Source organism: Hoskinsella mucinilytica (assembly GCF_045223415.1).
GTDB classification, from domain to species: domain Bacteria; phylum Bacillota_I; class Bacilli_A; order Erysipelotrichales; family Erysipelotrichaceae; genus Hoskinsella; species Hoskinsella mucinilytica.
In genome coordinates, this window is the sequence record NZ_JBEQZJ010000019.1 from 1 (window position 1) to 57,671 (window position 57,671).

The 57,671-nt window shown below is 35.9% G+C and carries 44 protein-coding genes (1 of these 44 running past the window's edge); 7 read left to right on the plus strand and 37 right to left on the minus strand.

Going from position 1 to position 57,671, the window contains the following annotated elements:
* Positions 1 to 56: 56 nt before the first annotated feature.
* Complete coding sequence (rnc, locus tag UGRO018_RS08275) at positions 57 to 740, minus strand: ribonuclease III (RefSeq protein ID WP_416326008.1); 684 nt, start codon at positions 738 to 740, stop codon at positions 57 to 59.
* Positions 741 to 777: 37 nt separating this feature from the next.
* On the minus strand, positions 778 to 2,787 hold the full coding sequence (gene recG / locus UGRO018_RS08280) for an ATP-dependent DNA helicase RecG (protein WP_416326009.1): 2,010 nt from the start codon (positions 2,785 to 2,787) through the stop codon (positions 778 to 780).
* 491 nt (positions 2,788 to 3,278) lie between these two features.
* On the opposite strand from recG, the gene UGRO018_RS08285 reads away from it, so the two are divergent.
* Positions 3,279 to 4,052: a C39 family peptidase gene (locus UGRO018_RS08285; RefSeq protein WP_416326010.1), complete on the plus strand. Its 774-nt coding sequence runs from the start codon at positions 3,279 to 3,281 to the stop codon at positions 4,050 to 4,052.
* Positions 4,053 to 4,095: 43 nt separating this feature from the next.
* Here the strand turns inward: UGRO018_RS08285 and rbr are convergent, their stop codons facing one another.
* The gene (rbr, locus tag UGRO018_RS08290; RefSeq protein WP_416326011.1) at positions 4,096 to 4,632 is read right to left on the minus strand and encodes a rubrerythrin; all 537 of its coding nucleotides are present in this window, start codon (positions 4,630 to 4,632) and stop codon (positions 4,096 to 4,098) included.
* A 333-nt stretch (positions 4,633 to 4,965) separates the two neighbouring features.
* On the opposite strand from rbr, the gene UGRO018_RS08295 reads away from it, so the two are divergent.
* The 3 genes from UGRO018_RS08295 (at position 4,966) to UGRO018_RS08305 (ending at position 9,934) form a co-directional block, all read left to right on the plus strand.
* Positions 4,966 to 7,059, plus strand: coding sequence for a glutamine synthetase III family protein (locus UGRO018_RS08295; protein WP_416326012.1), 2,094 nt, complete (start codon positions 4,966 to 4,968; stop codon positions 7,057 to 7,059).
* A 192-nt stretch (positions 7,060 to 7,251) separates the two neighbouring features.
* Entirely contained in the window at positions 7,252 to 8,928 is a 1,677-nt protein-coding gene (locus tag UGRO018_RS08300; RefSeq protein WP_416326013.1) for a Na/Pi cotransporter family protein, read from the plus strand.
* Between the two features lie 61 nt (positions 8,929 to 8,989).
* Positions 8,990 to 9,934, plus strand: coding sequence for an AEC family transporter (locus tag UGRO018_RS08305; RefSeq protein ID WP_416326014.1), 945 nt, complete (start codon positions 8,990 to 8,992; stop codon positions 9,932 to 9,934).
* A 41-nt stretch (positions 9,935 to 9,975) separates the two neighbouring features.
* Here UGRO018_RS08305 and UGRO018_RS08310 read toward each other — a convergent pair whose 3' ends face one another.
* On the minus strand, positions 9,976 to 11,133 hold the full coding sequence (locus tag UGRO018_RS08310; RefSeq protein WP_416326015.1) for an AI-2E family transporter: 1,158 nt from the start codon (positions 11,131 to 11,133) through the stop codon (positions 9,976 to 9,978).
* A gap of 64 nt (positions 11,134 to 11,197) precedes the next feature.
* Positions 11,198 to 12,850: an NAD(+) synthase gene (gene nadE / locus UGRO018_RS08315; protein ID WP_416326016.1), complete on the minus strand. Its 1,653-nt coding sequence runs from the start codon at positions 12,848 to 12,850 to the stop codon at positions 11,198 to 11,200.
* Between the two features lie 116 nt (positions 12,851 to 12,966).
* On the opposite strand from nadE, the gene UGRO018_RS08320 reads away from it, so the two are divergent.
* The gene (locus UGRO018_RS08320; RefSeq protein ID WP_416326017.1) at positions 12,967 to 13,698 is read left to right on the plus strand and encodes a TrmH family RNA methyltransferase; all 732 of its coding nucleotides are present in this window, start codon (positions 12,967 to 12,969) and stop codon (positions 13,696 to 13,698) included.
* Positions 13,699 to 13,717: 19 nt separating this feature from the next.
* Here UGRO018_RS08320 and UGRO018_RS08325 read toward each other — a convergent pair whose 3' ends face one another.
* From UGRO018_RS08325 to UGRO018_RS08355, 7 genes are all read right to left on the minus strand, one after another.
* Complete coding sequence (locus tag UGRO018_RS08325; protein ID WP_416326018.1) at positions 13,718 to 13,957, minus strand: hypothetical protein; 240 nt, start codon at positions 13,955 to 13,957, stop codon at positions 13,718 to 13,720.
* A 294-nt stretch (positions 13,958 to 14,251) separates the two neighbouring features.
* The gene (locus tag UGRO018_RS08330; protein WP_416326019.1) at positions 14,252 to 14,998 is read right to left on the minus strand and encodes a tyrosine-protein phosphatase; all 747 of its coding nucleotides are present in this window, start codon (positions 14,996 to 14,998) and stop codon (positions 14,252 to 14,254) included.
* A gap of 1 nt (position 14,999) precedes the next feature.
* Positions 15,000 to 15,404, minus strand: a complete 405-nt coding sequence (locus UGRO018_RS08335; RefSeq protein ID WP_416326020.1) for a hypothetical protein — start codon at positions 15,402 to 15,404, stop codon at positions 15,000 to 15,002.
* Entirely contained in the window at positions 15,401 to 15,712 is a 312-nt protein-coding gene (locus tag UGRO018_RS08340; protein ID WP_416326021.1) for a rhodanese-like domain-containing protein, read from the minus strand. Before UGRO018_RS08340 ends, UGRO018_RS08335 begins: the two co-directional genes overlap by 4 nt.
* 9 nt (positions 15,713 to 15,721) lie before the next feature.
* Positions 15,722 to 16,072 (minus strand): amino acid permease, encoded by a 351-nt coding sequence (locus tag UGRO018_RS08345; RefSeq protein ID WP_416326022.1) that lies wholly within the window; start codon positions 16,070 to 16,072, stop codon positions 15,722 to 15,724.
* Entirely contained in the window at positions 16,072 to 16,509 is a 438-nt protein-coding gene (locus UGRO018_RS08350) for a peptidylprolyl isomerase (RefSeq protein ID WP_416326023.1), read from the minus strand. The genes UGRO018_RS08345 and UGRO018_RS08350 overlap by 1 nt, the downstream gene beginning before the upstream one ends.
* A 60-nt stretch (positions 16,510 to 16,569) precedes the next feature.
* Positions 16,570 to 17,538, minus strand: a complete 969-nt coding sequence (locus tag UGRO018_RS08355) for a retropepsin-like aspartic protease (protein WP_416326024.1) — start codon at positions 17,536 to 17,538, stop codon at positions 16,570 to 16,572.
* An 86-nt stretch (positions 17,539 to 17,624) separates the two neighbouring features.
* Here UGRO018_RS08355 and UGRO018_RS08360 point away from each other — a divergent pair, with 86 nt between their 5' ends.
* Positions 17,625 to 18,485 (plus strand): DUF4438 domain-containing protein, encoded by an 861-nt coding sequence (locus UGRO018_RS08360; RefSeq protein WP_416326025.1) that lies wholly within the window; start codon positions 17,625 to 17,627, stop codon positions 18,483 to 18,485.
* Between the two features lie 31 nt (positions 18,486 to 18,516).
* On the opposite strand, the gene UGRO018_RS08365 is transcribed toward UGRO018_RS08360, so the two are convergent.
* The 25 genes from UGRO018_RS08365 to UGRO018_RS08485 form a co-directional block, all read right to left on the minus strand.
* Positions 18,517 to 19,218, minus strand: a complete 702-nt coding sequence (locus UGRO018_RS08365) for a Bax inhibitor-1/YccA family protein (RefSeq protein WP_416326026.1) — start codon at positions 19,216 to 19,218, stop codon at positions 18,517 to 18,519.
* Positions 19,219 to 19,273: 55 nt separating this feature from the next.
* Entirely contained in the window at positions 19,274 to 20,005 is a 732-nt protein-coding gene (locus UGRO018_RS08370) for an N-acetylmuramoyl-L-alanine amidase family protein (protein ID WP_416326027.1), read from the minus strand.
* A gap of 16 nt (positions 20,006 to 20,021) precedes the next feature.
* Entirely contained in the window at positions 20,022 to 20,849 is an 828-nt protein-coding gene (locus UGRO018_RS08375) for a hypothetical protein (protein WP_416326028.1), read from the minus strand.
* 4 nt (positions 20,850 to 20,853) lie between these two features.
* On the minus strand, positions 20,854 to 21,291 hold the full coding sequence (locus UGRO018_RS08380) for a YaiI/YqxD family protein (RefSeq protein ID WP_416326029.1): 438 nt from the start codon (positions 21,289 to 21,291) through the stop codon (positions 20,854 to 20,856).
* Positions 21,284 to 22,483, minus strand: coding sequence for a threonine ammonia-lyase (gene ilvA / locus UGRO018_RS08385; RefSeq protein ID WP_416326030.1), 1,200 nt, complete (start codon positions 22,481 to 22,483; stop codon positions 21,284 to 21,286). The genes UGRO018_RS08380 and ilvA overlap by 8 nt, the downstream gene beginning before the upstream one ends.
* Positions 22,484 to 22,706: 223 nt before the next feature.
* The gene (locus UGRO018_RS08390; RefSeq protein WP_416326031.1) at positions 22,707 to 25,313 is read right to left on the minus strand and encodes a hybrid sensor histidine kinase/response regulator; all 2,607 of its coding nucleotides are present in this window, start codon (positions 25,311 to 25,313) and stop codon (positions 22,707 to 22,709) included.
* A gap of 23 nt (positions 25,314 to 25,336) precedes the next feature.
* The gene (locus tag UGRO018_RS08395; protein ID WP_416326032.1) at positions 25,337 to 27,268 is read right to left on the minus strand and encodes an extracellular solute-binding protein; all 1,932 of its coding nucleotides are present in this window, start codon (positions 27,266 to 27,268) and stop codon (positions 25,337 to 25,339) included.
* 64 nt (positions 27,269 to 27,332) lie between these two features.
* Positions 27,333 to 27,521 (minus strand): hypothetical protein, encoded by a 189-nt coding sequence (locus tag UGRO018_RS08400; RefSeq protein ID WP_416326033.1) that lies wholly within the window; start codon positions 27,519 to 27,521, stop codon positions 27,333 to 27,335.
* A gap of 592 nt (positions 27,522 to 28,113) precedes the next feature.
* On the minus strand, positions 28,114 to 29,811 hold the full coding sequence (locus tag UGRO018_RS08405; protein WP_416326034.1) for a phosphoenolpyruvate carboxykinase (ATP): 1,698 nt from the start codon (positions 29,809 to 29,811) through the stop codon (positions 28,114 to 28,116).
* 199 nt (positions 29,812 to 30,010) lie between these two features.
* Positions 30,011 to 31,705: a proline--tRNA ligase gene (locus tag UGRO018_RS08410; protein WP_416326035.1), complete on the minus strand. Its 1,695-nt coding sequence runs from the start codon at positions 31,703 to 31,705 to the stop codon at positions 30,011 to 30,013.
* A 47-nt stretch (positions 31,706 to 31,752) separates the two neighbouring features.
* Positions 31,753 to 32,979 carry a peptidase U32 family protein gene (locus tag UGRO018_RS08415; RefSeq protein ID WP_416326036.1) on the minus strand — a complete coding sequence of 409 codons (1,227 nt, stop codon included), beginning with the start codon at positions 32,977 to 32,979 and terminating at the stop codon, positions 31,753 to 31,755.
* Entirely contained in the window at positions 32,966 to 33,880 is a 915-nt protein-coding gene (locus tag UGRO018_RS08420) for a peptidase U32 family protein (protein ID WP_416326037.1), read from the minus strand. The genes UGRO018_RS08415 and UGRO018_RS08420 overlap by 14 nt, the downstream gene beginning before the upstream one ends.
* Before the next feature lie 169 nt (positions 33,881 to 34,049).
* Positions 34,050 to 34,784, minus strand: coding sequence for an ABC transporter permease (locus UGRO018_RS08425; protein ID WP_416326038.1), 735 nt, complete (start codon positions 34,782 to 34,784; stop codon positions 34,050 to 34,052).
* The gene (locus tag UGRO018_RS08430; protein ID WP_416326039.1) at positions 34,781 to 35,626 is read right to left on the minus strand and encodes an ABC transporter ATP-binding protein; all 846 of its coding nucleotides are present in this window, start codon (positions 35,624 to 35,626) and stop codon (positions 34,781 to 34,783) included. The genes UGRO018_RS08425 and UGRO018_RS08430 overlap by 4 nt, the downstream gene beginning before the upstream one ends.
* Before the next feature lie 105 nt (positions 35,627 to 35,731).
* On the minus strand, positions 35,732 to 36,619 hold the full coding sequence (locus UGRO018_RS08435; RefSeq protein WP_416326040.1) for a LytTR family transcriptional regulator DNA-binding domain-containing protein: 888 nt from the start codon (positions 36,617 to 36,619) through the stop codon (positions 35,732 to 35,734).
* Between the two features lie 92 nt (positions 36,620 to 36,711).
* Entirely contained in the window at positions 36,712 to 38,022 is a 1,311-nt protein-coding gene (locus tag UGRO018_RS08440; RefSeq protein ID WP_416326041.1) for an HAD-IIB family hydrolase, read from the minus strand.
* An 80-nt stretch (positions 38,023 to 38,102) separates the two neighbouring features.
* A complete protein-coding gene (locus UGRO018_RS08445; protein WP_416326042.1) occupies positions 38,103 to 40,709 on the minus strand; it encodes a cation-translocating P-type ATPase in 2,607 nt (868 codons plus the stop codon).
* Positions 40,710 to 40,955: 246 nt separating this feature from the next.
* Positions 40,956 to 42,590, minus strand: a complete 1,635-nt coding sequence (locus UGRO018_RS08450; protein WP_416326043.1) for a putative manganese-dependent inorganic diphosphatase — start codon at positions 42,588 to 42,590, stop codon at positions 40,956 to 40,958.
* Positions 42,591 to 42,693: 103 nt separating this feature from the next.
* Entirely contained in the window at positions 42,694 to 43,431 is a 738-nt protein-coding gene (locus UGRO018_RS08455; protein ID WP_416326044.1) for an N-acetylmuramoyl-L-alanine amidase, read from the minus strand.
* A 113-nt stretch (positions 43,432 to 43,544) separates the two neighbouring features.
* Positions 43,545 to 47,051, minus strand: coding sequence for a pyruvate:ferredoxin (flavodoxin) oxidoreductase (nifJ, locus tag UGRO018_RS08460; protein WP_416326045.1), 3,507 nt, complete (start codon positions 47,049 to 47,051; stop codon positions 43,545 to 43,547).
* Between the two features lie 283 nt (positions 47,052 to 47,334).
* The gene (locus UGRO018_RS08465; protein WP_416326046.1) at positions 47,335 to 54,876 is read right to left on the minus strand and encodes an MSCRAMM family protein; all 7,542 of its coding nucleotides are present in this window, start codon (positions 54,874 to 54,876) and stop codon (positions 47,335 to 47,337) included.
* 95 nt (positions 54,877 to 54,971) lie between these two features.
* Positions 54,972 to 55,103: a hypothetical protein gene (locus UGRO018_RS08470; protein ID WP_416326047.1), complete on the minus strand. Its 132-nt coding sequence runs from the start codon at positions 55,101 to 55,103 to the stop codon at positions 54,972 to 54,974.
* A 67-nt stretch (positions 55,104 to 55,170) separates the two neighbouring features.
* Entirely contained in the window at positions 55,171 to 55,965 is a 795-nt protein-coding gene (locus UGRO018_RS08475) for a hypothetical protein (protein ID WP_416326048.1), read from the minus strand.
* The gene (locus UGRO018_RS08480) at positions 55,965 to 56,768 is read right to left on the minus strand and encodes a hypothetical protein (protein ID WP_416326049.1); all 804 of its coding nucleotides are present in this window, start codon (positions 56,766 to 56,768) and stop codon (positions 55,965 to 55,967) included. Before UGRO018_RS08480 ends, UGRO018_RS08475 begins: the two co-directional genes overlap by 1 nt.
* 112 nt (positions 56,769 to 56,880) lie before the next feature.
* Positions 56,881 to 57,339 (minus strand): hypothetical protein, encoded by a 459-nt coding sequence (locus UGRO018_RS08485; RefSeq protein ID WP_416326050.1) that lies wholly within the window; start codon positions 57,337 to 57,339, stop codon positions 56,881 to 56,883.
* A gap of 136 nt (positions 57,340 to 57,475) precedes the next feature.
* Here UGRO018_RS08485 and UGRO018_RS08490 point away from each other — a divergent pair, with 136 nt between their 5' ends.
* On the plus strand, positions 57,476 to 57,671 hold the beginning of the coding sequence (locus UGRO018_RS08490; RefSeq protein WP_416326051.1) for a mechanosensitive ion channel family protein. 671 nt of this gene lie beyond the right edge of the window; the window shows 196 of its 867 coding nt (coding positions 1-196); its start codon is at positions 57,476 to 57,478; its stop codon lies off the right edge, out of view.

Consider the following 57,671-nt stretch of genomic DNA (forward strand, 5'->3'; position numbering starts at 1 on the left):
ACACCTAGCTGTATACCATGTCTGGCACACACAAAAAAAGAGACAACTTCGTCTCTTTACTTCACCATTTTTTCAAATGCATCCTTTGCGGCCATTTGTTCCGCTCTCTTTTTAGAATAGCCTTTTCCTTTCCCCAATGTAATTTCATCTAACATAACAACAACTTCAAATTCCGGTTTATTGCTAGGACCAGTTACATTTACTGTTTGATAATGCACTGTTTTCCTTGAATCGCTTTGTATGTATTCTTGAAGCTTTGTCTTATAATCAATCACTTTCTCACTTTTCGGCATAGTGATCGCAGGTGTTAACACTGTATCCAAAATGACATTCACAGCTTCCATCCCTTGATCCAAGAATACTGCCCCTAACAGTGCTTCAAACATATCCGCCAAAATCGAATCACGTTCTCTCCCCCCGGTTTTTTCCTCACCTACACCAAGCTTTAAATATTTTCCAAGTCCTAGTGTTCGATTGTATTGTGCCAAAGCTTCCTCACAAACTAATTGTGCTCGAAGTGTCGTCATTTGTCCCTCGCTTAATGGCGGTTCTAAACGAAACAGCTTATTAGTAGACCATAACTGTAATACAGCATCGCCCATAAACTCCAATCGTTCATTATCATGTGGATAGCTTTTATGCTCATTCACATAGGAAGAATGAACCAGTGCAGTTTCAATCAGTTCCTTATCATGATACGCTATGTGCATATCATCCAGCCAATCAAATATTGTTTCCATAGTTATCTATTTTCTCCTTAATGTGTTTATTATACCACTAATCCAGATAAGTTCCACTGGTTAATGTTTCTTTCAAATAATTTTTCAAGCTCGCATAAGGCGCTTCATCGATATGCTTCAAAATTCTGATTGCGTCATCTCTTGCGACCTCAAGAATATTAGCATCTTGAATGACATCCCCTAATATGAAACCCGGGACACCGCTTTGTCTTGTACCTAGTATATCTCCGGGACCTCTTAATTTTAGATCTTCCCTTGCAATTTCAAATCCATCATGGCTTCGCTCACAAATCTTTAATCGTTTTATCGTATCAGGATCATTGGTATTGCTTAACAAATAACAATAACCCTCTTTTTGCCCTCTACCGACACGACCTCTTAACTGATGAATTTGACTTAATCCGAAACGATTGGCATCGTAAATGACCATGATATTTGCATTTTTTACGTCTACCCCAACTTCGATGACCGTCGTAGAAACTAAGATTTGTATCTTTTGTTTTACAAAATCTTCCATTACCGCATCTTTTTCCTGAGAACTCATTTTCCCATGTAATAGCCCTATACGATACAGCTTACCAATCGATGTTTTCATCCCTTCATAAATATCCATCACATTACGTATATCATACTCTTCATTCTTTTCAATGGCGGGACAAACAACATAGCATTGATTTCCTTCATCGATCTTCTCCAAGACTTCTTCTAAGATCGGACCCATGGATCTGCTTTTTATCAATTTCGTCGTTATCATTTTTCTTCCTTTTGGAAGCTGTGCAATGGTAGATACATCCATATCTCCATATAAGGATATCGCAAGCGTTCTCGGTATCGGGGTTGCGCTCATAAATAAGAAGTCCACCTTATCTCCCTTTTCCAACATTTTTCTTCGTTGAGATACACCAAAGCGATGCTGTTCATCTGCGACTACCATTCCCAAATCATAGAAATCGACATCATCCTGAAATAGCGCATGTGTACCAACCAATATATCAATTTCATTTGCTTTTAAGCGTTGTAAGACACCTTTTTTCTCTGCAGGTTTCAAGGAAGAATATAACACCTCCACGACCACATCTACATCACGAAAGGTTTCTTGTAGATTCTTATAATGCTGCTTTGCCAAGATTTCGGTCGGTGCCAAAAAAGCTGCCTGTTTGTGAGATAGCACACAAGCATATAAACCAAATGCCGCAACTAAGGTCTTTCCACACCCTACATCCCCTTGTACCATGCGATACATGACCTTTTCACTTGCTAGATCGTTTAAGATTTCTTCTATGACCGTTTCTTGATCTTTCGTTAGTTCAAAGGATAAGGAATGTTTTAATTCCATGACATCTTCAAAATCAAAATGCTTTTCGCAACCTTTCACTACTTCTTTTTCTTGGTCCTTTAGAGCTTGCATCGCAAGTTGAAATTTAAAAAACTCTTCATATTTTAAGTGACGTAAACTTTGTTTTACAGCCTCTTGACGTGAAGGATGATGAATATAATATAAGGCTTGCTTTTTAGAGATCAGACGATATGTTTCCAACAGCTCTTTAGGTAAAAAATCTTCAATCGTATCCTGTAATGCGATCCATGCTTTCTCTATATATTTTATAATATCCTTTTGAGTAATGCCTTCTCTGACATTATATACCGGGTGAATACCAAGTTGTTCCTTCAAGGGTTTAAAATTATATTGTACTATCGTCAAACGATTACCGCCCTCATATTTTGCGAATAACGTAATCATCTTACCAACGCTAAACATAGATACCCAAGGTCGATTAAAGATAGAAACATCGAATTCCTCTTCCTCAAACAAAACTTTAAAGCGTGTAACACTTTGTTTCCCACGATATCGAATCACTTTAGCATGGGTTATGATCTTCGCCTCTAAATTGACCTTATCCTCTTTCTTCCACTTCAAACGTGGTACAACTTCAATACTTTCGTAACGGAAGGGATAATAGGTCAAAAGATCTTCTGCACAATGGATATTCATATAATGTAATACTTCGATTTTCTTATCAGAGATACGCAAAGCCTTTAATTCCATACCATCACTCCTTACTTGCACTATTATACCTTATCCTTCTATCTTTCTCAATTCTTTCCTGATTTGTTGACACATCGTGAACATAAATAAAAAAATCTTCTGCATAGTGAAAACTATGTATCTATAGTATTGTCAACAGAAAAAAATTCCGCTATAATCCCCCTCATAAAAAGGAGGGATGTCGCTAACGTTTATTTAACATTTATGACACAGTGTAAGCTGTGGTTTGACCCTTGAAAAAAGGCCATACGGACAGCCAGGTCAAATGCCGAAGATATAGACAATATCTGTCTTATTGGGTTAAAAGCCAAATTTTATGAGCAAGCGTGCTTGTGAGATCAATGAGAGTAGGAAAGGCATCTAATGTTGTATGAACTCGCGATATTCTAACCGTTTTTTATCATATCTTGAATATCATCAATAGATCAACCTCATTTTTTGTGAGGACAAGTACCCTTTGCGAGAACCACGTGGTAAAGGAGAAAATGAAAATGAAGAAAACAATTATTATGTTATGTATGATCCTGTTATTGACAGGTTGTAGCACAACGTCATCAGGCAAAAAGGAAAATTTCACAGATGAAATGAAAATTGCACACACCATAGATTTATCAAAAGAGGATGGTGCTGATAGCGTGGAACGTGATGGTGATCATGAAGATTCCCCTTATTTTAAACACCCTGATTTTTATCATATGACTTCTACGGATACTCTAACGATACTAGAGAAATTTCCTACGATTCAGCAAACAAGTGAATGGAGCTGTGGGGTAGACAGTGCATTGATGGTGTTACAATACTTTGATCGATTAGGTGATGAAAATGAAGAAAGTCTAGCATCCTATCGTAGCAATAAATCAAAACCCGAAGCAACTTCCCTCGCTTCTATGATCCGTATCTTTGAAGGCATCAAAGGCTTTGAGATACATTCAACTTATGACTATAAGGAAGAAGAATATGACCAAATATCGTTAGAAATGATTCAAGACTACTTAGCAAAAGGTATTCCGGTCATGGTCGCATGGAATGATTGGGGAGGTCATTGGCAAGTGATCATCGGTTATGATACGATGGGTACCGAAACTACACAAGATGATGTTATCATCGTCGCAGATTCTTATGATACCACAGATCATAATCAAGATGGATATGGAATCTATGGTGCGGAACGCTTCTTTTATAACTGGACCATGTATGATTTCTTTGAGAAAAATGCCGGGTTAAAAGAACGTGATAAACTGTTTATTGCCGTAGAACCTAAATAAAGCCTTATGGAACAACTTTGTTCCACAAGGCTTTTCTATTATCTTAATAATTTTCTTCACGAACCTCAAAATAAGCTCTAGGATGATTACATACCGGACATACTTCAGGAGCTGCTTTTCCTTTGTGTAAATGACCACAATTCAAGCATTCCCAAAGTGTTTCTTCACTCTTTTCAAACACTGTACCATCTTCAATGTTATTCAACAGCGCAACATAACGTTCTTCATGTGTTTTTTCGATAGCAAGTACACCTTCCATTGTATCGGCGATATCATCAAAGCCTTCTTCACGAGCTTCTTTTGCCATACGAGCATACATATCTGTCCATTCAAAGTTTTCACCCGCAGCAGCATCTTTTAAATTAGTTACTGTATCAGGCATACCATCGTGCAATAATTTGAACCAAAGTTTTGCATGTTCCTTTTCATTGTTTGCTGTTTGTTCAAAGATGTTAGCAATCTGTACATAACCATCTTTCTTCGCTTTGCTTGCATAATAGGTATACTTGTTTCTTGCCATGGATTCGCCGGCAAATGCTTCATTCAAGTTTTTTTCTGTTTTTGTTCCTTTTAAGTTCATCTTATGTCCTCCTTATCAAAGTATATGAATATACTTTCTTTACATATACCATTGTACTCTTTTTTTTCAGAAAAATCATCACTTTTGCATAACAAATTCATATTTGTAAGCGTTTATACAATTTTCGACAATCTTCTTTCCTACCGAAATATAACAAATAGAGAACACTCAAAAAATAACAATATTTTCTTATTTTATCCTTAAATTTCAGATTTTTATCCATTGAATACCATTTCTTTTTCTGTTTTTTCTTATTTTTTTCATTTTTATCACAGTTTTTCTATACTTTTTTTATGAAATAGAGTAAAATTTTGATTAAGGAGGATTTAAAAGATGATAAACAAACACCCTTTTGATGATTTCGGTATCAATTTATTCAGTGAAAATGTAATGAAGGAATGTCTTCCTCATCCTGTATATCAGAAATGGAAAACGGCGACTCGTAAGGAAGATGCTCTTGATCGTCCTACTGCAGATGCAATCGCTCATGCGATGAAAACCTGGGCAATGGAAAAAGGAGCTACTCATTTTACGCATTGGTTTCAACCATTGACCGGTTCTACTGCCGAAAAACATGACAGCTTTATCGAACCTGGTGATTTCAACCAGCCCATATCTCGCTTTAGTGGCAAAAGCTTGATCAAAGGAGAAGGCGATGCATCTAGTTTTCCAAGTGGTGGTCTTCGTGCCACATTTGAAGCAAGAGGCTATACTTATTGGGATTGTACCTCTCCTGCTTTTCTTCGTGATAACGTATTATGTATCCCAACCATTTTTGTTTCCTATAATGGAGAAACCTTAGATAAAAAAGCACCACTATTAAAATCCGCAGAAGCCATTAGCAAACAGGCTACCAGAATTGTGAATTTATTCAAGGACAAAGATATCAAACAAGTGATTGCGATGGTCGGATTAGAACAGGAATACTTCCTTGTGGATAAAGCGTTATATTTACAAAGGAAAGATCTGGTTCACACAGGACGTACGTTATTTGGTTCTATGCCACCAAAATCCATGGATCTGCGAGGACACTACTTTGGAAGCATTCCAAGTCGAGTACAAGCTTTTATGGAAGAAGTGGATGAAGAGCTTTGGAAACTTGGAATCTATGCTAAAACCGAGCATAATGAAGTAGCACCTTGCCAATTTGAAATTGCGCCATTGTTTATTGATGCTAACGTAGCTGTTGATCAAAATCTGATCATCATGGATGTCTTAAAGAAAAAAGCAGATAAACATGGGCTAGCATGCTTATTGCATGAAAAGCCATTTCAAGGAGTCAACGGAAGTGGGAAACATAACAATTGGAGCCTTGTGACAGATGATGGTCAAAACTTATTGGAACCAGGGGATCGCCCTCATGAGAATATTCGTTTCTTGTTATTTGTATGTGCCATCATCGAAGCCGTAGACAAGTATCCGGAATTATTGCGAATGGCAGCGAGTTGTTATGGCAATGATTATCGATTAGGCGCAGATGAAGCACCACCTGCAGTCGTATCAATTTGCATGGGAGAAGACCTTGAAGCTATTTTAGAAAAGATTCGTATTGGTGAAAATGAATTAAGTACCGTCGTTGAAACAAAAGCATATGCAATTGCAAATTTAAGCTATGTACCTAAAGATACCAGTGATCGTAATCGTACTTCCCCATTTGCCTTTACCGGAAATAAATTTGAATTCAGAATGGTAGGTAGTAGCCGTAGTGCTTCTACAACAAATATCATATTAAACAGTATCGTAGCAGATAGTTTAAGTCGTATTGCAGATGAACTACAAGGCATCAAATATATTGATGATGTAAGGAAGAAATCACTCGATATCTGCCGTGATATTTTACAAAAACACCATCGTATCTTATTCTCCGGTGATGGTTATTCTGAAGAATGGCTTACAGAAGCACAACAAAGAGGGTTACCAAATATCAAACATTATATAGATTCTATCCCTGCTTTATGTTCTGAAAAAGCTGTAGCGATGTTTGATCGTATGAAAGTATATAACGAAGCTGAACTACAGGCTAGGGTAGATATCCTAGTTGAAGAATATAGAAAAAGTGTAAAAGTAGAGGTATTGACTTTGTTGGATATGAGTAAAAAAGAAATTCTTCCAGCACTTGTCAAAGAAATAAAATTTTATACGGATGCACAAAATTCCCTTGGATTCGAACAAGCATATTACAAACGTAAGATCGAGCATCTCCTTACCCTATTAAATGCCTTTGATGCTCAATATCATGAATTAAAAAATAAAATGGAAGAACGTCAACAATACCCTGACAATATGGAAAAGGCACTATATCTTGATAACATCGTCATCCCTCAAATGAAAAAGTTGAGAGACATCATCGATCAAATAGAAGATGCAATCTCCAGCGAACATTATCCATATCCTACATATGATGATATGTTTACCAGTATGCAATGATAGCATGAAAAGAAGCAGTGATTGCTTCTTTTTTTATATTCCCCCAACATCTTTTACCAAAATTTTACAATTCTTATGAATTTTCTATCTTTCATGAAGTATTCATGAAGTTTTTAACGATAAATTAACAATAGCTTTACAATAATTCGGTATACTTTATTTGTATGTGTATGAATTTAGGAGGAAAATGGAATGTCATTTGAAAACTTACTTGCTTTATTAGGCGGTTTAGCCTTATTCTTGTATGGTATGCATATGATGAGCGATGGCTTAGAACAAGCTGCCGGTGATCGTATGAAAGCAATATTAGAAAAACTGACAAGCAATCGTCTGCTTGGGGTCTGTGTCGGAGCAGCGATTACTGCTGTCATCCAAAGCTCCAGTGCTACTACGGTTATGGTCGTAGGTTTTGTAAACTCTCAATTGATGACGTTAAATCAAGCCGTATGGATCATCATGGGTGCTAATATCGGAACCACGATCACAGGACAATTAATTGCTCTTGACGCAAGCAAGATCGCACCGTTGGTTGCTATTATCGGCGTGGTATTTGTTACATTCTTCAAAAATAAGAAATTAAATGCCATCGGTGAAATCATGGCAGGACTTGGTATTTTATTCATTGGTATGGATATGATGAAGGATGCCATGGTACCATTACAAAACAGCGAGGCATTTATCAACGCAATGACCACTATCAAAAACCCTGTACTTGCTATTCTACTAGGAGCAGGATTTACCGCATTGATCCAAAGTTCTTCTGCATCCGTCGGTATCCTACAAGCGTTGGCATTAAGTGGACTGATTGGCTTAGATAGTGCAATCTATATTATCTTCGGTCAAAATATCGGTACCTGTATCACTGCTGTATTAGCAAGCCTTGGCGCAAATCGAAATGCCAAACGTACTACCATCATTCATTTATCTTTCAATATCATAGGAACTCTGATCTTCCTAATTGTGGTACATATCGTCCCATTTGTGGATTGGATGCAACAAATCACAACGAATCCAGCTGCTCAAATCGCTAATTCGCACACCGTATTCAACATCTCAACCACCTTATTATTGATTCCATTTGGTAATAAACTAGCACATCTTGCTCAACTCATTTTACCAATCAAACCAGAGGAAAAGGAATACAACAAAGACTACAACATTCCCCTTACCTTTGTGGATACCGACAACATCGGAACCATAACCATTGCAATTTCATCTTTACGTAAAGAAGCTGTTGCTATGTTAAAGCTTGCTCAAATAAATTTGAGTGAATCACTTCATGCGATTACAGGAAAAAGCTATCAAATGGAAGATATTAAAAAACGTGAAAAAAGAATTGATTATATTAATTACGAAATAACCAATTATATGACTAAAGTTTCCTCATTAAACATGAGTGAAAAAGAAAGCACCACATGCAACGCCCTATTCAAGTGTTTTGCGGATATCGAACGCATCGGTGATCATGCAATCAATATCATTCAATATGCGGAAAATGAAGAAAATAAGCTTGATGATCCTACGCATATCAAGGACGAGCTATATCAATTACATGATTTATTAATGAAAAGCTTCTCGCTATTATTCGATTATGATTTAGATAGCGATAATGATTGTTATGAGAAAATAGAACGTATTGAGGATCGCATTGATGAATTAACAGAAACATATCGAGAGCTTCAGATCAATCGTTTAACAGATCAAATCGTAGATGCCAAAGATTGTGTCATTTACTCAGAAATCCTGACTGATATCGAGCGTGTGAGTGATCATATCATGAACATCATACAAGAATGTAAACGTTGTAGTTTTACATTAGCGGAACCTGTCATCTCTGATCATCTTGAATTAAATCCGGCAAGCGTATAAAACATATCCCACAAAGATATGTTTTTTTATGATATAATGATGCTCAGAAATGAGGGGTATTATGGAAAATTTAATTTTTTGTCTGAATGTAACTATTCCGGTTTTTCTTACGATGCTATTTGGAATGGCATTCAAATATGTTCATATATTTACAGATGACTTTGTGAAAAAGATGAATTCATTTGTCTTTTCAGTAGCATTACCGGTATTATTATTTAACGACCTATCTAGAGTAGATTTCTTTTCTGTCTGGGACACCAAATTTGTTCTGTTTTGTTTCTTTGCCACACTACTTTCTATCCTATTTTCCTATCTGGTGTCTACAAAACTTAAAAACCGTTCCATTCAAGGTGAATTCGTTCAATCCAGTTATCGAAGCAGTGCAGCCATTTTAGGCATTGCTTTGATTGAAAACATCTATGGACATAGTACCATTGCGCCATTGATGATCTTTGCCAGTGTCCCCTTATATAACATCATGGCTGTTGTTGTTTTATCCTTTTTGAAACTAGATAGACAAAGTATGAGTAAACAAATCATTGTAAAAACGATCAAAGATATCGCAACCAATCCCATTATACTTGGTATTTTAGTCGGTTTTTTATGGTCGATTTTAAAACTACCACAACCTGTCATCATGCAAAAAACCTTAAATAATCTTTCTGTACTTGCCACACCTCTTGGTCTGATGGCGATGGGAGGCTCCTTCACTTGGCAAAAAGCCGAAAACTACTTGAAACCAGCAGCCCTATGTTCTTTTATCAAATTAATCGTCTTCGTGGCTATATTTTTACCATTAGCGATTATCTTAGGGTTTCAAGATGAAAAGATTGTCGCAATCCTCATCATGCTAGGTAGTGCAACCACAGTAAGTTGCTTTATTATGGCGAAAAACATGGGACATGATGGAATCTTATCAAGCACGGTCGTTATGATGACTACCATTTGCAGTGCTTTTACATTAACCTTCTGGCTCTATCTTTTAAAATGCTTCACGATCATATAAAAAAGCCTGTTCCTTCAAACATAGCATTCGAAGGAATAGGCTTATTTTTCTTCTTGTGAAAGCTCTTTAAGATCTAATGCTTTTTTTTCTAATCGATATGCAACAAATTCTTTTACAGCCATATAGATGACCGCAAAGCATGGTACTCCGATAAACATACCGATGATACCAAATAATCCACCGCCAATAACAACCGAAAATAAGATTCCGATACTAGGCAATCCAAGCTTATCGCCAAGAATCAACGGTCCTAAGATATTACCGTCAAACTGTTGTAAGACGAAGATAAATAAGGCAAAATATAAGGCCGTGATGGGATGAATGATAAATAGTATAAACATCCCCGGTACAGCTCCAATAAATGGACCGAATACAGGTATCATGTTCGTTACACCAACGAAAACAGATAACAATAACGCATAAGGAAATTGAAAGATCAAAGATCCGATATAACAAAGGATCCCGATAATCAAAGAATCAATTGCTTTTCCAATGATAAAGTTATTGAAAATATCTGCTGAAGCCAATGCCATACGATGTAAATATTCACTTGCTTGAATTGGGAAAATAGCATAATTGATCTTTTTTACATAACCCATCAGACGTTCTTTATCCATCAGCATATAAATCGCAGACATGATACCCAATAACACATCCAACAAAGTACTTCCTAACTGATAAGTCATCTTCAACATTTGCGGTAACGCTGTTGTAACAGCATTGGTCAATTTATTGAAAAAATCTGATTGCTGTATGTAATCACTAAGATGCTGAGCATTGATACCTTGTTCCGTCATATAATGCTCCGCAAACTTTTGAAAATCATCTACATATCCTGGAAATGCACTTACCAAAGAGAATGCGCTTTTCGCAAGCTGTGGTATCAATAGTGCTAAAAAGAAACCAACAATGATAATCGCCAAAATCATCGTAATGATCGTTGATACATTTCTTATGGTTTGCTTTTTCATATGTGTTTTTCCAAACACTTTTTGTTCAATCAGCTCCATTGGTCGATTTAACAAAAATGCTATCGCAAAGCCAAGAATAAATGGCATCATCAGTCCTGTAATCGTACGAAATACACCGACGATGAAATCAATCTTATAAAACGCAAAATAAATAGCTATCCCTACTGCAACAACAATGATTGCCCCGATCATCTTACGATGCATATCCTCATTAATTTTAAACTTCATGAATCTACCTCCATGCGTTTATTGTATCATAGATGACTGATATTTTTATGAATCTTACAGAACTTTAAGAAATCTTTTGAATTTGATTTAATTTCAGTTGATCCTCTTCCTTTAATCTCCCTTGAGAAGAAACTCGTCCTGTGATCGTTTTTGTATGAAGCGTTATACATGGTGGAAGCTGTAAGCGTTTGAATGCATTTCGTTCCATCGTATTCCACAGCCAATTCAAATCCTCTATAAAATCATGTTCATTTTCAATATGATAATAACGTAGCCAGTGTCCAACATTCTCTTGAAGGATACCTTTACGATACTTCATGATCAAAGAAGATTTGGTATCACCCAAACGTATGAAATTTAATAATGCATCATGGTAAAACCATTTCATTGGATCCTTTTGGGCATCTTTTAATTCAGCACTTGGCATCATTTCCCAATAAATCTTATCACCTTGGATTTCAGGCAATAAATTGTATGGTACGATTTCCTTGTTAGAGCGCTCATTGATCTGTTTGGATAATTCAAACAAAGTAACCTTATCCAAATCACCAATGATGGATAAAGCTCCTATACTGTCACCATATAGTGTACAATAACCCAAAGCAGCTTCTACCATATTGGCATTGTTGACTACCACTCCGCCTAACATACTGGAGATACCATTCAACACAAAGCCACGAATTCTAGCTTGAAGATTTTCTTGTACCAACGATGGCATTTGATTTACATCAAAATCAAACGCTTCTTGAAACTGATCTTTCATATCAGATACCATTTGAGAAATCGCACCTTTATGGTAATGTATGCCAAGTGCCTCTGCTTCTTTTTGTGCATTATCCATTGTTTGTTCACTATTATAATGCGTTGGCATATTATAGCCGTGAATACGATCACTCCCTAGTGCCATCGCTAATAATGCAGCTGTAACACTACTATCAAGTCCACCACTGAGTCCTATGATCCAAGGCATATATGCCGGAAAGACCAGTTCATCGAATTCTTTGATTCCCATCAATAACGCATCTAATAAAACAGGCTCTTTCGATTTGACTGAAGTAGCTGTATTTAAGTCTACGATATCCATCTCATCCTTGAAATAAGGTGCTTCATATAAAAGCTCATGATTGCGATAACAATAACTACCGCCTTCCATGATTTTCACCTGTTTCCCACTATTCTGAGCACCACAAGCATTTACATATACAACATTACCCATATAAGTACGTTGTTCATCCATATCGAATGGATGACAATCTAGATTAATGTTTAAATCGGCTAACTGCAATTCTTTTCCAAAATTCAAGGCAAATACCATATCTTTAAATTCGATCGCACTATTGATATCATTATTTTCAAAATACAAGGTATCATTCATATACTCTGATATTTCATTTTTCTTAACCCTCATATGCGTAACGCCTTGATATGCAAAGAAACCTGCATTAAAGCGTCTTTGATTACGATAACGAAGATTTCCCCATACAATAGCGATATCCTCGCTGAGAGCCACCAAACGCTCATTAAAGCTATCTACATAACGACACCATGCATCATCCAACCAGCGTTCTGCCAATAAATAACCACTAATCGCATTTTGCGGAAAAACGATCATATCTGCTCCCTTTTCCTTGGCTTCTTCTATTTTTTGACACATATACTTAAAGTTCTCTTCACAGCGTGTTGCTTTTACATTCATACTTACCAATGCTATTTTCATTTTCAAAACCTCACTTCGCTTATAGTTTATCACAAACTCATGCAGCTTGCACAGGAAAGTGTTTTCTAATTTCGACACTCCATGATATAATAAGAAAAGAATCGAGAGGTAATCAGATGGAAGAATATATATTAGAGGGAAACATTAGTGTGAAAGCAGCTTTACTTGCTGAAAAAAGATCCATTCGTTGTATTTATGTAGATAAAAACAAAAAAGATAAAGACACTGCATTCATCCTTAGAGAAGCACGAAAAAGGAATATTTTAATAGAAGCACAAGAGCGTAGCACAATTGATGAAATTGCTCAAGGCAAGACACATGGAGGCCTCATCGCTTTTTGTTCTCAACGAAGTTATCAAACCTTATCCGAATGTATAAAAAAAGATCAAACTTTTCTATGCATTCTAGAAGGTATCGAAGATCCATTTAATTTCGGGCATGTACTTCGTTCTTTATATGCTACTGGATGTGATGGTGTGATCATTCCGCCAAGAAACTGGACAACAGCTGCAGGTGTCGTCGCAAAATCCAGTGCAGGAGCAAGTGAATACCTATCCTTAATTGTTGCTGATAACATGGAACAGCTTTTAAAGGAAATCAAAAAAGAAGGAATTACATTGATCGCCGCTGAAAGAAAGGATGCCATTTGCCTTTATGATTATGAATTCCCAAAACGTGTCTGTATTGCAATTGGCGGAGAAATGAGAGGTCTTAGCAAAATCGTTGGACAAGCATGTGATCAAAACCTTTATATACCTTATGCGAAAGATTTCAAGAATGCAATGACCGCAAGCAGTAGTGCCACAATATTCGCATTTGAATATCTACGACAAAATCTAAAAAAGTAGGAACTTTTTCCTACTTTTTCTATTTTTTTTGCTGTGCCCACTGTTTCAGCATCTCTTTCGCTTCTTTAACAGAATTTGCTTCCTTATTTGGTAGATAAAGATAATTCAATAATTGATTCCAATCCTTAATGGTAAACATTTGTTCATCTATATTCATAATAAACCCTAAATGCCTATAAAATACGCTAGGTATACGTAAATCAGATAAACATTCCTCATTGATTTGTGTAAAAATGTATTCTAATAAGTCTTCCCTCATTACACTCTCTCCTTCCCATGTACACAAAGGTATAATTTTCAAAACAGCAACACTTTCCTGTGAAACATCCCATTTTATTGCCGAAAATGCTGAAAATCGCAATAATTCTCCCTATCTAGAATCCTATACTTTTTGACACACTCCAGCTAAATAGGATTCTTTTTCATTCACCAAAATTCAATTATAGTATATGGGAATCTATTCTTAAAGTCAATCCAATTTCACTCATCCATAGGAAATAATTACCAAATATTAGAAAAAACCACACATCTAATCGATCTGTGGTAATCATGGTCATCTTTCGTCAATAAAATGATCCTTTATAGTATTTAAAGATGCTTTTTCACATCCGATATTTAAGAGATATTGTTCACACCCGGTATCGTTAAGCATATCAATCAATGGTTCCATCATACTTGGTGTACTTTCAAATAATGCCTTGATTGCAGGAATCTGCATCATTTCTTCAGGTAACATTTGATTTACACCTATTGTATTATAGGTTGCGCTAACTTGATAATCAGCAAGAATATCATATTTATCAACACCACATAGAGATAATAACAGAGTACTTAGCATACCGGTACGATCTTTTCCAGCAGTACAATGAAACAACACTGCCTCATGATTGGTCAAGGCATTTGCGATGATATCCATAGCCTTAACAATTTCCTCAGGAATATCTTGAATCATGATTTCATATTGTAACTTCATACTATCTAAAAATTGCTTTCTAGCTTCGTCATCTAATAACTCTTTTGGACTTTTGTCTTCTTTCATAAAGGGTAAGGAAACATAATGTATGCCATAACTCTCGCAGTCATATGGCATTTGCTGTGCCTCACTTTTACTTCTTAGATCTATAATCCATTTTACATTTAGATTTACTAGATAATTCCAATCATGTTCATCTAATTGTTCTAAAGAGTCTGAACGATATAATTGATGCCATGCTGTCATTTTATGATCATCAATTGCATATCCACCTAAATCACGCACATTACAAGCATGGTGTAAAGGCAGTCTTCTTATTTTCTGCATATTATTTTTTCTCCTGTGATTTTTTCTTTTTCAATTCCTGTTTCATTTTGTCAATACGTTCTTTTTCCATATCAAATTCTTTACGACTATGCACAGAAAAAAGAAAAGCATCGCCGAAAACCAATCGCAATATAAGGATGACAACAATACATATCAAAAGCAGTATCGCAATCACGATCATATAAGTCAACCAGAGCGGCAAATGAAATTGCATAACGAAAGCAAAGGCATAGTCTGAGCACAAGAACATCATACCTGCAATTACAATATAAGGAATCACTTTGTTTTCTACATGGAGCTGTTCTTTACATTTTGCACATGTTATCTTGCCGGAATAGCCATTTTTGATAAAACGAAAATGGAATTCTTCTCCACATTCGGGACAAGTCAGCTTATGTTTTTTCATGCTCCAGTTTCAACTTCATATGGCCAATCAATGATACCTCCGATATTAAAGACATCTTCAAAGCCAAGTTCTTTTAGCTGATGAACAGCTGCTGTGCTTCGCTGACCACTACGGCAATACACATACAATATTTTATCCTTTGGTAAAACCTTTTCAGCGCTTTGTGTCAATTCACTTAAAGGTACATTGATTGCATCAGGGATATGCCCATTCGCAAACTCGTCGATTTCTCGGACATCTACTAGCAGAACATCATCGTTCTGCATATCCGCTCGTACTTCTTCCATCGTTTTATCAAATTTGAACATAGTTCCTCCTTAATCGACAAACAGATATCCACAAAAGATATACAACATATTGATATAAAAAGCTCCCATCCCAAGAAATGCCATCCAATCACTTACATAAGGGATACGAAAATATCCAAGCTGAGTGAATAACAACAAAACAACAACAACGACCGCAAATACCTTGCGAAATATTGCATTGCTTTTTTTCTTCCTATTACGATTCAATGATACACCAAACATAAACAATGCCGATACCGAAACGATGATCAACAACGTCTGTACATATTCGCCAAAAAGATAAGTTTCAATCAGTTTGGTTAAAAATGCAGATAATGCAATTACAAGAACCGGGAAACCAAGGCGTTTTACCTCATCCATTATGATTCCTCAATTTCCACCTTTGTCATAACATCACCGTTTTTCATAGAAGTCACTGCCTTCATATTTCCTGTTACCTTTCCAAACACTGTATGAACACCATCCAAATGTGGTTGTGGATCATGACAGATAAAGAATTGACAACATCCAGTATCCTTACCACGATGTGCCATAGAAAGACTACCTCTCTCATGACGATGTGGATTATTTGCTGTTTCACATGGGATAGTATATCCTAAATCACCAGTTCCGTTTCCATTCGGACATCCCCCTTGAGATACAAAATGTGGAATGACACGGTGGAACGTTTTTCCATCATAATAGCCTTCCTTAATCAATTTGACGAAGTTCTCTACTGTAATCGGTGCTTCATCAGGATATAATTCAAAAGGGATTACTTCCCCATTTTCCATTGTTATTTTACCATTTATGATCATATCATTTTCATCCTTTCTATTTACCTTATATACTATACACGAATTTAGAAAAAAAAACAATCACGCAATCAATACCGTACACTTACTATTTACAAAGCGCATTCTTCTTCCTTTGAATATTTCATTTCCTAACACACCATCAAAGGTGAAGTTTTGAAACAGCTGCACTCTACCGGTTCCTGTATCTTGTAAATGAATATGTGCTCTGTCTAAATAAAGATCAATTTCGGATAAAATTTTCATTTCCAATTGTTCCATGCCATGAACACCGAATCCCATTGTAGTACCTTCTTCTTTGACATGATAACAAAATTTAGAGATTGCACCTTCACCGATCCAACTATTCTTAGAACCACTATCAAATCCATAAATGCCCACTTGTCCCTGTGGAGTCTTTGTAATAAGACATGGAAAACTACCCATGATCATATTAGGATCATCTAACCGAAATCGATTTTTCATAACTTTAAATTGTTTTGCAACATCGTCCATTTCAAAATCAATGGTACTCAAAATATCCCAACCTAAGATACCATCAAATTGAAAAAGATCAATAGATCCAAAACGTAATGAAAAATCCGTTTCTTTTAACGCTATCATAGGAAAATTGCGATATTCCATGGCACCAAATTGAAAGGAATCCGCTAAGATTCCTGCCATTTCTTTTTCTTTACCGCCGACACTTCCGATAGATAAAGAATGTCCTGTCTTTTTTAAACCAAGCTGGCTCGCTTTGCTTTCTTTGATTCCGCTGATTTGTGCGCCTGTATCTATAATAAACGTACAGCGAACATGATTGATATAAACAGGAATTGTTAAAAGACCAAATATATTTCGTTTCATAGGCAATGTAAATTGCGTTTGATAACGATATTCTTCAACTGCAATATCTCCATGTATGGTTTCTCTAGCCTGTTTTAAGGCTGTAAGAAAATTTCCTTTTGCGACATCATGATAGATTGCTTGATACTCTTCTTTTTGAATGATACATACCTCTTTAGATTTCGTTGAACACTTATGAAATACCATTGACTCACCTCGATGCTATTATAACATTCTTTCTCGTGTGTTTCCATGAGTTTTGCGGTATAATAAAATCAATTGGAGGTAAGTAAATGAAAACAAATAGAAAACATCTTGCAATGATGAGCGTTCAAGGAAAAGTAGATCATCCGAGTTTGAGTGGTAATGGTTATCGTGTAGGTTATGATGGTTGGGGCAGAATAACGATGGGAGTAGGTGGTATCACCTATAATTATAAAATAGGCGATGGTTGTATGGGAATTGCCGGAGACCATATTGAACCGGGTGTCAGTTTAAAAAACCCATCCGATAAAGAAAATAATGCATTACAGGCATTTGCATGTATTGGAAATAAGGCAAAAGTCATTAGTGGCGATGCAAAGGGACATTATGGATATGTAACAGGAAAACATGGTGGTATCGATCATGTCATGGTTTATTTTGATGAAGAGACTTTAGATTGTATGACCTGTGATGATAAGGTATTGATCAAAGCTTATGGTCAAGGTCTTAAGTTATTAGACCATGAAGAAATTCATGTCATGAATATTGATCCTGATCTATTGGATAATCTCTCAATTACAGAACGTGAGGATGGTATTGAAGTACCGGTAGTAACAAAAGTTCCTGCTTATTTAATGGGAAGTGGATTAGGCAGTGCAACAACGATGCTTGGTGATTACGATATTATGACACAAGATAAAGAAGCAAACGAACGCTTTCATTTAAATGAATTAAAATTCGGTGATCTTGTTATGGTAGAAGATCATGATAATCATCATGGTCCTCATTATTTAGAGGGAGCTGTTTCCATTGGTGTCGTTGTACATTCTGATTCCTTTACCAGTGGACATGGACCAGGTCTAGCCATTATTTTAACCAGCAAAACAAAAACGATCCATCCAAGGATCGATCCACAAGCTAATATAGCCAATTATCTAAACATAAAATAAAAGACGAATCTCATATGATCCGTCTTTTATTTTAATCTCTATTACCTACAAAACGCAAGATATATAAGAAGATATTGATGAAATCCAAATATAATTGGAATGCATTGTAGATGGATAGACGCTGAATCATATCTTCATCGCCTTCAAACTCAATATACATTTTTTTCATTTTTTGCGTATCATAAGCAGTAATACCTGTGAATAGTGCTAATCCAATTGCGGCAAATCCCATAGTCATGATATCCGTACCTAAGAACATCAAAATTGCTTCCGCAATGATGAATACGAACAATCCTGTATATAGAATTGGTCCCAAACGCATAAGATTTGCTTTTGTTGTATATCCGATAACAGCAAGTGCAACAAAGTATCCTACAGATAATCCAAATGCTAAAGCAACAGAACTTAATCCATAAGCCAATACCCAAGTTGTTAAAGTAATACCTAATAAAGCAGCATAAGCAAGAAACAATACTCTTACTGTCGTTACCTTCATCTTAAACAAACGTGCAGAAAATACAACCGCAATACCAAGCTGAGCAATCAACAATGCAAATGGCATCCATTGATTCATATACAACAAGTATAAGAAATCAAAGCTATTGTAGCAAATAAAGGAGATAATACCTGTGATTGCTACACCGACAGCCATCCAAATAAAGGTTTTCGCAACATTTTGTCTTAAACTATCCTCAAATTGAGAATCTATATTCAATTCGTTTCTTTCAAACATATTCTATTCCTCCTATGATTCGTTATTAGTATACACAATTTGATGAAAAATTTCATCATTTTTCTGCAACATATTTCAAAATCCCTTTCGCAATCGCTTCAGCAATCGCATCACTACCTTCTTCACTGTTTATGTAAGAGGTATCACTTGCATTACTCAAAAATCCGGTCTCCACAAGAACAGAAGGTATTTGATTATATACCAAAAGGGATAGTGGTGAACTTGCCTGATCTTTTATACCACGATCAAAGCTTTGAGGAACACCATTTAAAGCTGTATGAATATCTTCCGCTAGCTTTACATTTTGTTCATCATTATAATTCACCCAAATTTCATGTCCTCGTATTTCATCCTGATATTCTTCTGAATAATTTAAATGGATCGATACAAAACAATCCGCTTTGCTTTCATTTGCAATTTTAGATCTGGTTTCCAGATCCTCCACATTATCATCACTCCAGCTTACTTGATCACTTGTTCTAGTATACAAAACCTCTATATCATTTTTTTCAAGAATCTGACCGATTTTTTTCGATATCTTTAATGTCAGGTCTTTTTCGATCACCTTTCCATCATCACTGGAACTTCCTTCATCATATCCACCATGCCCTGGATCGATCACCACTTTGATTTTATCTACCGTCAAAGCATTGCTTTTTGTTTTCGCAACAACAGGTTCCTTTTCTTTTTCAAGACAATAACTGTCCTTGATAGAAGGTATGATCATAAAACAAATCAGTATCAAGCTTGCCCATATCATATGCCGCTGTATAAAGTTTTTCTTCATGATTGCTCCTTTCATGTCAATGTTCACAATCCTTTAAGATCTGCATGATCACTTCATATGCTTCACTTTCTTTATTCCAAAGATTTTGATATTTATGTAAGATACGTATTGCACGTTTTTCATCTTGATCTAAATATGCCAAAGCATAATGCAAAACAACATCACAAGGATCACTATGTACCTTTAATAGATGTAAGAAAAGTTGCTCCCCTTTCTTAGATTTCATTCTAACATAAGCAGTCGCTTGTTCATATTGAATACTGATACGAAGCAAGGGATAACTTTTAGAAAAAGTTTTCAATAACCTTTCACATAAATCAACGATGGTACGATAAAGTTGCTTATCTTTTTCAGCTTCTTGCATCATCAAATCCAAAAACGTCATCAAGCTTGCATATAAATCTAAATCATCATGAACTTGATAATCGATGGTTTCAAGTGCACTGATATCAAATTTTTCAGCTGTCTGACATAATTTTTTAAAACAACTCACACCTAATTTGATTTTTTCTGAATTTGAAATGCTCGGTTCCATTATATCACGAATTTGATTGGATAGGATTCCATAATGTAAAAAACCAAAATTTTCCCGAATTGCGATTTCTAACACTGCTTCATCTATAAAAGATACCGGATAGCGACCTTCCTTAATGCTATCCTGTTTGAAAATTTGATCAGATATGGCCAATTCATTATACGTATGTGCTAAGCTTTCTTTGATTTCATCATAAGACATTTTACAACCCATCGTGACTAATTCTTGATTAATTTCTTGTTTGCTCATTTGGTTTAAATCGTGAATCATCGTTTGATATTTCATATGTTCTGTGATAGCATCTTTCATATAATCACTCCATTTGTGTCAGGATATCTTGAAGCAATTCACAAAATGCATCATCATCTTCTTGTTTTCGTTTTTTCGCATGAGCATAATTACCGTGTTTTCTCATGATTCTAGATTGATGACGTTGTGCCAAGAGATTATCAATATTTTCTTTGGTATAGGCAAATCCATTTTGTGATAATACAATTGCACCTTTTGATAAAGCTAGTGCTGCCAAGCCGTAATCCTGAGTAATTATGATATCATTGTTTTTTATATAACGCAAGAGTACAAAGTCAGCTGCATCTCTTCCTTTATCCACAACGATCATTTTAACTCCCTCATATGAAAAGAAATGAGAGGTGTCACAAACAATGACGACCTCTACTTTAAAACTTTCCGCAATTTCAATGGTTTCTTCGATTACTGGGCACCCATCCCCATCAATATAGATTTTATGCATGTTCCACCAGATTTGGCGTATATCCGTTTTCAGTCAATATATCCATAACTTGTTGGATATGTTCTTGATTATTCGTTTCAATGACCAGTCCTACTCTACATTGATTGAATAAGATTCCATTTTGAATACGATTATGATTGATAGAAATAATGTTTGCGCCGGTTTTTGAAATTAATTCGATCATTCTTGATAAGTTACCCGGCTTATCCATGACATTCATATTGATCACTGCTTTTCTTCCCGTTTTGATCAAACCGAGATCAATGATCTTACTCAATAGATTGACATCAATATTACCACCACTTAGCACACAAACAACCTTATGATGATCTAGATCTATTTTATGAAACAATGCTGCGGCTACACTTGTTGCGCCGGCACCTTCTGCCACCATTTTCATTTTTTCCAAAAGAATCAATATCGTTGCGGCAATTTCTTCTTCACTCACAGTAACAACTTCATCTACCAATTCTTTACAAATATCATATGTTAACTTACCCGGTGTTTTTACCGCAATTCCATCAGCAATGGTATTGACACTATCTAACTGTATGATTTCTCCTTCTTCTAAAGAACGTTTCATACTTGGTGCATTTTCTGATTGTACCCCGATCACACGACAAGAAGGTTTGATGTTTTTGATAGCGGAAGCAATCCCACTAATCAATCCTCCGCCGCCAATCGGTACGACCACAGTATCCACATCAAGCATTTTCTCTAGTATTTCGATTCCAATGGTTCCCTGTCCTGCAATGACATCCTCATCGTTAAACGGCTCAATAAACACTGCACCGGTGATTTCCTGTAAATTTTTCGCATATTCATAGGCATCATTAAACGTATCACCTTGGAGTTCCACATTAACCCCATAGCTCCTTGTGGCTTCTATTTTTGATAATGGTGCTGTTTTCGGCATCACGATGGTACCCTTAATTCCCATTTTCATGCATGAATAAGCAACACCCTGTGCATGATTGCCAGCACTCGCCGCAATTACCCCACGTTGTTTTTCCTCTTCACTTAAATTTGATAACTTAAAATAAGCTCCTCTTAACTTAAAAGCCCCTGTTCCTTGTAGGTTTTCTGCCTTGATGTAAAGATGTTCATGTAGTTTAGATGCATGAACGATCGGTGTCTTACTGATGATAGGATCCAATACTTCCTTTGCTTTTTGTATTTTCTCAAATTTCATGATGCGTCCTCCCTGATATCTATCATCATTGTACACCGTTTTCATTTGATTGAAAAGACACTTTTTCTACTTTTTGAATACAGTTATAAATATTTGTTCACAATTTAAAAACAACTATATCTTACCCTTATACCATAAGGATCTTTTTTTATCCTTTTTTCAAAAACTTCGCAACATAGAAAAAGGATCAATATCTATCGCATACAGATATCGATCCTTCCAATTACCTATCATTTATATCAGGCTTACTTTCTGAATGTTCAAAATCTTTAATTTCTTTGCGTGTCTTTTCGTAACACTCATAAATATCTTCTACTACAAATGGTTTATTGATATGAGAATTCATCCCACATGCTTTACAGCGATTGATGTCTTCTTGAAAAGCATTGGCAGTCATCGCAATGATCAGTATGTTATCTGCATCAGCACGTGGTAGACTACGAATCATCTGAGTTGCTCGATATCCATCCATAACCGGCATCTGAATATCCATAAGAATCAAATCATAATAGCCTTCCTTTGATTCTTCAAATTTCTTAACTGCTTCTTCTCCATTGTTTGCGATATCCACACAAGCATCATCTAATGATAATAATTCCACTGCAATTTCAAGATTCAACAAATTATCTTCTACGATCAAAACATGTTTTCCTGCAAGAGCTTTTTCCACACAAATTTCATCTTCTTCAGATGGCAATTCATATAAACGACGCATTAAATCTTTAAAATCTTTATGGAATACCGGGCGGCACAAGATATCATCTGCATTCATTTGCTGCTTAACTTCTTCTAACTCATCTTTATCAAATCCTGTTACGATGATCTTGATCGATGTAGTCGATGCTTCTTTGATCTGTTGAGCGACCTTATTCATATCTTTCGCAAAGTCCCACCGAACCAGACACATCGTAAAACCTGCGTTATCTTTTTCTGCCTGATCCAATAAGTGGAGTGCATCATTCAAGGCTTGTGCGCTTTCAACTATGAAACCTTCATCATCTAGTAATAATCCCAGTTGTGTACGTACTTCATCTACTTGATTTAAGATCAATACTTTTTCTTTATGTTCTAAACTTAACATTTCTTTTGGTTGCTGTTTTTGCAAAGTGACCGGAATCTCAACATGGAAACTACTTCCTTCATTCACCTTGCTTTCTACGTATATGCTACCTCCCATCAGTTCTACAAATCGTTTGCTGATCGGTAAGCCCAATCCAGTACCTCCATAGCGACGAGCAACACCGCTATCCTCTTGTGTAAAAGGTTCAAAGATTCGCTGTAAATTTTGTTCAGCAATACCACATCCAGTATCTTTTACAACAAAATGATACCAAACTTCATTTTCCTTTTCACTTGTATGATTCATTTTTTCCACACAAACTTCTACTGAACCGTTTTGCGGAGTGAATTTGAGTGCATTTGAAATCATATTCGTAAGTATCTGATTCAAGCGAAGCTCATCACTAATGATATATTCATCGATGATACCATTAAGGAAAACTTCAAATTGAATTCCTTTTTCTTTTCCTTGTGAGTAAAATACTGCTGTCAATGACTTTAATAACGTACCAAAATTAAACACTTCATTATGTAATTCGATTTTACCGCTTTCAATCTTAGACATATCTAAGATATCGTTGATCAACGTAAGAAGATGTTTAGAGGATAATGAAATTTTATCCATGCAATTTTTCATACGATTCGGTTGATCGATATAATGTTTTCCTACTTCTGTCATCCCTATGATTCCATTTAATGGTGTTCGTATCTCATGCGACATAGAAGATAAGAAATTACTCTTTGCCTGATTGGCCTTCTCGGCTTCTTCTTTTTCTTTTACAATTTGTTTACGATAGCGTCTTTCACTTTTTTGATGTAGGATAAAGAAAGCGGCTATTACTAATAGAATTAAAATAAAGATTCCAAATGCAACGATCATCAAGAAATGGCTCAATGCAGAAACCTGAGAATTGACAGTTGTATATGCCATACTGGTACACATATACCAATTTGTACCGGAAATCGGTGCATAATATAGATATTCATGGCGCTGATACAAATGCAACGATACCATAGCTTCCTTTCCATCTTGAATATTTTCTTTGAGGTTTTCTAAAGAATACCCTTCATCAAAAACGGATTGATGTTCCAAAATAGAATAAAGATTGGTTCCTTGTAATGCAACATCACGATTGGAATTGCGGATGATAAAAGTACCATCAGGTGCAATGATATTAGAATAAGAAGCTGTTCCGTCTTTGTTTAATGCCAGTTTCTCACCAATGACTGAGGTATCGATACCCGCAATAATAGCAATAAATTTATCATTGAAAAATGGTTTTGTTTCAATTGTTGCCCCAAGTAACATCATGTCATTTCCCCAAATGGTTTCATTCACCGATAAGAGTTTTTCATTTCCTTCCATCAGTTGATGAAGCCCAGAAATCTTTGAAATTGCCGGAAAAATACCATCTGAAGAATAGGCAATGCCTTGTTCACTAAGCAATGCCACATGAGAGAACTGATTGTCTTCTTTTACTTTTTTTAAGAAAGCTATCAGATGTTCTTCACTTTCTAATTCAGAAGCAGAAACAGAATTTCCTATTGTTTGAATCTGAGCATATAAACTATCTAAATTTGTTTTGAAATGGTTGCTCATTTGTTCTGACATTTCTTGTAGATACACTTGACTTATTTTTGAAACAGTTCGTTTTGCTTCTCTTTGATAAGAGTAAAAAGCAGTGATGCCTAAAGACATAATCAAGAGAATAAGTAGAAATAAGAAGATCATTTTTTTCCGCTTCGATTGTAAAAACATCTCATCCTTCATATGCTTTTTCCTCCTCATCCTTTTTATGAAGCTATATCCACGATTCTATTTTCTAATTCCACATGAATCTTTTGGTCCATATAATGTTCAAAATAATATTTCATAGCGTCTTGATACGTCATATTTGTTTCATCAACTAAACTTACATTTCCTTTTTCTGTTGCATCATCATAATAATTCAGCATCATATATCCATCGCCATTACCTTCAGCATATCCTTGTTTTCCAGCCATATAATCATTTACAGCCAATGTATAAGATCGATTCCTCTGAATTGCTGTGCCATTCTCTAATACTACGGATTGAAGGCGGCTACCGATTGGTTTTGAGCTATCAAAGGTATAAGATATACCCGATACTTGTAAGAATCTTCCACCGGGAAATTCATCGGTACAGGTGGATAAACTGTTTTCTAACATTCTCCATATAACATCTCCATCTATTTTTAATACCACTATTTTATCATCAAAAGGACATACTACTTTCAAATCCTCTCCATAAATGTCACCTTGATATAAGCTTGAGCGAATAGCACCTCCATTGATGACCGCAATATCTGCTTGGGTTACTAATTTAATACTATCTGCGATAAGATTTCCAATCTTCGTTTCTTCTTTTCTAACATTATAATTCTCTAACAATAAATCATTATCAATAAAACCTACGATCGACAAGTCATAATCTACATCTTTTGATCCATTCACATGATAATCATCTACAGCTTCTAGAACTTGTGCTATACTACTGCTTTTGTCGAATGTCTTCCTTGCTTGAAGTCCTAGATACTCAATGATACTATTCGGAAATTGAACGTTATAAACATATCCTTCTTCTATATATTCAGAAATTCCAGCTGGCATATTTTCTTTATTATTTTCATCATTTTTCAAATAAGAATGTTCACTTTTTAAATCACTCATAATGGCTTTTTGTCCCTCTTCCGTTGACAATAGCTCTATAACTTTTTTACTAGCTTCTTTTTTCTCATCGGAAGAAGATGCATTGATACCTACATAGCCAATTGGAGAATACATCACCCATGGATGATTTCCTTCATCTGATAATAGCGGTAACATACGATATTCATATGCTTTTGCCCTTCCTGCTTCAACATTTGTTTTATTCTCTTCCACAATTTGTGTCATAAGGTTAGAACTGCCAAATACTGCTGCTAAGTTTCCTAACGCCATTCTCTCTGGAATCAAAATACTATTTCGTTTTAAAGCAATTGCATTTGGATCTAATACACCATCAGATATCAATGCATTGGATAATGTAAAAGCTTTTTCAAACGTTCCCGTAAATCTACTTTCTTTTCTTTCTAAATCGGCAAGCCATTTTACACCTTCCACAGTTCCAAGAAAGTCTGGAACCATCATTCCAACAAAAAATAAACCAAGACTTGCGTTATAATTGCTTTCTATACTAAAATTAATACCATCTTCACCTACACCTAAGCCCTTGCTTTTCAGTGTCGATAAGGCACTTTCCAATTCTTTTAACGATGTAGGTAAAGGAATACCGGCTTCCTTAAACATTGTTTCATTTATGATATAGCTATAGTATGTACCCGGTAGCGGAAGCAAATAATTTTTTCCATTAACCATCAATTTAGAGGTTATCGTGCTATCGTATTGGCTACTAGCCTGTGTATCACTTAGATCTAGTAAATATTCCTGCATATTTTCAAAATCCGGTTGACTTGAAATAACGATATCCGGACCAACACCTTTTGCGAGTTTTCGTATTTGTTCACTTAAATAAGGTGTGCGTTCATATACTAATTCTATATCTGAATATGTATCTTCTACCAATTGCTTGAATTGCTTAAACTCAGTAGAATATAGCAATGTAACGGTTGTCTTCTCTTTTTTATTGCTACAACCACCTAACGAAGTAATCGCAATCAATAATACGATGCACCAAATAAATCCGATCCGCCTATTCTTTTTCATATCTACTCTCTCCCTTATACCGACACTTCTTTCCATATATCGTGTATAATTTATTCACAAAACATCATTGTCCTTGATACAGAAGTTCAGATATTGTATCCTGCATAAGTTGATATTGATGTTTTACTTGTTGAAATGCATCATCAATTTTCTCAAAATCTTCCCTTTGGCATAAAAGCTCAGCTAATTCTAAATCTACTTGAACAAGTTGTATCAAAACCAAATTTAAAACGATCCCTTTTTCATGCATCACAGCTACAAATGCATCTTCATATCTAAAAATCGCCTGTTCCTTTCATCATTATTCACTTGATGAACAGCATCTACATAATCTGCTTCCATCAATATAGCGATCCTCAACCATCATATATTCACCAGCTCTCTATTGTTATAAACAAAATTCAAATCAATGATAATACCAATACCTATAATTACGATATGAATCTTTTATAATTATAACAACATCAATTACACAAAGCAATGAATCACAAGAATCATGATCTAACTACAAAAGACCATGATATCCTTACATAAAGTTTTTAAACATATTCATTATAGCAATATTTTGTTACTGAATCAAATACAAATTCATTCTTCGCTCCTTTGATTACACTATTATCGTTCCAAAAAAATATCATAAGTCAAAAGGTTTCGCTTAAATAACTTCTTGGCTTTTTTCTTTGAGTTTATTGCTAGAAGAACTTTTATATAATAAAAAAGATAAGAACTTTTCAGCAATCATAAGTTCTTATCATCTATTTTATAATAAATAAAAGATCAGAAAATCTACATTAAGTAGGTTTCTGATCCTTTCTTAAGAATACTTCTAATAGATATGATTCTATTTAGTCCTTTTCAATGAAGTTCAATAATTCCTGAGCAGCAATATTGATACCTTCACGATTTTCTTTATCTAAACCAAGGTGTGTATAAATTTCTCCAACAAATACACCATTTTTCTGTAATGCGTCAAACATCTGGTGAATCAATGGTTCACAGATTTCCTCTTGTTGCATTGGTCCAAATGGATTAGCGAAGTAAGTGGTTGAGATACCAACTTCCTGAGTTGTACCTTTGGCCATACGTTTACCTTCTTTACAAGTTGCAATTGCATCTTCCATATCATCAAAACGATGGATACCGTTTTTATCATCGTAGTTATTTGCATATGCAAACAAATCGATTTTATGGTTTGTCGCAACTACTTCATAAGGTGCTGCTGGTGTAATGACACGAGCATTGTTACTTGATTCTGGATTCATGAAAATAGAACGGTCCATATCACGATAAGGCGTTCCTGGATCTAAATCATCCAAACGGATGAAAGCACCGATCTCAGTTCCTTGACCAAATGGAATTCCATCCTCTAAGTGAATAGTTCCCATATCGTCAAATACAACGACGATATCTTTAATGATATCTTTTCCTACATTTTTTAACGCTTCGATAGACTCAGATTTACCTGCACCTGAATCTCCCATCAACATAATGTTTTTACGTTTGCCATTTTTCAATGTAATTTCTACAAATGCACCATGGATTGGCAACCACCCTTGCTGCATCTTTCTGACATTGTGCAATGTCAAAGACATTTTCTTTAAATATCCAAAGTATTCAATACGTTCATTATAGCTAACACAACCTACCCATAAATCTTCTTCTTTATCATAATGGAATGTTGTCTGATCTTTGCCATCTTCATTACCGAATAATACGATCATATCCGGTTTCTTAGAGCATTCATCTTCATTTGCCAATTCAAATAGGTTTGCCAATGAAACTGCAGAAGATATAAAATCACGATGGAAGTAAATGAAAGCAAGTAATGTACCGATCTTACATGGATAGCAATACCATTCATCCTTATTACCTGTAAAATCTTCAATTGGATTCGTTTCGATTTCAGTAAACATACCGGTACGTTTGTTAGATTTTGGATGTAACAACATTGGTGTACGCAACATCACAGAATTGATAAATTCAATATCTTTTAGCTTATCATATTTTGCTGATAGTTTTGTCTTATTTTTACGTACAGACATCGCAGCATTGGTACCAGCCTGTAACTGACGATATACTTTATTTTTTCTACCCATGATCTGTTCTTCAATACTACGGAACAATCCCAAGATCAAATTGTTGAAGTTGGAATCGGCAGCAACAAAACTCATATCATTTAATGCATTTCCATTTCCAACACTGGCAACAGAAAATCTTTGATGCTTTTTCCAGAAATTATACATTTCCTCAACAAATTCTAACAATCTCTTTTTATCATTCAAATATGGAGATTCGATTTCATCGATTTTGAAAATACGAAGCATACGGAACAATCTTAAGATATCATTGGTAGCCTCTCTTGCTGTTTTACCATTTACTGCAAAATAATATAGATCTTCATGTGTTTCCTTCAAATAGTCGATATAGTTATGAACATAGCCGCTAAAGGTTGTGGAATTTAATAATGTATCTCCGTTTTGTGCATAACCTGCACTATAATTCACGATTGCTAAGTCTTTAGTTAAATACAATGTTTCCTTCATAAATCTGCTCCTTTCACTCTCTTTTTTGCTCTTAATATAAGGTGAATTAACCCTATCGCTTTCTATTATACAATAAAAAGAAAAAGAAAGAAAGAGGTTTTTGTAATATTTTCATTTTATGTAAAAATTTTCATAAGAATTTCATGTAATCTTGTTTCTTTATAAAGATTTCTTAAAAACCAACGGTCATCCCGTTGGTTTATTTTTGTAATAAGGTTGCGATCTTTTCTTTGATGTCGCTTAAGCAAACCTCTTCATTTTCTTGTGCAGTTCTGGCACGGAATTCTACCTTGCCCTCTTTGATACCTCTTCCCACGGTAATACGATAAGGAATACCAATGAGTTCCATATCTTTAAATTTTACACCAGGGCGTTCATTTCGATCATCCAATAAAACATCGATTCCCTTTGCTTTGAGCGCATCATATAATTCATTTGCGATACGAATTTGTTCTTCATCTTTCATAGATACGATGACGATTGCTACCTCATATGGTGCGACACTGACAGGCCATTGAATACCATATTCATCGTTGTGTTGTTCAACGATACTTGCCATACAACGTTCTAAACCAAAGCCATAACATCCCATTTCTACAGGGTGTAATTTATTTTCTTTATCTAAATATTCTAATCCTAAGGTCTTTGCATATTTTGTTCCTAGCTTAAACGTATTACCAACCTCAATTCCTTTACAGAATTTCAATTTTTTACCACACACAGGACAAATATCTCCATCATGTACTTGGGCAATATCAGCTACTTTTTCTACAACAAAGTCTTTCAGATTTACATTTTTGATATGATGATCGCTTTGATTGGCTCCTACAATGAAGTTTTTCATATTTAAAACTTCACGATCCATAACAATAGGACATTCTAATCCAACAGGACCTGCAAAACCTACTTTTGCATGTGTCACACGTTCCACTTCTTCAAAGCTTGCTAACTCGATTTCATTTGCGCCTAATAATTTCAAAACTTTTGTTTCATTTAACTCACGATTGCCTCTTAATAAGAAAGCACATGTGCGACCATCCACAGAATAAATCAATGTTTTCACAAAATCATCTGCTGTTTTATCAAAGAATGCCGCAACCTCATCTATGGTTTTTGCATTAGGTGTTTCAACGATTTCCATGTCTAATTCTGTTTCTTCACTGATTGAGCGTGTATCGATAACCTCTGTAATCTCTAAATTACTGGAAAAATCACAGGCTTCACATGTTACGACTACATCTTCTCCGATATCTGTGATTGCTTGGAATTCTTCACTCAAACTGCCACCCATTGCGCCGGTATCTGCTTTTACGATCTTATAGTTTAGTTCACAACGATCCATGATTTTTTTATAAGCATCGAACATTTTCATATAAGATGTGTGAAGTCCTGCTTCATCTACATCAAAGGAATACGCATCCTTCATAATAAATTCACGAACACGAATCAACCCATAACGAGGTCTTGTTTCATCACGATATTTTGTTTGAATCTGATATAAATTGTATGGAAAATCCTTATAAGATTTTCCTTTCATCATTGCTGCCATGGTGAAAAGCTCTTCATGAGTCGGACCTAATACATAATTTTTCTGATAACGATCCTTTAACGCAAACATATTGGAACCAAAGGCTTCTCTACGTCCGCTTTTTTCATAGATTTCTTCTGGTATCAAAGCAGGCATCAAAAGTTCTTGTGCCCCAGCCTGATCCATTTCTTCTCTAACGATATCTTCGATTTTTTTCAAAACTCTTTTTCCCATAGGCATGATCATATAAATTCCACTACTGCTTTTTTTGATCATTCCGGCTCTTACTAAAAGATTTCCACTGGTACTGTCTTCATCCTTTGCGTTTTCACGAATGGTATAAAAGAAACTATTACTTAATTTCATTGCACTCTCTCCTCATAATCTTTTTTATTTTATCACGTTTTTCTATCTTAATAAATATTGCTTCGATCTTTTTTCATGACTTTACGTATCATTGCGTCCTTTTCCATAGGAATATCTGTTTTCATTTTCAATACCTGCATCGGTTTATTGGCAACCTCAACGAGATTTCCGTCAAGATCATAAAGATCTTGCACTTCAAATCTTGTCATTTTGATATGTGGCCCAAATACCTCAGCTTCGATATGTGATCGAAAATGATTTCTAACTTCTATTGTCGCTATTTGTTGTTCTTGATCATAATCCAACACATACGCAATAAACTCTTGTGTTACGCCTGCCCCATTGACCCCATATAAATGATCCTGTGGCTTAGGATCTCCTAAATAAAAACCTACTCCCGTCGGTCGATTTTCTGCCTTAGATAATTCCTCATAATAATATTTCATACGATCTTCACTAATGCTTCCAACCTCATAATATTCATCGATCAGCATACGATATGTCTTGATCAAGGTCGCAACATAATAGGCACTTTTCATTCTTCCCTCTATTTTTAAACTGGCAATGCCTGCCTGTATGAGATCGGGTATGAAACGTGCTGCCATCAAATCCTTACTTGACATAGAGAATAAATCTTGGTCATCATGCAATTGGCGTTCACCATCATATAATCGATATTTCCAACGACAGCTTTGAGCACATCCCCCTCGGTTGGCATCTCTACCTGTCATATGATTGCTTAAAACACAACGTCCTGAATATGAAATACACATTCCACCATGAATAAATACCTCTAATGGTACCTTACTTTGCGCTGCAGTTAATTTGATTTGTTCCAACGTAAGTTCCCTTGCTAAAACAACTCGATCCATCCCTTTATCTTTCCAATATTGTGCCGCTACAGCATTGGTTGAGGAATGTTGAGTACTTACATGAACCTCTAGCTTAGGCGCATAGGTTTTTGCACACATCATGATTGCCGGTGATGCCACAATGATCGCAGTAACGCCAATACGTTCTAGTTCCATCAAATATTCTTTTAACCCATGCATATCCTCAGCATGTGGTAGCATATTGACCGTAACATGAATATGGGCTCCATGAGCTTTGGCAAAACGTACCCCTTCTGCGATATCTTCTATTGTAAAATTACTTGCACGTGAACGAAGAGAAAACTGTTTACCACCTAAATAAATAGCATCCGCTCCGTATAATACAGCAATCTTCAAACGTTCTAGATCACCAGCCGGTGCCAATAATTCAATTTTTTTCATGTACTTCACCTGCCTTTACCTTACTGGTTTTTGTATCATAAAAGCCATTGGTAACGTGATCTTTTTCATATTTTTTTTGATAGTTCTCCATTATATGACCTGCATCAGCTCCATGTAAAATATCCTGATACAATTTCACTGCCTCACATACATAATCAATATCATGAAAGATACCGTCAATTTTCACATGTTTGACACCTGCTTCTACAAATGCTTTGATTTCACGAAAACTCGCTAGTGTATATCCACTGAATACATGAGTACCTAATGCATCCTCTATGATTGGCATATGTTCATCTCTAGTTTCTTCCATGATATATAAACTGCGTTTCTCTTTGATATCTTCATATTGATCAATAAATGTTAAATAATTAGAAATTAAATGACGCTTACTATGCATCATATTGACACGTCCATGAATGGTGACTTCAATATTTCCATTGGTATGTTTTGCGATATCGCAGATTTCTTCTTTTGTGATTTCTCTGGAAATACTTACCATACGTATTCCTTCTTCTAAATAGAAATTCACATCTGCATCATTGGTCATCAAAGTATCCGGAGCATAGATCAAACGATCTTCTATATGAAGTTTTTTCGCTTCATATAAAACACTCTCATCTCCATAATAGATTCCTTCTACATTTAATTGTTTTAATTCTTGTAAAAAGGAAGTCAAGCAATCCATTTCATCCTGAGTAAAAAAGCGATTTACCAACATATACATATTGATTTGTTCTTGTTCACACACTGATTTTACACGCTTTAACTCAGCTCTTGGAAAATAGGCAGCACCTCTTGCAGAAAAAAACGGTGTTGCGATAACAACACTTGAAGCACCTGCTTCCTTTAATTTATGGATATCTCCTATTTCAAAAGGAGTTGCGATCATATCTAACATTCTATCACCTTTTTCTATTTGCTTACCTATTATAATATATTTCTTTTCAAATGGGTAGTAAAATTCTTCTTTCAGTTAGGAAAGAAGAACTTGATCCTCCCTTTCCATTCCGATAAATGATATAAACCAAAAAAAGTCTCCTAAGAGAAGACTTATTTCTATATCAAATTTAATTATCAAATCTTCGTTTTCGATACATCATACAAAATACCATCACACCAATGAAGATCCATGCTACGATCAATGCATAATTACCTAACATATCCATAACAAAGATGCTTTGTCCTTCCACAATAAGATTTAATAGTTCACTAAGTCCATAGGTAGGCACAAATTGTGCAATGGAATGAAGCAATTGATTGAATTGTCCTAACATCGGAGGCAATAAAAATAAAATCATAATCGGAGAAGATAGCGTTCCCGTGGATATTTGATCTTTACTGATCAATCCTATCACTGCACCAAATAACAGCAATGTGATAGAAGTAATCGTTGTAACAAACAGATACGGAAGAAGACCTTGTATCTCTAGCTGTGTCACTAGAAAAATGATCACTCCAATACTTTCCATGACAATTAACACGACCAGTAACTTAGATATCAGATACTCTAAACCGCTAACATCACTCAGCATCAAGACCCGAAGTGTAGATTTTTCCTTCTCTTCCGCAATCATCATGGCAAATCCATTCAAAGGCGTTGCTACGATATTGATCAATGTCGCAATAGATATGACAAATCCACGTGTTTCAGGCTCCTCTATCATCATATCGGCATAGATAAACTGATATAAGATCGCAAACATAATCGGTAAAAATAACATCAATAACACGTTTTTATTTGTCAATAATAATTTAATATCCTTTTTCATCAAGACGGATATTGTATGCATTCTTAATTTCACATCAATTCCCTCCCTGTCATATCCAAAAATATTGTTTTTAAATCAGGTTCGATAGAATGAATACGTAAAACATTACCATCCATGTCTTGTAGAACCTGTTTCAAGCTTTCTTTTTCCTTTGTTGTATGATATTGTTTTCCCGTATCGGAATAAACGATGACTTCATTTCCTGCATGTTTCAACTTTAGATCATCCGGATTTCCACATTCAACGATATGACCTTGATTCAAAAAAGCGACTCGATCACATAACAAATCAGCTTCGTTCATATTATGTGTAGTTAAAAAAATCGTAGTACCTTCTTGTTTTAAATCCGCTATGATACGATAAATTTCCTCTGCAGTCGCAGGATCCAGTGCACTCGTTGGTTCATCTAAAAATAAGATCTTTGGTTTATGCAGAATGGCTCTGGAAAAGAGTAACCGTTGTTTCATACCTTTTGATAAATCTTTAGCTTTCTTTTTTCTCGCTTCCCAAAGTCCGGTCTTTTTTAAAATGGTATCGATCTGATTGGTATCGATCCTTTTCAAATCTGCAAATATCTTTAAATTCTCATATACAGTTAATTTCTCGTAAATCCCACTGTTATCAGTAAGCACCCCAATCTGAAAAAACAATTCATCCTTGATTTCATTCAAATCCTTCCCCATCAACATGATTTCTCCTTCATTCGCTTTTAACTGTTTGGTCAACAATTTAATGGTTGTTGTTTTCCCTGCCCCTGAGGGTCCAAGAAAACCAAAGGTTTCCCCCTCTATCATGCTGAAATTCAAATCTTTCAATGCCTTTGTATCTTGAAAGCTGATACTGACATGTTTCATTTCTACAATAGTACGTTGCATAAACATAGCTCCTTTCATGGTCTTTAGTATAAGACAGTAAAGAGCTCAATTCGATTTTTTTAGGCTGAATGGAGCAATAGCCGGTATGAATGGAGCAGAAAGGAATTAAAAATCATACAAGGATTTCATCTCTTCAATTCGTCCCTTACTTAAAGGTATCCTTACATCATTTAAACCTTCTAGTTTTAAAGAATAGGAGTTTCTTGTCCATTTGATAATTTCCACAACCTTTTGCATATTCACAAGATAACTCCGATGGGATCGGTAAAAACCAAAACGCTTTAGCTTATTCTCAAGCTCCTCCATCGTTTGTGTACATACAAAGCTACTATTTCTTACATAAACATAACTCTTTTTATCCAAACTTTCGATATAATCAATTTCATTAGGATTAAACAGCATGATCTTATCATCTAATTTAGCACCGATTTTCATTGGATGAACGATTTCTTCTTCATTTGTTAAATTGGTGATTTCTTTAATTTCCTTATCCGTACGAATATAAAAATGATGACCGGGCATCATACATACATCTTTTAAGGATGGTGATGTCATAAGGATACATTTCTTGTTTTGTTCCATCTGATCTATCCATTTCATCATCAACTCTATATCTTGATCCTCTAGATTTTTCAAAGGATCTTTTAAATATATCATAGGCATATCCTTGATCATCTCTCTGGCAGCCTTTACCCTCACAAGTTGAGAATTACTAAGTTGATCTAACGTTACATGTAACATATCCTGTAGCTGAAACAAAGAAACCGCCTTAGAAAAAAGCATATCATGTTGTGACAACTTCGAAAAAAACTTCAGGTATTCCTTTACCTTCATTTTCTTATAGACCTGATCTTCTTCTGATACGATTCCTATCTTAGTGACACTAGAAAGTATTTTATCTTCTACCTCTTTTGCGATTTGTTCCTTGCATTCAAAACTAAAGCATCCTGTTTCTTTTTTACGAATGAACGCTATGAGCTGTGTTGCATCCATATCCATCACCTCTTTTTGTATCATTTTACAGTACAAAAAGATAGAAAGCAACGGGAATCAATCCTTTCTATCTTAGATTTATATCAGTTTGCTTATGATTTTTCATAAAATAAACGATGAATGGCATGAACTACTCCATCATCCTCATTACTAGATATCATCTCTGCATGCGCCAATATTTCTTTTTTCGCATTTTTTACAGCAAAGCTACGATCTGCCCATCCCATCAAAGGCAAGTCCTCTAGATCATCACCAAATACATATACTCGATGAAAGGAATGCTCTTGTTTTAAGCTTTCTACTGCTTGTTTCTTTCCTGCATCTTTTTGATAAATATCGATTTTAGAATATCCCGGATGTTGTTGATCCAAGGTGATGACAATATGCAATTCATCATAACTTCTAGAGGTTTTTATGCTTTCATATAATTGATGAATGATGGCTGTTTCATGTATGGCATGTAGATAAATCGCTGATTGCTCTTTGGGAAAGTTACTGCATACATAATTTTTATAAGGCGTTTTTCTATGTGTATGATACATATCTTCTTCTACAGGATTTTGAAAACCTTGATAGTATACATGTAGCATATGATGAACGATCGTATGTATAAAGCAATTAACCTGTGCTTCTTCAAAAAGCATAAGGACTTCTTCTAAACACTGGTTTGGTATCACTTTACAATGATGATATTCCTGATGATGAATGTCAAACATTGCTGCCCCATTCATTGTAATCATGGGTAAAGTGAAAGGAATATCTTGAAGCATCGGTAAAAAAGAGGAAGGTGTTTGTGCTGTCGCAATGGTGATCTGAGCCCCTTGTTCCAATAGTTGTTTAAGTCTGACCTTTGTATAAGCACTTAATTCTCCTTTTTCATTTAATAACGTATGATCCAAATCACTCACAAATAAAATATCTTGATTTCGATGGCGATAGAAATGTATTGTATTCAATCCCAATGCAACAAAAATTCCGATCAAGGTATCAATGATACGATTGAACGCAAATACATAAGGTTCGATATCCATCGCATGGGATATGGTAACACTCATAAACACAACACAAGAAATATAAGATGCAGATGTCATCTTCAATAAAACCGTACTATAAATGATAGGAATGATCATGAGTGATATGAATAGATAGCGAAGAAATAAGGTATCCATCACCAATAGATTTTTCTCCACAATCAGAACAAACATTCCACAAATTCCACCAAGCAAGGTCCCTTTCACTCGATTGATAGCAACACGTTTGCTATTTTTTACATCTTGTTGTATACATAAAACAGCCGCAATACATGAATAGAATACGATTCCTTCCGGACGAAGAAATGATATAAGAAAACAGATCATAACAGCCATACTTGATTTGATAATTCTCATTCCTATTTTCGGCATATGCTTCCCTCCTCATTTTTCTTTCTTATTATAATGAGTTTGATTTCTCATGTAAACAAAAAAGCAGACGATATCTGCTTTTATCTGATGATGTGTAAATCCTTTGCTGTTTTATAAGCTTGAATCAATAAAGTCGGTGTAATAGCAAGTCCATACATCGTAAGCAATTGAGAATAAGAAATCGTTGTGACAGAGAACAGAGAATGAAGTGTTGGTATCATAAGAATTGTGGTTAAGAAGATAAATCCGACAATGAATGCCATGATCGCATATGGATTACTAGAAAGCTTGATATGATACAAGGAATGTTTACTTCTACAATTGAAGCCATGGAATAATCTAGCTAAGCATAAGGTGGAGAATGCCATCGTTGTAGCGATTGCCCAACTTGTTTTTAAACCAATGAAATATGCCGCCATTGTAACTATCGCAATTAAAATTCCTTGAACACCCAGTTGTTTGATCGTTTCTTTCGTTAAGATACCTACTTTAGGATCTCTTGGTTGTTCTTTTAATACATCTTTGGTAGAACGTTCCATACCGATAGCAATGGCCGGTAAGGAATCTGTCACTAAATTGATAAATAACAAATGTACTGGTAAAAAAGGAACCTGTAATCCCAGCAAAGAGGCAGCCAGTACACAAATGATACCGGATAAATTACCACTCAGTAAATAAATGATTGCGTTTTTAATATTCGCATAAATATTTCTTCCGGTTGCCACCGCCTTCACGATGGTCGCAAAATTGTCATCAGTCAAGATCATGCTGGCAGCATCTTTAGAAACCTCAGTTCCCGTTATCCCCATAGCGATACCGATATCTGATTGTTTTAATGCTGGAGCATCATTGACTCCATCTCCTGTCATGGCAACAATGTTCCCTTTCTTCTGCCATGCATTTACGATACGAATTTTATGTTCCGGAGCAACTCTCGCATAAACTTTTATCGAAGCAAGTTTCTCATCTAACTCTTCCTCACTCATAGCATCTAATTCTATACCTTCTAAACAAAGATCTCCTTGTTGATAGATACCCAATGTTTTCGCAATGCTTCTTGCGGTTACCTTATGATCTCCGGTAATCATGATTGGTGTAATACCTGCACGAAGACAATGTTCAACCGCCGTTTTACTTTCTACTCTTGGAGGATCCATCAATGAAATGAGACCGATAAAAATCAGCTCCTGCTCATCCTCAATGCTAATGCTTTGATGATTGACATTGCGATAAGCAAACCCTAATACTCGTAACCCATTTTCCGCAAACGCTTCATTTTTCTGTAAGATAGCAACCTTATCTTCTTCTGTAATATCATGAATACCATCTTCTAAATGAATTTTTGTAGACTTTTTAAGTATTTCATCACAGGCACCCTTTAATAACAAAGTGGCATTTCCATCGATCATTTGAAGTGTAGACATTAATTTTCGTTGCGAATCAAATGGATTTTCATCTATACGTTCATATTTTTTTCTTGTTGTAAGCTCATCGATATGATAAATCTCTAACAGATCCACAAGCGCTAATTCCGTTGGATCACCGATCCTTTGTTGTTCATTGGTTTGTGCATCTGTACATAAGGCAAAGCCTAATAACATCATACGATCCAAAGGAGTTGTTTCTTTTAAAGCGGTAGCTTTGATCAATTCATGATTACGATAGATTTCTTGTGCTGTCATCTTATTTTGTGTAAGCGTTCCCGTCTTATCACTACAGATCACAGAAACACATCCAAGACTTTCCACAGAATTGATATTTTTCACAATGGCATTTTCTTTTGCCATTTGACTGGTTCCCATTGCAAGGACGATCGTTACGATGCTTGCAAGAGCTTCGGGTATGGCTGCTACCGCAAGAGCTACTGCAAACATTAATGCATCTAATATCGCATCCCCTTGCCATACATTTAATCCAAATACCAAAATACAAATTGCGATAATTCCGATACTTAATTTTTTACTGAAATCATCCAATGTTAGCTGTAATGGAGTCTTTCGTTCTTTCGTTTGATTCATCAAGGTCGCAATTTTTCCGATTTCCGTATCCATACCGATGCCGGTAACCACACACACAGCACGGCCATAAGTCACAAGACCACTGGAAAATACCATGTTTTTTTGATCACCTAAGCCACATTCCTGCTCTATCGCATCCACTTCTTTTTGAACGCTTTCCACTTCTCCGGTTAGTGCACTTTCATTCACTTGTAAGGTGTAATTTTCAATGATACGTGCATCAGCACCAACAACATCACCTGCTTCTAACAGCATGATGTCCCCAACGCTCAATTCTTTGCTGGATATTTCCATTGTCTTACCATCTCGAATCACTCTAGTATGAGGAGTGGATAACTGCTTTAAGCTTTCTAAGGACTTTTGTGCTTTCACACTTTGTACAGTACCCAGAATGGCATTCATCGTAATCACCACCAAGATAACAATGGTACTTTCTAATTCCCCGGATATCATAGATACGATCGCTGCCGCAATTAAAATCAAGACCAGTAAATCTTTAAATTGTGATAAAAAGATCATAAAGGTACTTTGTGATTTTATTTCCTCTAATTCATTATATCCATGTTGCTCCTGCCTTTTTTTCACTTCCTGTTCAGACAATCCTTGAGAAGAAGATAGCGTTGCTTTCAACGTATCTTCAACACTTTTCTGATAAAACTTTTCCTGCATGTGAATACTTCCTTTCTTATTTATGCTTCTTTTCTATAGTTTTACCAGTTTTCCAAAATAAAAACGAGACTATAGAAAAGGTATTCTATAAGTCTCGTCATTTCAGTATCAGGCCAGAATTTTCATTCGGGTTTGTTGACCAGATTCACACAAAATCGTGCTGACTACTCCCTTATTTAGTATAATGATAACAAAACAAGCCTATTTTGTAAATGATTTTACAAAAATTAACAGTTTGTTAACAATTCAGCTTTCTGCCAACAGTTTGGATAACGTTGGTATGATTTGTTTCTTTCTTGAAACCACACCATCCACAAAATAAAGATCATCCATGACATCATCCTTAAAGGCTTCTTCTACCAGCTGTGCCAATCGTCCGACAAATAAGAGGTTACTGCCTTCACCATTTACCGAAGTAAAGCACATCATCAAAACATCAAACTTATTGATTTCATTGATTGTTTTCATATAATCGATCATGTCATCACGTATCATACGAAGCTCTTCTTGATTCGCAAGATTGATTTGTCCGATGGCAATCCTTTTTCCATTGATGTTATATTCTTTGAAATCATTATATAATATTTCAGAAGTACTACGACCTTTGATGGTAGCTACAGCACTAAACATTTCTTCTGCCATCTGATCCAAATCTAAATTCGCTATCTGTGCTAATTCTTTCGCCAATTCCTTATCTTGTCTTGTTGTTGTCGGAGAATGAAAATTCATGGTATCACTTATGATCGCACAACACATCAAGGCTGCTGTTTGTTTTTTTGGTACTACTTCTTGTTCTTTGAACATTTTTGCAATAATACTGCAAGTACTACCTATGATTTCATTTCGAAATTGTGCAGGATATGTGGTTTCTATATCACCGATTCGATGATGATCTACGATTTCCAATACTTCGCCTTCATTCAAATGATCAATACTTTGACTTGTTTCGTTATGATCTACCAAGATAAATTTCTTTTTCGCATAGTTTAATAAATGATAACGTGCCAAAGAACCTACAACTGCTCCATGCTTATTCAAAACCGGATAAGAACGATATCTGCTCTTACTCATTTGATGATATGCATCATCGATATAAGCCTGATCCTGAAAAGCAATGATCTTACGGCTCATGATCAATTCTACACTTGGGCAACGATAAATTCCCCTTGCGACTTTAAACATATCCAGTTTTGTTTTGATGATATTACAATGATATTCTTTTGCCAAACGAATGACACTTTGGGATAAAATATCCACTCCGACCAAAATCAAACAAGCTGCCCCATCTGTAATCACTCTTCGTTGTAGCTGAAGATCATCACTCAACACTACGATGGCATCCTTATAGCTTTCTTCGTTATATACAGCTTTATGACTGGTAATGATAAATACATTTCCATTTGGACGATAGGTATCACAATGATGAACGAATTCACCACTCAATACCTTTGCGATATTTTCTACCGGAGTATTGCTCATCAATGAACGATTTGTTTCTCCGTTTTCTGTATACAATACCTTTGCGATATCTGACATTGATACCACACCAATCAGTTTTTGATCCTGATCTACCACATACAGTACCTTTGATTTACGTGCAGATAAACGATCCCATGCTTCTTTGATGGTCTGTTCCTTATGTATTGTCAAAGGCTCATCAAAGGCCACATCATAAAGTTTTACCTTTGCATTTTGTATATAAAGTGGTTCCTCCTTTTCAAATTTTTTCAGTAGATAATCTGTTTCTGAATTAATATCTCCAATACGTGCAGCAACAGCATCGATTCCTTTTGCTTGTTTCAATTCAGCATATGCAATAGAAGCAACAATAGAATCCGTATCAGGATTTTTATGTCCGATAATATAAATATGATCTTTCATGATGCAGTTCCTCTTTTCTTTGTTGATTCTATTATATCGTATCTATAAAGAAATCTCTACGAAAAAAGTAAGCATTTACATTTTATAAGAAAAAAGCACCCACTTATTCAGTGGATGCCTCCATTTGTTTTAAATCAGCATAGATTCCCTGTGCGATCTTATTAGCCAAAGCTTGTTGATTTGCCTCATTCATCAAGTAATTACGATCATTTTCGTTCGCAAGAAATCCTGCCTCAATAAGGATTGCCGGTAATGCATTTTCCTGTAATACCTGTAATGGAGCGATATCCTGATCTTTGATTCCTCGATTTTGAGTATAATGCAATGCATCCATCTGTGCAGCTACATTTTTTGCCAGTGTAAAGCTTGCCTCATCTTTTATTTTACCCCAAATTTCAAAACCATATGGTTCACTTCCGTAATCACTTGCATTGGTATGTATCGATACAAACAGTTTTGCATTACTTGTATTAGATATCTCAACTCGTTTTGTAAGATCAGCAACCTCATCTGCGGGCCAATTCACATCATCACTTTCTCTTGTATAAGCTACATGAACCCCTTTTTGTTCTAAAGCTTTCCCAATCTTCTTTGTCAGAGAAAGTGTGATATCTTTTTCATAAATATTTTCATAACTACTTCCTGTATCGTATCCACCATGTCCTGCATCAAGTATAACATCTGCTTGTGGAGTCACCAGAGATACAATGCTCCTAGTAATGGGATTATCCGGAAATACTTTCGTACATAAGATCAAAAGTACCAGCATCACAACCAATTCCGCACATAGGATGATCAAATAATGCATCGGATCTTTTCTTTTTCTTTTCTTTCTCGTCATCACTACTCACTCCAAACGAGTGTATTATAACATAAAGTACTCTATAATACTTCAAATTAATTCTTACATTTTTATGAAAAAAGGACCACCGAAGTGATCCTTATGATTCAAGATTACATTTCTTCTTTTGCGATAGCAAGCAATCTCTTATGACGTTTCATAGCGTCTTTCTTAGTCTTCTCGAACATTTCGTAAGCTGTTTCACCTTTTACTTTAGGCAATTGGCTATAACGAGTTTCTGTCATCATGAAGTCTAACATCTTATCGTAATCTGGCTCTTTAGAGTCGATTGTCAAAGGCTGTTCTTTTCTTGGGTCATAACGATATAGATCGAAGTAACCACACTCAACAGCTTTCGCCTGAGTTCTCTGGTGGTTAGCAAGACCGCCCTTAATACCATGTTCAGCACATGGAGAGTAAGCAAGAATCAATGATGGTCCATCATAGCTTTCAGCTTCCTTGATTGCTTTTAATGTCTGAGCTTTGTTTGCACCCATAGAGATAGAAGCAACATATACATGACCATAAGCCATAGCAATTTGTCCTAAATCTTTCTTAGCTGTTGTTTTACCACCAGCAGCAAACTTAGCGATAGAAGCAGCCTGACTTGATTTAGAAGACTGTCCACCTGTATTTGAGTAAACCTCAGTATCCAATACCAATACGTTTACGTTCAAATCATTTGCAAGTACATGATCCAATCCGCCGTAACCGATGTCATAAGCCCATCCGTCACCACCAACGATCCAGATAGATTTTGTAATCAAATCTTCATCAGCCAATTCTTTTACCATAGCGATATCAGATTTAGCAGCTAATTCTTTGATTGTTGGAGCGATTTCTCTTTCAGCATCACGATCACCGTGTACTTCAATGTATTTAGCGAATGCTTCCTTCAATGCAGGTTCAACATTTTCCATGTTGTCTTCCATTGTTTTCAGAATTCTAGATTCTTTATAGTTGTTAGCCAATGCCATACCATATCCGTATTCTGCATTGTCTTCGAATAAAGAGTTTGCCCAAGCAACACCTTCACCATTAGCATCATTTACGAATGGAGTTGATGGAGTTGATGAACAGTAAATCATAGAACATCCAGTCGCATTAGCAACTAACATATCCTTACCAAACAACTGAGATACTAGTTTGTAGTATGGAGTTTCCCCACATCCTGGACAAGAACCAGATACTTCGAAGTAAGGCATTAAGAACTGAGAACCCTTAACAGTATCTGTTGGGAAGAATTCAGTCTTATATTCTGTGTGTTTGAATAGGTAATCTGCAAGAGGTTCCTGATCAAGTTTTTCATTGATATCAACCATTTCAAGAGCCTTGTTACCAGCTTTACCTGGACACTCAACAGCACATAATCCACAACCTACACAGTTTGCAGGAGTAACCTGGATACGGTACTGAAGATTTTCAACACCTTTACCCATAGCAGCAATGGTCTTGAATTCCATTGGAGCATTCTTAACTTCTTCTTCAGTCAATAAGAATGGACGAATGGTAGCATGAGGACATACGAAGCTACAAATACCACACTGGATACAGTTTTCTGGATGCCAAGTAGGTACCTGAACAGCAATGGTACGTTTTTCTTCAAATGCAACGTTGTTACGGATAGAACCATCTAATAAGAAGTCACCTGTAAATGCACTAACTGGCATATCATAGCCTTCTAGACCATTGATAACAGCAACATGGTTATCGAAGTATTCATCACCTGTTAATTTACGACTTGCATCATATGGCAATTCAGCCCAAGATGGGTCAACAGCGATTTCAACGATACCATCTTTACCAGCATCGATTGCTTTGTAGTTCAACTGAACAACAGCATCACCTTTTTTAGAATAAGATTTCTTAGCAGCAGCTTTCATCAAATCAACAGCTGTAGCATAAGGCATGATCTGCTCGTTTAATGCGAAGAATGCTGACTGTAGAATTGTGTTTGTTCTACGTCCCATACCGATTTCCTGAGCGATCTTTGTAGCATTGATAATATAGAATTTCGCATGTTTTTTAGCTAACTGAGCTTTCATACGATTTGGCATATGCTCAATGATTTCTTCTTTAGAGAATGTAGTATTCAATAAGAATGTTCCGCCTTCTTTGATATCTTTTACCATGTCATATTTGAACATGTAAGCATCTAAAGAACAAGAAATGAAATCCGCATTTCCGATATAGTAAGTAGAGCGAATTGGTGAGTTACCGAAACGTAAGTGAGAACGAGTTACACCACCGGCTTTTTTAGAGTCATATGCAAAGTAAGCCTGTGCATACTGATCTGTGTTATCACCGATGATCTTAACTGTAGACTTGTTCGCAGATACAGTACCATCTGAACCAAGACCCCAGAATAAGCAAGAAGTATAATCTGCAGGAACTGTAAAGTTCTTATCAGCATCTAAGCTTAAGTGAGTTACATCATCGTTGATACCGATCGTAAAGCCATTCTTCATTTCATCTTTTGCCAATTCAGCAAATACAGCAGCGATGTGATATGGCTGAGTATCTTTTGATCCCATACCATAACGTCCACCGATAATTTCGATGTCTTTGTCTTTTAAAGCAGCAAGGATATCCAAGTATAAAGGTTCTCCCAATGCTCCTGTTTCTTTTGTACGGTCTAAAACAGCGATTTTCTTAACTGTTTCTGGCAATACAGCTGTTAAATATTTTACAGAGAATGGACGATACAAGTGAACCTTGATCATACCAACTTTTTCTCCGGCAGCTGTCAATGCATCGATCGTTTCTTTTGCAGCTTCTGTAACAGAACCCATAGCAACGATAATGCGTTCAGCATCTGCAGCACCATAGTAAGTAAATGGAGCATATTCACGACCAGTGATTTCACTGATTTTCTTCATGTAATCTGCAACGATATCAGGAATCGCATCGAAATGCTGATTTCTAGCTTCTACACCCTGGAAGAAGATATCATCGTTTTCAGCACCACCACGAGTTACTGGGTTTGTGTGTGGATTTAATGCATTTTTACGGAATTTTGCTAATGCTTCTTTATCGATCATGTCTTTGAATACTTCTGTATCCATAACTTCGATCTTCTGAATTTCGTGAGATGTACGGAATCCATCAAAGAAGTGAATGAATGGAACGCTTCCCTTAACAGCGGCTAGGTGAGCAACACCTGCTAGATCCATCGCTTCCTGAACAGAGTGAGATGCAAGCATACATGCACCTGTCTGACGACATGCATATACGTCTTCGTGGTCACCGAAGATGTTCAATGCTCTTGTTGCTAATGCACGTGCAGCTACGTGGATAACTCCTGGTAAACATTCACCAACCATTTTGTAAATGTTTGGAATCATCAACAACAATCCCTGAGATGCAGTGAATGTCGTAGCTAAAGTACCAGCCTGTAATGCACCATGTACTGCTCCGGCAGCTCCACCTTCTGATTGCAGTTCAGCGACTTTTACAACGCTGTCAAAAATATTCTTGCGACCCTGCGTAGCCCACTGATCCACAACCTCAGCCATTGGTGAAGATGGGGTAATAGGGTAAATCGCAGAAAGTTCGGTAAACGCATAGGCACAATGTGCAGCTGCTGTGTTACCGTCCATTGACATAAATTTCTTAGTCATTTGTTTTCCTCCTTGCATAACTTTATACTACATTATTATAAAACGATTTTATTTATTTTACTAGGGATTTTCTTTCTTTTTTCGTTGAATTTCCAACGTTTTTAACTCATTCTATCTCAAATGTAAATAATATCACATTAATTTACATTCATTGTAAGAAAATGAGTTCCAATGAAAGAAAAAGGTGAGGTTTCATGATATTTAGGTCTTTTATCCACCCTTGAATTCTTCTTATGATTCATGTAAAAAGATGGAATCTATCCGGATTCCATCTTTTGTTATCTCATTCGATCACGATTTTTACTGTTTCATCTGCGGCTCGATAAAACATATCGGTACCGGAGTTGATAATAAGCACTTCATTTGGATCTCCGTTTTGAATCTCAATGATTCCCTCCGGTTGTTGTGTTCCTTGATTGATCTGATAGCTGACATTATAATTAGTATCTTGTTCTTCTATCTGATACGTTCCATAAGCAAGATTTTCTATGGTGTAGGTGTATTGATTATCTACATCCAAAGAAATCAAACGATCATATTGTTCACCGATGATACGCATAACAAAGCTTTCTCCATTTACCGGTGTTATGATTTGTCCCATAGCATCACGCATCTTCTTGGTCAATGTCATCGTTCCGTTTTCAACATCATCCATCAAATTAATGATACCGATGATATTAGTTACATCCGGTAATGCAGTAAAGAAGGCTTCTTCTTTTAATTGAGCTGAATTTACCAAATAGCGAACTCGCTCAGCATCTTGTGTCATTTCTTTGATCTGATAGGTTCCGGCAGATAAATCAGTAATCACAACATGCCAATTATTCTCAGGCACAAGATCATAGACCCTACTGAAATTCGGTGCTGTTACCTCAAAACGATAAGTGTTTGGTGCAGTAGGTGGTAAATAGTTACCGTCCTTATCCAACATATATTTAAAGACTTCTACTGTATTCAAATTGCTCAATCGCTCATTCAACACTTCTACTGTGTTTTTTTGTGCTCCTTGCACATAAACAACGCCTTCACTTGTTTCTTCACTACCATTGATTCGATACGTCACACGATATGGGCTACTATCTAACTCACGTAGATGATATACCCCTTCTTTTAGATTCGCCAACAAATATTGAAAGTGATTTTGTCCATTTAAGGTAATTCTCTGTAAAAAGTCCTGATTGTATACTTCAAGCATATAGACATCTCCATCTGCTGGCACACTTGTGCTACCATCTGCATTCTTGATCAATTTAGAAAAGAAGATACTTGCTCGTTGTTCTTGACTCGCATTGATCATCACAACTTCATTGGTATTGCCCTTTACCTCTACGATGCCATAACTTGTTTCTGTTCCCCCATTGATGATATAACTGACCTGACCAGTTTCATTTCGCTCATCCAACACATAGAAACCATCTTCTAGTTGCGATAATGAAACAGTGAAATCATTAGCGCTATTTAACGTATATAATTCATTAAACCCCGGTTTGGATACATGTAGCTGATAGCTTTGTTGTGGATCAGGTTTTCTAAGCTGACCGTTTTCTCGAACCATTTTTTCTACCTTGATGCTACCTTGTTTCAAAGTAGGCGCATTGATCATCACGACCTGATTGGCATTCTTTCTTACATCTACGATACCATTATTGGTTTCCGTTCCTCCATTGATGATATAGCTGACCTGATCAGATGCATTTCGCTCATCTAACACATAGAAGCCGTCTTCAAGATTGCTAAGTGATATCGTAAAATTGTTCGTGCTATCCAGTGTATATAACTCATTAAAGCCCGGTTTGGATACATGAAGTTCATAGCTTTGTTGTGGATCAGGTTTTCTAAGGCGTCCATTTTCCCGTACATATTTTTCTATTTGAATGCTACCTCGAGCAGTTGTTGATGAGGTATTGACCATGACCACTTGATTGGCATTGCCCTTTACCTCTACGATGCCGTTGCTTGTTTCCGTTCCCCCATTGACGATATAGCTGACATCATCCGTTGCATTGCGTTCATCCAATACATAGAAACCATCCTCAAGATTTGTGATAGATACGCTAAAATCATTAGAAATATCAAGTGTATATAACTCTTGAAAGCCCGGTTTAGATACATAAAGTTGATATTGTTGTCTACTGTCAGGTTTTCTTAACCTACCGTTCTCACGCACAAATTTTTCTATCTGGATGCTACCTTTTTCTGGATGATTGGCAGTATTGATCATAAGAACTGAATTCTGATTTCCCTTCACTTCTACGATTCCCTGACTGGTTTCAGATCCTCCATTGATCATATAGCTGACTTGATTTGTCGTATTACGTTCGTCTAGTACATAGAAACCATCTTCCAGATGATTTAGATGAAGTGTGAAGTCATTGGCATCATTTAGCGTATACAGCTCCTGAAAGCCCGGTTTTGAAATATAAAGTTCATAACTTTCATTACAATCTGGTCTTGTTAGTTGTTGATTCACTCTTACAAATTTTTGGATATGCATTCCACCTACGCTTGTGCTTGATGGAGTATTGATGATGGTAATTTGATGTGCATCCCCTTGAACTTCTATGATAGCTCGTTGAACCTCACTTTGTGAATCGATGATATAGCTGACTTCATCTTTTGCATTACGTTCATTCAAAACATACGTGCCATTTGCCAGGTCACTTACTTCCATCTTCCAATCATTGCCTTGATCTAAATAAAATAATTTTTGATATCCCGGCGCAGATAAATAAAATTCATAAGAATCCTCAGGAGAAGGTCGCATCAATTGTTGGTTCACCCTACGATATTTCACCATAGAGATGCTACCGCCTTTTGTTGTTTCTGTATTGATGACATCCACGCTATGACTTGTATGAGCGACATCCACGATTGCTAAATCTCGTTCACTTTGTCCATCCACCACATAGGTTACACCTTCATGATCCATCTCTTTGATGACATAACTTCCTGCCTCTAAATTCGTCAACATCATCGTATACTCATTTGCTTCATTCAATAAAATCAAATTCTGATATCCGGGTCTGGATATATGAATACGATATTCTCCATGTGTCGGCTTTACCAAGCTACCTTGTTCCCTCATCCATTTATTGATTCGTATACTTCCCTTATCTTGAGGCATAGGATTGATGACATTGACCGTATTGGCATTGTTCATTACATGCACGATACCTTTTTTCATCGGTGCCCCATTGTTCACTACATATCGAACATCCGCTTGCCCATGTTCCTCTACGACCTCATACCAACCATCTTTCAAATTACGAATAGATGCATAAAAGTGATTGGCCTCATTCAATAACACACGATTCGTTTCTTGTTCTCCCTTCAACAATATCCAGAAAACTTCCTCGGATTTTGGATAACAGTAGCATCCTTCCTCATCCTTCATCAATTTACAAATTTCAATGCTTCCCTGATGATTTTGACCTGCTTCATTGATGATCTTCACATGATTCTTATCCCCATTGACTTGGACCACAGCCTGCTTCTCTTCGATACCACCATTGACGATATAGCTTACATCTTCCCCTTTTACTTCTTTGATTTCATAACTTCCTGCTTCTAAATCTTCCAATAATTGTTGATAGCTATTGCCTTCATGCAGATAAATGATTCGATAATAGCTTTTTCCTTTGATTTCTATTTCGTATTCTTCCTCATTGTTTGGACGTCTGATACAATCACAATCATTCGATCTTATATACTTCTGTAATAAGATGCTTCCTTTATGACATGGACACTGAATAACGATTTGTACCGTCATTTGTTTATGCTGTAAATTCACCAAACCTTCTTCCTGTTTTACATGATCGATGAAATAACAAACATCTTCTTCTCCTCTTACCTTAAGTGAATACGTGCCATAAGGAAGTTTCTTTTGCATGCTCCATTGATTTTCTTTTGTAAAATGAAGTGTCTCTTTGATATCCTTACCACGTAGTTCTACCTCATAGATGGTATCCTGTTTGGGTGTAATCAAACTTTCTTCCTTACCTTGTTCCAATAATTGTAACGTCATCGTACCATAGTGAAGAGCTTCATTCAGTATATCCACACATACATGTTCCTCTTTCAATGAGAAACTACCTGATTCCATAGGTTTTGCGTTATTGATAACATAAGTGGCATTCCCACTTTCTTCCATAACCTCATAATGACCCGGTTTTTGATGATGCAATACTTTGGTAAAGTCATTTTGTGCATTTAACTCAAACATTTGTTTTCTGCCTTTATATAATAGCGTAATGATAAAATGTTCATCGTTATCCGGCTTGGTTCGTTTCCCTGTTTCATCTACCATCCATTTGCTGATCGTGATATCCTGTTCGCATGTTCTCTTTTTGATCACATTGATTTCTACAAATTCACCATTTAACTCTACACATACCATATCATCAAAATGCTGATCTTCTATCACAAAGCTGATATCCTCTTTCCCACATTCTGTAATGGTATAAGAATCCGGTAATAAATCGCATAATTGTGCACAGAAGTCATTTCCTGCATGCAATACGATGCTCTTTGAAAAATGCTCTGCTGTGACGACAAGAACGAATTCATCTAACGGATCTGCCGCAACCACCACACCGTCTTGCTCGATAAAGCCTTGGAAATGCAGTGTTCCGGTTTGACACTTATGATTGATGATGGTCACATTGACATCTTCATCCACCAGATCCACGATAGCACTTTCACATGGAATATCATGAATGATATAAGATACTCTACCACAAGCCCCAAGCTCCTTGATCTCATAATGTCCACTTGGTATATCATAAAGACAAACACAGAAGTTGTTACGGATATCAAGAGTAACTTTACGTTTGAAACAATCACTTTCGATCATGACTTCAAAGCTTTCAAAACGTTGAGGGCGAATATAATTTCCACAATCATCTTCAACGAGTTTTTCTAAACGCAATGCTCCGGTTTGTTCTTCTTCATTGATGATGGTGATTTGTTTTCCTTCTCCTTCATATAGGAAGTAACCATTCTCTTGTTCACAACCATCTACCAAATAAGTCTTTGCATTTTGTGAAAGTTCTTTGATTTCATAGTGCTGATTATACAAATGATTGAAACATACACAGAAATCGTTATCTGCATTCAATTCAAAGATTTCATAGGTGTTTCTTCCACTTAGTAAGATCTTGAAACAATCTGTTTCTTGTGGTTTCACGATATGATTGCCTTTGCGAATTCTTTTTTCTACAACAACACCACCTGAAGTAGTTTCTTTATTGATGATATCTACATAGATATCCTCTTTCCCTAAAGTAAAGCAAGCTGTTTCATATGGCTGTTTATTCAACAGATATCGTGTTTCACATGCTTCATCAAGTTCTTTGATTTCATAACATCCTTGCATCAGATCATCAAAATATACGCAGAAATCATTTTGTGCACATAGGGTATACGTATGACAGAAATCATTCCCTTTTAATTCAAAACGATACTCTTCTTCTGCACATGGCATCATTTGATTGCCATATTCGTCTTCTATATATTTTGTGACTTTTACCATGCCGGCACAATCTACCATTTCATTGATGATCGTGATATGATGATCCTCATGATTCATCGTGATACGGGCAAAATCCGATTCTTCTCCATTAACTTGATAATGGATCGCAAATCCAAAATTGTCTTTTTGAATAATGCGATACGTATCATCCGGTAATTGATCCAACAAGACACACCAATGATTATCTGCATTCAAATACACATGATAACAGTTTTCCTTCCCTTCTACCAACACCTCAAGATCCATGCCATCATAAGGCAATTCCATATGACCATCACAATCTTGTATAGAGGCTTCTATCTCCAAGATACCGCTTCGTTTTCGATGATTTAGAATACATACCTCCTCATTGCATTCTCCCATCGTGATATAAGCATCTTCCATTCTACATCCCTTAACAAGATAACATGCATCGTATTGTTGCGCTTCTTCCTCTTGGATATGGTATTCCCCGGCTTCTAATCCATCTAATAAGATACACCAGTTATTGCTGGCTTTTAAGGTGTAACATTCTTGAAAACAAGGGCCTTGTACTTGAACATGAAAACATTCATCACGTTGTGGTTTGACGAGTTCTTTACAATGTGTTTCCTCATATTTACAAATTTTCAATGTCCCACATGATTTTTTATCTACGTGATTGATGATCTTTACCTCATGATCACAGCCATCCATGATAAATCGTGCATTGCCACAGTTCTTACCACAATCGATTTGATAATCGATGCGATAATCATCATTTTGACGTTGTTCTCTTATTTCATAACTTCCAAGCTTTAGATCATCAAAACATATACACCAATCATTTTCATAAGATAAGGTAAAAAACTCTTTACAGAAATAACTTGATAAGGTCACATCAAAACATTCATTGCGCTGTGGTTTTACCAAATCACCATAATGATTTCGAATATATTTGCATACTCGTAAGGAACCACTATTACGCCTTGAATTGATAATGGTAACACAATAGGTAGCTTCCTCATGTACTTGAATACAAGCACTTGTTCGTTCCATATCATCATTGACGATATAGCTACTTACATAATCATGACTTGATGTTTCTTCAATCGTATAGTACCCATTACATAAAGATGCGATATCAACACAGAAATTATTACTTTCATTCAAATTCAAGGTTTGACATAGACCACAACCTGCAATGGTTACTTGGAAGTTTTCCTCTTTCTTAGGTCTGGTTAGGCTTCCATCCTTATTACGAATGAATTTACAAATTCTCAATTGACTGGTTTGTGTAGGAATACAGCTTTCCTCCATCGTGGTAATGATCATGACCTGATTTTCTCCACATTCACTTACTTCCAGATTGGCATACCCTTTCTCACAGGAATCATTGACGATATAGCTGATATTCCTATCATCACTTTCTTCCACTACGGTATAATAGCCCGGTATTAGACCATGCAAGGTCATACAGAAATCATTTTCCTCATCCAACCTAACCATCATATCTTGGCGATCAGTTATGACTCTTATCTCATAACAATCCAAACGTTGTGGTCTACATAGCTCACCAAGATTGTTTCTGATATATTTTGATATCGTTAAACTTGTATCAAAGTCAGCTTGATTGATCAGTTCTAAAACATTCTTTCCCGGTAAAAGCGAAAATGTCGTATCTTGTAGCTCACAGCCATTGAAACGATAGATGGTATCTTCCATCGCATCTATTTCACGAACCTCATAGCGACCCATACAAAGATCTGTTACACACATCTCAAAGGAATTACTTGCATCTAACGTGATGGTACGTGTCATCCCTTGTCCTTCTAAACAAACCATAAAACAATCATCCTCATGTGGAGATTGTAGTTCTCCCTTCAAGGATATCTTCTTCACGATACACAATTCTGCGGGCTCAAGTCGTTCACTTACAATTTTGATCGTATAATGATCTGCGCCATCCTCGCTAAACAATCGTGCATAATCCTCTTGTTGACGCTCACCCTCTATCATATAGGATAAAGCCACTCCATCACCATTTACAATTTGATTCCCACACTCATCGACCAACACAACATTGACCGTATTGGCAGATAAGCCTTCCACCAAGATACTTCCATTCCCATTCTCATCCAATAAAATTTCATAATGCTTGCACTCTTCCTGTGAATGACACAATTTTACAAACATGCTCTCCCCAAACAAACTAGGATCATTGCTTTGTGCTTCGATCGTCAAAGAATAGCTTCTTTCACAAGGGTCATGTTCTATTGTTTCAAGAAAGCTAACATGAAACGCATTGGTTAAGACTTTCTGAAATCGTTTGCTCATAATATCCTCCTTCTTATATAAGCACATTTCTTATACATTTCCAGTATATGAGCCTACACGCAAAAAGTGACAGTTTCACACAAAATAAAAAGCCCTTAATTCAATAAAGGCTCTATTTGCATCAAGATATAAGGACTGTCCTGTTGCTTGATCAAGGTCACACGTATGATGATCACAGCACCTTCTACTGTGAGCTTACACACGATCGGTATCCGGATTTCATTCATTGACATCACCCTGTTCTTTTCTAAGTTTATTCTATGTAGATTCTCAATGTTCTGTCAAGACTTTTTCTCACTCTTGGTCTTCTTTTCGCTGAATACATCCTATATAATAGATAAAAAGCACAAGTGCACCACATTGAACGATAGAGAAAAAGAAAGCGAAAAAGAATGGCAATACCAATGCGGTATTCTGTAGCATCAACAGCCCCAAGCTTACCACATCAAGAAATGGTACATATCGAATCAATAATTCCGCCGGTAAATCATACAATGCTACATTCATCTGAAACTGAAAGACAGCTTGCATCAAATAACGATACCCGACAAATACGATAGCAAGAAGTAAACAGCTGTAAAATACCGGTTGATATTGATGAAAGATCGTTTTCAGACTTTGTCCCAGCATATGAATAACAGAACATGTTTTTCTCAATTGCTGTAGACAAAACATCTGTACCGGTATATAAAACAACACGACCAACACCAACAATAAATTTACAGCATAAGCTAAGATTCCCTGTTCATTGGATGAGGCAAGTGTAAAGGAAGCATATCCCAACACATTCATGATCATAAATAAAATGGTTTGTACAAGGACGTAGGTAACCACCATCTTTTTTGCATTCTGACAACATACTTCCTCTTGGCTTTTTTGAATCTTTATGGTCATCAAAGCCGGTATTGCTCCTGCCAAAAGATGTAACCCATACGTACCTATATACAAAAGCATCGTTTGATTCCATGAATACATCCATTGTGAAATCAACTGATAACATATCGCATAGATCAAGCATGCCACCATCATCCAAACAGTATAAAGCTTTGCCTTTCCTCTGGTATCTAAAATCTCAAGAAAATGTTGCATCATCTTTCCCCTTTTCCTAAAAACGGTTGCTCATTTGGCATATATAAATAAGCATATCGATCATATAAATTGGCAATCATCTGAAGCATGACCACCATAAAAGCGATTTGAACACCATAATACAACACATAGGTCATTACAACCGAAAGGATCCCTGTTTTTGCATTTGCCAATGAATAGATCATATGAGAGAAGTTGTCAACATTACCAAATACAGTAGTAAACACAGAACTAGCAATCGTTTGAGAGAAGATACATAATACAATGTATGGAATACTCATCACAATGATCATCTTATAGTTTGTAAGTAGCATTCGACATGCTCCACCTATATAGTCCTTTAATGTTTTATTTTGATCATAAATAGCATAAGCAACAATGGCATTCCAATAGAGGAAAAAAGCCTGTAAGAAGAATATGATCACATAAGCCAAAATCGGAATCATATATAGAAAATAGGATAATTGTTGCATAAAGGATTGAAGAAATGACAATACCAAGCCCATCACGATGTGATACAGTATCATCTTTGCAGAGGAAACGATATCGACGATGTGAAAAGGCTGGTTTCGTACTGTTTTGATAAACAGAAACATGATGGTATCTATCACAAAGATATTCAACATTGTCAATAAAAAGGACAATATCAAATAGATGATACTGGATGGTGTACAGACTGCCGCTAAAATTTCAAAAAGGATCGTTCCTAACACCTTGGCTACTGCCATCCATAAAAACAGCTTAAGAAAATGCTTTTTCAGCTGTGAAATGGTATCTGTAAAATCTGCTCTTAATTCACTCATATTGGTTCCTACTTTCTTTATAAACATGAAAGTATTATACAAGAAAAACAAATTGAAATCAATTCATCCCTATTACGTCATTGCTCATGGGAGCAAAAAAAAGCAACTGCATTCAAGCATGTTGCTTATGAATATGACAAGGTTGTTTACATCCGGTATAAGTTACAAAATACTTTTCTATTTTTTTACCGGATACACAGCTTATAGAAACACTTTGATGGTTTTTTAACATGATTTCCAAAGTATCCAATGCCCCTTTTCCTTTAACGATTTCCCAACGTTCTACATCTTCCCAAAATAAAACGAAGCATTCATCAGAACCATTGTTTGTATAAAAGAACACATATTTATCATAAAACTCAATTAATTTAATGTTTTTCACAAAGAAGAGATAGAATGCAGCAAATATGGTAACGACACAACCAATCAGATAATAATCCGTACATAAGAGAAGCACTCCCAAAGATAACAGAAAACATATAAACATATACGGCTTACTGGAAATCGTATCCAGCTTTTTACCGTCACATGGAAGATTTCTGATTTTTAAAATCTTGCTTTTTACATTCATGCCAACCATCACCTTCTCGTTATTTTTATTATATAGGAAAATTATTTTATATCAATAATATCACACAATTCCACTTATTTCTCTCTATATTTTCTGAATTTATCTAGTATAATAATAAGGCAAGGAGTGATTTATTTTGGAGATTCTAAAAACAATCAATGATTGGGGTAAGGGTACCTGGTTTAAATATGGATTGATCGATACCATCATCAGCATGTTGATCTTTCTAAGCATCGCCTACATATTAAAACGTCTGTTTAGACGCTATGTGGAAGCTCATGTCAAGGTGAATGCACAATTCATCAATCGCATCATAAAGATTACATTGTACA

What these genes read in the sequence shown, in the direction of transcription:
- UGRO018_RS08415 (WP_416326036.1), bottom strand. Translation starts at nt 32,979, where the DNA reads ATGAAAAAAATTGAATTATTGGCACCGGCTGGTGATCTAGAACGTTTG.
- UGRO018_RS08335 (WP_416326020.1), bottom strand. Translation starts at nt 15,404, where the DNA reads ATGAAAAAACATAAGCTGACTTGTCCCGAATGTGGAGAAGAATTCCAT.
- UGRO018_RS08295 (WP_416326012.1), top strand. Translation starts at nt 4,966, where the DNA reads ATGATAAACAAACACCCTTTTGATGATTTCGGTATCAATTTATTCAGT.
- UGRO018_RS08430 (WP_416326039.1), bottom strand. Translation starts at nt 35,626, where the DNA reads ATGCAACGTACTATTGTAGAAATGAAACATGTCAGTATCAGCTTTCAA.
- UGRO018_RS08480 (WP_416326049.1), bottom strand. Translation starts at nt 56,768, where the DNA reads ATGAGTGAATTAAGAGCAGATTTTACAGATACCATTTCACAGCTGAAA.
- UGRO018_RS08380 (WP_416326029.1), bottom strand. Translation starts at nt 21,291, where the DNA reads ATGCATAAAATCTATATTGATGGGGATGGGTGCCCAGTAATCGAAGAA.
- nifJ (WP_416326045.1), bottom strand. Translation starts at nt 47,051, where the DNA reads ATGACTAAGAAATTTATGTCAATGGACGGTAACACAGCAGCTGCACAT.
- UGRO018_RS08485 (WP_416326050.1), bottom strand. Translation starts at nt 57,339, where the DNA reads ATGAATGTAAAAAGCAAGATTTTAAAAATCAGAAATCTTCCATGTGAC.
- UGRO018_RS08325 (WP_416326018.1), bottom strand. Translation starts at nt 13,957, where the DNA reads ATGAGGGAAGACTTATTAGAATACATTTTTACACAAATCAATGAGGAA.
- UGRO018_RS08310 (WP_416326015.1), bottom strand. Translation starts at nt 11,133, where the DNA reads ATGAAGTTTAAAATTAATGAGGATATGCATCGTAAGATGATCGGGGCA.
- UGRO018_RS08320 (WP_416326017.1), top strand. Translation starts at nt 12,967, where the DNA reads ATGGAAGAATATATATTAGAGGGAAACATTAGTGTGAAAGCAGCTTTA.
- UGRO018_RS08470 (WP_416326047.1), bottom strand. Translation starts at nt 55,103, where the DNA reads ATGAATGAAATCCGGATACCGATCGTGTGTAAGCTCACAGTAGAAGGT.
- rnc (WP_416326008.1), bottom strand. Translation starts at nt 740, where the DNA reads ATGGAAACAATATTTGATTGGCTGGATGATATGCACATAGCGTATCAT.
- UGRO018_RS08410 (WP_416326035.1), bottom strand. Translation starts at nt 31,705, where the DNA reads ATGAAATTAAGTAATAGTTTCTTTTATACCATTCGTGAAAACGCAAAG.
- UGRO018_RS08300 (WP_416326013.1), top strand. Translation starts at nt 7,252, where the DNA reads ATGTCATTTGAAAACTTACTTGCTTTATTAGGCGGTTTAGCCTTATTC.
- recG (WP_416326009.1), bottom strand. Translation starts at nt 2,787, where the DNA reads ATGGAATTAAAGGCTTTGCGTATCTCTGATAAGAAAATCGAAGTATTA.
- UGRO018_RS08445 (WP_416326042.1), bottom strand. Translation starts at nt 40,709, where the DNA reads ATGCAGGAAAAGTTTTATCAGAAAAGTGTTGAAGATACGTTGAAAGCA.
- UGRO018_RS08405 (WP_416326034.1), bottom strand. Translation starts at nt 29,811, where the DNA reads ATGAAGGAAACATTGTATTTAACTAAAGACTTAGCAATCGTGAATTAT.
- UGRO018_RS08390 (WP_416326031.1), bottom strand. Translation starts at nt 25,313, where the DNA reads ATGAAGGATGAGATGTTTTTACAATCGAAGCGGAAAAAAATGATCTTC.
- UGRO018_RS08420 (WP_416326037.1), bottom strand. Translation starts at nt 33,880, where the DNA reads ATGTTAGATATGATCGCAACTCCTTTTGAAATAGGAGATATCCATAAA.
- nadE (WP_416326016.1), bottom strand. Translation starts at nt 12,850, where the DNA reads ATGAAAATAGCATTGGTAAGTATGAATGTAAAAGCAACACGCTGTGAA.
- UGRO018_RS08475 (WP_416326048.1), bottom strand. Translation starts at nt 55,965, where the DNA reads ATGCAACATTTTCTTGAGATTTTAGATACCAGAGGAAAGGCAAAGCTT.
- UGRO018_RS08455 (WP_416326044.1), bottom strand. Translation starts at nt 43,431, where the DNA reads ATGACGAGAAAGAAAAGAAAAAGAAAAGATCCGATGCATTATTTGATC.
- rbr (WP_416326011.1), bottom strand. Translation starts at nt 4,632, where the DNA reads ATGAACTTAAAAGGAACAAAAACAGAAAAAAACTTGAATGAAGCATTT.
- UGRO018_RS08375 (WP_416326028.1), bottom strand. Translation starts at nt 20,849, where the DNA reads ATGAAAGATGCTATCACAGAACATATGAAATATCAAACGATGATTCAC.
- UGRO018_RS08330 (WP_416326019.1), bottom strand. Translation starts at nt 14,998, where the DNA reads ATGCAGAAAATAAGAAGACTGCCTTTACACCATGCTTGTAATGTGCGT.
- UGRO018_RS08345 (WP_416326022.1), bottom strand. Translation starts at nt 16,072, where the DNA reads ATGGATGAGGTAAAACGCCTTGGTTTCCCGGTTCTTGTAATTGCATTA.
- UGRO018_RS08465 (WP_416326046.1), bottom strand. Translation starts at nt 54,876, where the DNA reads ATGAGCAAACGATTTCAGAAAGTCTTAACCAATGCGTTTCATGTTAGC.
- UGRO018_RS08355 (WP_416326024.1), bottom strand. Translation starts at nt 17,538, where the DNA reads ATGGTATTTCATAAGTGTTCAACGAAATCTAAAGAGGTATGTATCATT.
- ilvA (WP_416326030.1), bottom strand. Translation starts at nt 22,483, where the DNA reads ATGAAATTTGAGAAAATACAAAAAGCAAAGGAAGTATTGGATCCTATC.
- UGRO018_RS08440 (WP_416326041.1), bottom strand. Translation starts at nt 38,022, where the DNA reads ATGCCGAAAATAGGAATGAGAATTATCAAATCAAGTATGGCTGTTATG.
- UGRO018_RS08340 (WP_416326021.1), bottom strand. Translation starts at nt 15,712, where the DNA reads ATGTTCAAATTTGATAAAACGATGGAAGAAGTACGAGCGGATATGCAG.
- UGRO018_RS08450 (WP_416326043.1), bottom strand. Translation starts at nt 42,590, where the DNA reads ATGAAAGATCATATTTATATTATCGGACATAAAAATCCTGATACGGAT.
- UGRO018_RS08395 (WP_416326032.1), bottom strand. Translation starts at nt 27,268, where the DNA reads ATGAAAAAGAATAGGCGGATCGGATTTATTTGGTGCATCGTATTATTG.
- UGRO018_RS08285 (WP_416326010.1), top strand. Translation starts at nt 3,279, where the DNA reads ATGAAGAAAACAATTATTATGTTATGTATGATCCTGTTATTGACAGGT.
- UGRO018_RS08350 (WP_416326023.1), bottom strand. Translation starts at nt 16,509, where the DNA reads ATGATCATAAATGGTAAAATAACAATGGAAAATGGGGAAGTAATCCCT.
- UGRO018_RS08360 (WP_416326025.1), top strand. Translation starts at nt 17,625, where the DNA reads ATGAAAACAAATAGAAAACATCTTGCAATGATGAGCGTTCAAGGAAAA.
- UGRO018_RS08365 (WP_416326026.1), bottom strand. Translation starts at nt 19,218, where the DNA reads ATGTTTGAAAGAAACGAATTGAATATAGATTCTCAATTTGAGGATAGT.
- UGRO018_RS08305 (WP_416326014.1), top strand. Translation starts at nt 8,990, where the DNA reads ATGGAAAATTTAATTTTTTGTCTGAATGTAACTATTCCGGTTTTTCTT.
- UGRO018_RS08435 (WP_416326040.1), bottom strand. Translation starts at nt 36,619, where the DNA reads ATGGATGCAACACAGCTCATAGCGTTCATTCGTAAAAAAGAAACAGGA.
- UGRO018_RS08370 (WP_416326027.1), bottom strand. Translation starts at nt 20,005, where the DNA reads ATGAAGAAAAACTTTATACAGCGGCATATGATATGGGCAAGCTTGATA.